Raw genomic sequence first — 52918 nt, forward strand, 5'->3', positions numbered from 1 at the left:
AACGCTATCAGTCACAGGCTTGAGCGCATCGCCAATGCGGCGCATGGCTTCATCCCACGCCTGCCCGACTTCGGCCCATTTCTGTTTGGAGCTGGCGCGGCGGTCTTCCAGGTCTTTCTCGATCTCGCCGGTGGCCTGGGCGCCCTCCTTCTTCAAGCGCTGATACAGATCCGAGTTCTGCATGTAGGCCGTCAGCGCGGCCTTGACCTGCATGTCGTTGAAGAGATCGCCGGTCTTCATGGTCTCTTCAAACGCACGCATCTGCGCTTCGCGCTTGGCGGGGTCGGACTCGTTATTGAACTGCTTTGCCGCGGCGGCGAGTTGCTGCGCTTTCTCGGGGTCGGCCTGCTCGATGTACGCGCGGGCCAACACGAACGAGGCTTCCATCGTGCTCCAGCCCTTGCCGATGGCCTCGCGCATCTTGGCCTGATAGTCGATGCCAGCCTTGGCGTAGTTGCTGGCCGTCTCTCGGCTGCCGATTTTGGAGAACCAGTTCTTGGTGTTGTTGGCGGCCTCATCTGCGCTGCCGGCGGTTTTCATCTGCACCTGCAGCAGCGCGCCGAGCTGCTCGACAGATGAATTGCCGACAATGCCCAGCTTCTGCATATCTGCCAGCAGCACGGGGAACCAGCGCGCCATGTCGCTCGATTCGAAGGAACCTTCCTTGCCCTGAAACGCGATGGTTTCCAGCGCCTGCGCCATCTTGGCGGGGTCGGCAATCTTGGCGTTCTGCTCGAGCGCCTGAATCATCCGCGCGGTCTCTTTCGGGTCTGCGCCTTGGCTGACGGAGAACTTGCCCACCAGCGGCGCGAACGACAGGGCGCGGTCAACGTCCATGCCCGCTGACACCATCTGGTTGACGGCATCGGCCAGCACGTTGCGGCCGATGCCGCTTTGCTGCGCGGAGGTGGCAATGCCGCCGCTCATCTCGCGCTCTTTGTCAGTGCGCGCCGCACCCGCCTTGATGGCGATGTCGCGGATGATGGCCTCGTAACCCGCGGAAATGGCGGTCGGCACTGCTGCTGCGACAAACTTGCCGGTGTCGCCAATGGTGTTGCGCAGGCGCTCTCGGCCGCTGGCGAACAGCTCGGTACCGCGCGCACGCAATTCCAACCCGCGTGCGGTGCGGCCCAGCCGTTGGTACGATCGGTCGAGCCGGTCGACCTCGAACCCGGCATCGCGCAGCGCGCGGGTGTTGCGCTCTATTTTGATGCGCACCTTGTCTGCCGCGCGGTCGCCGGCGGCGTGCAGATCGCGGAACTCGCGCTGCAGGCGCTGGGTTTCGCCAATGGTGTTCTGCCAGACGCGGGCCTCTCCGGCGCGTTTCTTCAGTGCCTCCAGCTTGGTGCCAACCTCGTTGACGGCACGGCCCAGGGTTGAGCTGACCGCGCCGCCGATGAGGATGCCAAGGGCGATGTCTTTTGTTGCCATCCGTGCTCCTGCTACTTGGTGGCGTTTGCGGCGCGTTGCTGCGTCAGTCGGTCAACCACCAAACCATGTCGTCGACCGTCATGGCATCAATGTCAGACGGGCTGACGCCCATCGCCAGCAGGCGCTTGGCCAGCCGCTTCAGGTCCGGCATCGGCAGCCTCGCGGTCGGCCAGCAGCCGAAAGTAGCCGCGCTGCACGCGCTGGTAATCCACGTAGGTCAGGCCCTCGATGTCGTCCTGCCCGACGCTTGCAACGGACGCGAACAGCAGGATCTCGCGCAGTTCTTCATCGCCGCCCGACTGCTGGCCGGCGACGCGCATGTCGCGCACGGTGGGCTGGCGCAGCGTGAGCGCACTGACCTTGACGCCGTTGGCGGTGGCGGGAAACTTCAGCTTGATGGTTGTGATTTGCATCTTGATGTGTCTCTTGTGGGCTCTTACATGCCGATGGCGGCGCGCACTTCCGCGAGTTGGTCAACGCCGTCGATGACGCGTTTGCAGCCGAGCACGTCGATCTCGTGCCAGACGCGGCCGTCGATCTCCAGCTTGTAGAAATTGGCGCTGACGGAGTACTTGGATTCGGACATCGCGCCCGGCTTCCATGAGCCCGGGTCGACCTCGTAGAGCATGCCGCGCAGAACAAGAACGACGCTGCGCGTCTTGCCGTCCGTGCCGCGCACTGCGCCACGGAAGGTGCCGTTGAAGGCGTTTTGATCGGCCAGGCCGAACAACTTCAGCACGGCAGTGGACAGCGTGACGAGCGAGAACGACGCTTCCATTGCCTCCATGCCCATGTCGAGCTTGACGGCTGCATCCATACCGCCGGCGCGGTAGTCCTCGGTCTTGATCTTCAGCTTGGGCGGCGTGACCTCCGTCGCCTTGCCAGCGAGGTTCGTGCCATCAACAAACAGGTTGAAGTTGTAGAGTGTCTCGGGTACCAACGTGCACCTCCGTTATTTGGTGTCGAGCACTTCGGTCAGCCACTCGTTGGTGACCTCGAAGCGGAAGATCGGGTTTTCTGCGGGGATGACATCGGTGAACCGCACGTTCCACACGACGCGGCCCTGCTCGATCTGACTGGCGGTGTTGAGCACCGGGTCTGCGTAGACCTCGAAATTGATGAGCGCGCCCGCGTTGCGCTGGTCGCGCATGAACGCATGCAGACCTTCGGTGACGTCGTGCACGTACGTTTTCGTGATGCCACGGTCGACCGCCCATTTGTGGCCGGCCTGCGCAGCATCCATGAGGATGTCGAGCGTGCGCACACGCGTGACGAACGACCATTTCGGGTCTGCCGACAATGTGCGGTTGCCCCACAGCCGATAGCCACCGTCACGAATGATGGTGGCGATGCGGGCCTCGTTGAGCAGGTTGGCGCGGCAGGCTGGATCGTTGTCGAGAAACTCGATGGGCCGGCCGGTGCCGGTGATGCCGACGAATTCCTTGTTGGACGGCGACGCCCAGTAGCCGTATTGCGCATCGGTGTAGGCGAACAGACCTGCGACAAAGGCGGATGCCGGTGCGTCGGCCTCTGCGTTGGCGGTGATGTCCCACGTGCGCACGCCGGGGTCGACCATGTACAGGCGTTTGGAGCCGAAGTTGCGCGCATACGCGAGCGCGGCTTCGTCGGTGGTGTTCGGCCCGTCGATGATGCCGATGGCGCGCAGCTTGGACGCCAGTGCATCCACAGCAGTCGCAACCGGCTGGCGTGCGGAGAACCCCGGCGCGATCAGCAGGCGTGGTTGGACGTTGAAACGTGATTTGGCATCGAGCAGCGATTGCAGGCCCGTGCGCATGCCGGCGCCCGTTGTGCCGCCGATGACGCTGGAGGTGAGCGCGTCTGCATCGTCGGACTCGGCCACGCCGGTTGCAACGATGACGGCCGATGTGCGTTCTTGGATCGCCTTGATGGCGCGGGTGATGGCGCTGTTTTGGCCGAAGGCCTGCGCCGCCTCGCGCGGGTTAGTGATTTGCACCGGCACATCGGGCTGCACGAGATCCGGGCCCGGTGTGTACGTGTCAACCAGGCCGATGATGGACGACGACGGCACGGCGATCGGGCGCGGGCCGGTGTCGACAATCGTGGTGGTGATGCCGTGGAAGAATGAAGATGCCATGCGGCTCCTCGATGGGATGTAGAAATGAAAAAGCCCCGCTTGGTGGCGGGGCTCGTTTGGGTGTGCGGTCAGTGGCCCTTACGGCAGGCCGGCGGCGGCGTCCGGCATGCTGGGCCACGTGAAATCGGCCGGAAAACCGGGTAGCTCCGGCACCTCTCGCAGGGCCTGCCGGTACTGGCCCACCTGCTGCGCCTTGCTAGCGTCGCCGGTGTCCATGGCCTTGTAGAACATGGCATCGGCTGCTTCAAGGCGGCGATCGCGCTCTTCGCGGGCGCGTTGCCCCAACACATGCAGCCGGGCAGCGTCACGATACTGCTCGACCAGCGCGGCCACCTCTTCGTCGGTGGGCTGGTCGTCTACGTGCCACGCGATGATGCGGGCGGCTTCGGTCTGCTTGCCGGTGTCGCGGCACATGCTCTGGCCGACCCAGAAATCGACGCCATGAGAGAGATTGGGGTACTTCTGCTGCAGGCAGAAGATCAGTTCATCGTGGGTAAGCATTGGGCTGTGTCCTCATTGGTTGCGCAGTTGAACTGCGCGCAGGTAGTGCGTGTAGAAGCCGTTGCGCAGGCCGACCAGTACGTACGGAGCAGGCAGGTCAGCCTCTCCGGAGCTTGAGCCGGTGGAGACGCCACCAAACTCGGTGATGTCGGTGTTCCATTGGCATACCGCCCCCGAGTTGGCTTTGCCACCGCTCAGGCCTGAGAGGTATTCGGAAAGCCACTGCCCAGCCCACGACATGTAGAGATTGCCGTTGGTGGCAAGAATGCCGCCACCGTTGCCGACTCGGATTGCTCCTTGCGCCTCGAAGTCCCCATGTCCGTTGAAGGTGAATGCGTTGGCCCGGCCGTCAACGTGCATGGAGATATAGGCCACGGTTGTATCGCCACCGCCTGCATAGCAATCAATGGCCGCAAGGTGCCGCGTGCCCCACTGTGTCCACCGAATGCCCATGTAGGCCGCTTGGTTCCACGGGCAATCGATCTGAAGCGCCGGGGAGCGTGACTTGTTCCATTCAACGAAGGCGCCGCCGATGGAATCTGTGCCGTTCGACGAAACGGTCAGCGCGTATCTGCCGTAACCAACGCCAAAGTTGAAGCCTTGATTTGCGATTAATCCGCCGCCATCCGTCGTCAGCGGATTTGGCAGGTTCGCCCTATCCCAGGGCTCATGTCCGGCGAAGTTCGGACGCACGGCAAATGTCCACTGGCCCGTTGTGTAGTTGATGTTGAACGGCTGATGCCTGTTGGTGCCGTCAGCGTTGTAGCTGTTCAGCACCAAGTTTCCAGACGGGCCAACCATAAACAGCCGCCAAATAACTGTGTCCCCACCGAACTCGAGAAACCCACGTCCGTCGTTGTTGTAGGGCGGCAGGTTCACCCCGCCCCGCGTCTTGATTAAGTCCGCCACGATGCCGGCCGGTGTGGACATGTTGCCGTTGCCATCGATTGCGCAGACACGTACATACGTTGAGAAATCACCCTTGGCGGCCGTATTGCGATCGATGATGAGGCTGCCGTTGCTGGGGACCACACGAAAGCGACCTACCGTGATGGGTTGGGCCGTGTCAGTGAAAAGCAGCTCATTCGATGGGCCGCTGATGTCAACGATGCCAGTGACCACGCCGCCCGAGCGCGGCAAAGCGTCAGCAGCTACTTTTCCCACCGCGTCGACGTGATCTGATAGCGCCGCGACCGACGCTTTTGTCGCGTACCGCTTCTCTGCGTCTGTGACGGCCATGCGAACGGCGGTCACCTGCTCGTCGACATACTCGCGCGTTGCCACAACGACGGCTGGATCGATCTTCAGAACGATGTTGCCGGCCGCCTTGTGGATCAACATCATCCGGAAGAACTGACCACGCCCGGAACCCTCTGCCAGTACTGGCTTGTAGCTGGGCGGCACGTTGGCAACCGCGAACAGGTCGCCGTCTTCGTCATACAGCCCGAGCTCACGCGACCACCATCCGCCCACCTCTTCGGGCAGGTAGACCTCGGCAATCACGATGCTTGCGTTCTTCTCGTCGCGAACGAGGCGGTTCAAGGGCCGGCGCAGGCGTTCGCGCACCAGGGCGCGTTGCGCGGCGCTCGGCATCACATCCGCGTCCGAGCCGCCGTCGATGCCGCCGTCGCCCACGGCCATCTCGGTGAGCGGGACCATCGTATTGGAGAGCAGCGCGCGAGCCATCTTGGCTTCGCCCGTCTCCGTCAAAGTCGCAAAATACTTAGCCATTCGATACCGTAGTAATTTCAACAACGTGGGCGGCCACCGCCGAATGGGTGGGGCCTTCTGAGGTAACAACCTCGGGCATGTACGGGTACACCGTCACCGTGTCGCCATCGAAGCAGGCCGCGTGTGCGCCAACGTACCCGGCAATCTCGGCGCTGACGGTCAAGCCGGTGATGTGGCGCGAGAGCGGTCGAACGTCATCGACGATCTGCTCGATCTCTTGGTAGGTGGCCTCTGTGACGCCCGTGTTTTCAATGCCGACATCGAGCGAGAACGTGCCCCGCTGGCCGGGTGGCTGCGTCTGCCACCACTCCTGAATCGTCAATCGATAGCCCAGCGGTTCGAGCGCGCGCCGCAACGCCCCGGCTGTGCCCTTGCGCTGGTGCACGGCAAACGCGTCGCGGATGACTCGGCGCTTGACCTCTTCCGGCCAGTTCGCATTCCAGCGGTCTACCGAGCGTGCGCTTGCCAAGTAGGGCAGCAGCCGCACGGGGCACGTGTCCGCATCCCACAACTGATTCAGCGGGACGGGCGTGTCGAGCAGCGTCAGGATGGTTTGCGCCAGGGCGCGCTCGAGCGGCGTTGCGTTTGCGGGCAGCAGCGTTTTGTCACTCATCCGCGCCCCCGACAACAACATCGATGCCCGTGCAGTAAGACGCCTCTGTCAGGTCGACGATGATGTCTTCGGCGGGCTCGGGAACCTCCACGCGCTGGACGCCCGCAACGTGTGCCGCGGCAAAGATGGCGGAGCGGCGTACGTCTCGGCCGATGCGGCGTTGCTCCTGCGCGTAGGCGGTGAGCCGCTCCCACGCGGCCGCCACCATGGGCTCGGCTTCCGGGCCGGGGTAGTGGTACAGCACGACGCGCAGCCGGTACGGGATGATGCGCGCCGCTCGCACGGTCAGCCGGTCGGCCAGCGGGCGGACGTCTTCATCGCTAAGCGCCTGCCGCACGCGCTCCACGAGCTCGTCTGAGGCTGTGCCATCGCCTTCGTTGCTGAGTACCGACACGATGACTTCCGCCGGCGCCGGCGACATGGCCCTTGCGTCGGCCACGCGACCGTCTGCGGCACGTGCATGAAGCTCATACGCTGCGCGTGGGCCGGCGACTGACAACCGCTCGAAGGCGCCCTGTGCGCGCGTGCGCAGGCTGGCTTCCGATTCCATGACCGGGGCGACCGGTGGAAACGCTTCCGGGTCGCCCGGCACGGCAATGAGCCGTTTCGTATCGAGGCCGGCGGCCAGATGTTCCAGATCCGCGCCGACTGCGAAGCCGAGCATGGTCGAGCGGGCGGAATCGTTGACGTGCGCGCGTTGTTGCACGTCGACGTACGCGAGCAGCTCGATCAGCTTGACCACGGGGTCTGATTCCATGGTGGTCGACCATTCGGGGCACAGGCCCATGAAAGTTGCGAGCAGCCGCTGGTAGCACGCCTCGAAGTCGAGCGGCTCGACAACATCGGGCGGTGGCAGCGCGGATAGGTCGATTACGCTCATGACATCACCTTGAGATCGACGGCCCGCTCGTTGTAGATACCGACGACACGCCAGACCACCCTGCCGTCTTCAATGCCCTCCACCCGCACGCGCGAGAGGCGCAGGCGCGGCTCCCACCGGGTGATGGCGCGCGCCGCTTCTGCCTGCGCGGCGGCAACCCAGCCGCGCGTGCTGGGCAAGTCCACCTTGTCGGGGAGATCGCTGCCGTATTCGGGGCGCTCGCGCCGCGTGCCGCGTCGTGTGCTGAGGATGTCGGTCAGGCTTTGCAGGAGGTGGTCCATGCCCGAGAGCAGCGCTCCCGTACGTCTGTTCATGCCGACGACGGCCACGGTGCCTCCAATGAAAAAAGGCGGCACATGGCCGCCTTGCGATTAATGGACTACTGAACCTAGAACGGCTTTCCGACCGCCGCGCCGTCGCCCTGCTCCATGTGCGAGTGACCGCGCAGGGACACATCCCCGGCCACTACATCGTCTGTGGCTTGGATGCCGCCTTGGATTGCGACAGCGGTGGCGCCGGCGGCGCCCTGCCCTGACAAGCCGCCCATGAATGCAAGCGCCTTTTCCACGAGCGCATTGCCCGTGAAGGTGGATGCCGGCACGTCGGCGCGCAGTTGCGGCGCCTTCAGCTCGGCGCCGTCGCTGCGCAGCGTGAGAGACGTGTCGCCAACCTGCAGGACGATTTGTCCGCCTTCCGGAACTGCGAGCCGGTATTCGTGCGCGGCATGGTCGTACTGCTCGCGGGCGCCGTCCTCATAATCGACGGCCGTAACATCTGCCGAATCGTCATTCGCGCCGCCGTGCTGGTCTGTGTAGAAGCCGGCCAGGACAAAGCCACCTTCAAGGCAGCCCGATGGCGAGATCAACAGCGCCTGCTCTTTGGGCGACGGCGGACGCCATTCGCGCACACGGCCGCCGGCGCGCGTCCACCACGGCAGCCAGTCAGATGTCCAGTCCCCAACGGTGACGGTGCAACGTGCGGCAGCATGGTCCACCTGGGCAATGACGCCGGCCTGCACGATGCAGGCAAGGCGCCGGTCTGCTTCACCCGCTTCGTAGCCCATGGTCAGCCTCGCTGTGTCGCGGTTGGATGTCGAAATCGACGGTCGTGCCGCTGGTGTCTTCAAACGCCCATTCGGGCGGGCCGAGGTCGAATTCGTGCCGCCACTCGGCAGCGATGACGCTGTAGCCGTCGAGATCGGGCCGCATGCCGTCTGGGTGGAAGCCGTCGGCCTCCAGCTCGGCCATGGTGACGGGCAAGCCCCAGGTTTGATCGTGCAATACCTTGATGAGCCGCGCAGCGAGCTGCCACATGGCGGCTTCTGCGTTTGGCTCGGTCGGATCTCCGACAACGCGCGCCTCTACCACCATGACAACGGGCGGCTGGCCGGTGCCGGGGTGGGTACCGGGGCGCAGCGCGCCGACGTACAGGAGGATGGCCGGCAGCGGCAGGCGCTCTTCGATTTCAGGTGCCCAGCCGATGAGGGCGACGTCGGGGAATTGCACTTTCAGGTGCGATTCAACGGCGTCAAACAGTTGCTGCAGATCAGCGAGCATGGCCGGTTGCCTTGAGGATTTCGTATTTCACTTCCTGCTCCAGTAACACCATGAGGCGCGCTTCGATCTCTGCCGCGGCTTTGCGGAATGCAGCTTCGCCCTTGTCTGCCCAGTCGAGCTTGACGCCCTCGATGGGCATGCGCGCCTTGCCGACGCGGCGGTACACCTTGCCGTCGTTCTTGCCGCCGCGCTTGCTTCGGTAGATCCACGCCTTGTCGAATCGATGCCGGCCGACGGACACGCCGCGCCGCGTTTGGCGCGGGTTGCCGAGCCGGTGTGCCTCGATGGCGTTGAGGCCAAGCCAAACCTTGCCTTTGTCTGCGCTGTGCAAGAAAAAGTAGAGGCGCTGCCGTATCAGCTTTTGTGCGATGTGCATCTCGGCTGAGACTTGCTTTGCCGTCTGGCCTTTTACCCAGTTGGCGCTCTTCTTCAGCGTGCGGCGCCAGGCGTTGCGCATGGCTTCTTTGCCCAGACGGCTGAGCGGTGCGAGCGCTGCGGCAATGTCGAGCTCGGTCTTTAACGTGACGGACATGGCTCTGGCCTCAGTACGAGCTTGGTCATGCCGGAGCCATCCGGTTGCAGCTCCATGACGCTGAACACATCGCCCAGCGCCTGCACACGCGTGCGCTGCCGAACGCCAGCGGCGTCAGCATCGCGCAGGATCACGAATGGCTCGCGCAAGCCCGTGCGCTGGCCGCGCATGATTTCGACGTCCAGCCACGGTGAATAGAACATGCCCATCACCGGGTCGGGCTTGCCGTCGATTTGCACCTCGTCGGAGAGCGCCTCGAAAACTGCCGTGTCGAGATGCGCCACGTGGTCCCGAAACGTCATGTCAGCCTGCCTTGCCCGTTGTGGCCGCCAGCTTGATCACCGCACGCGGGCGGGTGCACAGGTGCAGCGGGTTGGACTGCGCTTCCAGCTCGACGGCCTTGCCGAACTTGCCGGCTTCCTGCTTGGCGTAGTACGGCAGGCCGTTGGTGTTGACGGCCTCCATGTAGTCAGCCGGGGCGAAACGGGTGATGAACAGTTCGGGCACGCCTTCCGGCACGGCGTAGGCTTCGTCGTCGCCGATGTAGCCCACGTTGCCGACGCGGCCGCGATAGCGCTCCCACGTGACGCCGCCGAAATCGAAGGTGTCGCGCGGGTCGCCACGCAGCGAGGCGGCCATCTGGGTGTTCAGGTACGTCTCCCGGATGTCCTTGGACGTCATCAACTGACGCCAGAAGTTGCGCCCGCACAGGGCGCGCACGCCGGTGTGCGGCGTGGCACCGAGCGAATCCTCCACCATGTCAAGCAGTTCCAGCGTGGAGGAGCGCACGTCGCCGATGAGGATGGGCAGTTGCTGTTGCTTCAGCCCGAAGCGCTCGAACAGGTCGACTAGGACGGATTGGCCGTCCGAGTCGAGGATCTGGCCCTTGATGGCCCCGATGCGGTGGAACTCGTGGGTGGCGTCGAGCTGGCGGCGCATTTTCTGCAGGCGCTTGCTCACCACCGTCTGCAAGGCTTCGAGTTCGGACTCTTCGCCGAAGGCGCGCAGGTTTTGCACTTCGTCGGCCTTGATGGTGGCGATTTCCGGCAGGTGCACGGCGTTGAACGGGATCACCTGACGCTTGCTGCCGACAACCACTTGCCCGGGCGAGCCGCGCTCGGCCGAGGCGACCAGCTGCAACTGTTCACCGTCGCGCTCGATCTGTGCGGTGGTGACGGTCATGCCCTCTTCTTCGAACAGGCCGAGAGCGGCCAGCCGCGAGGGCGTCGTCTCCAGCTCATTGATGCTGGCGGTGAGCGCCGTCATGGAAAAGGCGTCGTCATTGAACAGGGCCATATCAGCCATGGGGTTCTCCTGAATTCGGGTGAGTGCTTAGCGAACGGCGATGAAGGCCGCGAGCAGGTCGGTGCGGGCTTTGGCGTCGAGGCCAGTCAAGCGGGCTTCGGCGACCTCTGCGAGGCGCACGATGGCGGTGGCGCGGCGGTCGGCTTCGGATGCGCGCAGCGGTGCGTACAGGATGGCGGCGGCTTTGCCGTCTTCGGTGGTGCCGTACGGGACGTAGCCGGTGCCGTCGGCGTCCTGCTCGAGCAGTTGGCCGGCCGGAAGCGCATCGCCCGCCGCCACGGCGATCTGCTCGCGCGAGAGGCTGCCCGGCGCTTCGGTCAGCAGGAATTCGGCGGTTTGCACGCCTTGTGTCTGGATCTGCATTTGGGTGACTCCAATGGGTTGCTTCAGGCGAGAGCCGAAGGCGTTTTCTTGCGGCGGGCGCTGTAGATGCTGGGGCCGTGCGGGCCGGTCTTGCGCTCGGGCGTTTCCTGACCTGCCTGCGGCTGACGGTTCGACAGCCCGGTCGTGCTGGCTGCCATGACGCGGTCGTACAGCCGGGCGCGAACCTGTTCGGCGTTGAGCCCGTCGGCAACGAATTGCGCGGTCAGTTCAGGCAGGTGTGCCGCCGTGCACAGGCCGGCGATGTCTTTGGCGCGGGCGACCACAGCGTCGATGGCTTCGTTGCTGGCGAGCGCGCTGGATGCCACGACAGCCTCAGCCAGTTGCGGCAGGCCGGCGGCGCGGCAGGCTGCAAAAGCGTGTTGCGCGAGCGCGCCAGGATCTGGCGGCGGCGTGGTGGCGACCGGTGCTGCCGCTTGCGCGGCTGGTGCTGCAGGTGCAGCGGCTTTCGGCGGCTCCGCCGGCGGGGCTTCGAGCGCTTTCAGCAACGCTTCGGGCGTGTGTTCGAAGCGCGCAAGCAGTTCTCCGGTGCGCACAGACGCCTGCAGCTTGACGGGCGCCTCGATCTGATCGGCGAAGCCGCGTTCCTTGGCCTCGCTCGCGGTCATCCACGTCTCTGCGTCCATCATGGCGACGATCTCGTCGTCGGCCAGGCCGCACTTGTTTCGGTAAGCAGCGACGATGCCATCGCGCGTCTTGTCGAGCAGCTCGGCCGTCTTGCGCAATGCCGAGGCGTCGCCGGCGGCGATGGTCCAGGCGTTGTGGATCATCATCATGGCGTTTTCGGGCATGACGATGGTGTCACCGGCCATGGCGACGAGTGACGCGGCCGAGGCGGCGATCCCATCCACGCGCGCCGTGACCTTGCCGCTGTAACGGCGCAGTGCGTTGTAGATGGCGAAGCCGTCGAACACATCGCCGCCGCCGGAGTTGACGGCCACGAGGACTTCATCTGCGTCCTTGGCGACGGCATCGAGCTCGTTGACGAATGCCTTGGCGGTGGTGCCCCAAAAGCCGATGTCGTCATAGATGCGCAGTTCTGCGACCGTTTTGCCGGCGGCATTGCGCGCGGCCTTGAGGTCGTACCACTTCCTTTGTTTAGCTTTCATCGTTGGTGTGTTCCTGGTTGTCGGTCACGTTGCCGGCGCTGTCGCGCCTGCGCGCGTCCGAGTCGAAGACGAGGCCTAGCCTGTCGGCGCGTTCGTTGTCGGCGGCGTTTTCGGCATCGGTGGTTTCCGGGTCTTCGCCCTGCGCGAGGATCGTGGCCGAGCGACTGGCGAGCCCCGCGCGGATGGCGATGCGCTGGGCCTGTACGTCTTGCACCGGGTTGATGTACGGCCAGCCCTGCGGCACCCAGCGCACGCGCTGATAGAGACGCCGGTTCCGGTAGTAGTCGGGCATGGGCAGCACGCCGGACAGCGCTACTGCGTCTGTCCAGGCGGCCCACACGGGGCGGCAGTACTGGTGGATGAAGACGTTCCACTGCAACTGCTCGAGCTGGCGCCGGAACTCGCCCAGGATCACGCGCAAAGCGCGGTCGCTGACGTCGCGCAGGTCGCCGGTGAGCACTTCGTACGGCAGGCCAACCGAGGCGGCAGCGGCCATGAGCTGCTGCCGCATGAAGGGGCCGTAGTCCGTGCCGGCGCCGGGTGGCTCGGCAAACTGCACTTCCTCGCCGGGGAGCAGTTCCTGCAGGGAGCCGGGCTCCATCGATGTGAGCACTGTGCCGTCGCCATCGAAGTGGGCTGGCTGGCCCGTCACCATATCCAGCTTCACGCTGGTGGGCGCCGGCCGGGTAATGAAGCCTGCGAACAGGTTCGCCACCTCCTGCCGGACGAGCACAGCGTCGTCGAAGCTGTCGAGCGTGTGCAGGCGCAAAAGCACCGTTGCCAGCGCCGAGCATCCACGCACCGCACCCGGCCGCACTGGCTCGAATACGTGCTGGATCTCGGCGGCGGACACGCGCACCGTTCCTGCCTGCGTGGCCGCGCGCCCTGCCTCGCCGGGGTGCCGGCGGTGCAGGTGGTAGGCAACGCGATCGCCATCGCGGTCGAACTCGACGCCCGAGACGATCTCGCCGCCGTTGGGCAGCATTTGATTCAGGTTGGCTGGCAGGTGGTCAGCTTCGAAGAGCTGCAGCTGCAGCGGCACGCAGAGGCCGCGCTCTGGCCTACGTGGCCGGGTGCGGTTCAAAACCTCGCCGTCACCAAACAACGCGCGGGCGGCGAGGGTCTGCAGGCCGTAGAAATCAAGCAGGCCATCGGCATCAGCCTCGGGCACCCAGTCGCTCCAGAGTTCTTTGAGTGCTCGGCGCACCTCGGGATCGGGATGCTGCGGATGCGGCACGATGCCGGTGCCGATGGCGTTTGCCACCAGCCCGGCAATCGCTTTCTTCGCCCACGGGTCATTGCGGACGGCGGCGCGTGCACGTGTGCGGATGGTTGCAAGGTTCTGCGTGACAGAGGCGTTGGGCCCTGCGCCCGAGGTGCGCCACGCGCGGCCCCGGCTGCCGGTGGTACCGCCGGCCTCGTACGCCTGCGCCCGAACCGCCCGCTCCGCCGGCAAGACGAAACCTAGCTGGCCCAGCGCAGGGAATCGGGTCATGTCACCCCCTTCCCTGCCGAGCGCAGCCGGATCACCCGCGATGACGGTGCGGCGTCTTCGAGGTTGCGGACAATTTCGCTGCGGATGCGCAGCATTTCGTCCACCGAGCGATATCGGGCGCGCCGGTCCTGAAACTGAACCTCGAGCTCGCCCTTCACCAGTGCACGCTCGATGCGCTGGAGATCTTGCTTTGTGTAAGCCATGCGGTTCTCTATCGTCGTTTGAGGTAGCGCGATGCGGCCACGCGACGGCGTGTGTGCGCGGTGCGCGGCGGCTCCACGGCCGGTGATACGGCGGGTTGTGGTGGCGCTTCGTCGTTGACGGGCGCCGCGGCAAACAAGCTGCCTTGATCGAAGTGCATACGCAGCCGGCGCCAGTCGGGCTCCTGATACTTGTGCACGCCCAGGTAATGCGCGACGGCCAGGTTGTAGACGTTCAGGTCGAGGATCTCGTTGCGGTCGCCGCGTGCCTTGACCCACTCGGTGCGCGGGAAGCCTTTCACGTAGCGCACGATCTGTTTCTCTGCCGTGAGCTGCTTGTAGAACTCAAGCGGCAGGTCATTCGAGAAGTGCAACGCGCCGGGGCCGCTGGTGAGCTTGAAGCGGTTGTAGATCCAGTCCTTGGCCGTGTCGGTGCCGACGATCCAGAGCTCGGCGCCGTCGACTTCGGTAGTGCCTTGCCATGTGACATCGACGCGCGATGGCCGCTGCGCGATCACCGGCTTGTTCGGCTTGCTGGCGCCCTTGACGGCCAGCACGTGCCGCCATTGCCGCAGGCGCGTGAAGTGATAGACGTCCTGCGTGTGGCTGCCACCTGAGTCGATGGCAACGGCGCGGATGTTCATTTCCTTCCCGGAGGCGTGCAGGAACGTTGCCTGCAGGGCTTCGTCCAGCGTGGCCCACAGCGCCGGGTCGGCCGGGTCGCCCATGAAAATTTGATGGTCGATCGTCCAGCGCTCCATGCCCTCGCCCCAACCCATGATGAGCAGTTCGAGGCGGTCGTCCTGGGTGTCGACGGCTGCGGTGAGCAGCAATGCGCCAGGGGGCACGGTGCGCAGGCGGTAATCCTCGGCGCGCTCGCGCAGTTCATCGGCGTTGGTGCGCTGCTGGGCGTTGTCCCACAGGCGCGCGAGGCGCGTGTTGTAGAAGACCTGCATCAGGCCCGGATCGCCCTTTTCCATCGCCAGCTTGGCTTCGCGGTGTTCCTTGGCAAGCGCGCGCCAGGACACCCAGCCCAGTGGCGCGTACATCGTCGACAGGTGGAAGCCGACTGTTTCGCCATCGCCCTGCCCGTGTGCAATCCAGCGGCCGGTCTTGAAGAGCGAGGGCTTCTCGTGCTCGCGGATCTTGTAGAAGCATGCGGGGCACTCGCAGTAGACGTCGGATAGATCGTCGCTCGCGCGCAGCTGCTCGAATTCAAGGATGTGCTCGTGGCCGCAGTGCGGGCAGGACACGTAGTAGTGGCGCTGGTCGCTCTGGGCGTAGAGCTCCGCGATGCGCGAGGCGCCGTCGATGGTGGGCGAACTCGAGTAGTAAAACTTGGCGTTGCGGCCGAAGGTGCTGGCGCGCTTTTCGGCGATACCGATGGGGTCGCCCTCGTTGTTGAGGTCACGCACCCAGCGGTCGATCTCGTCGCCGTACACGTAGCGCGCGGAGACTTCTGCAAGGTTGGCGGCGGAGCCGGCGGTGTTGATGAACAGCGTGCCTTTGCGGAAGTCTTTGCGCTCGGCGGTGTTGGCGGCGTCGCGCGAGCGGGCCGATGCGACGCGCTCCCGGAGCACCGGCACCGCCTCAAGTGTCTTTGCCACACGGGCGGAAAAGCGGCGTGTGAGGCTGAGGGTCGGTTGCAGCGCGAGGAAGTTTGCCGGGGCGCGGTGGATGGTCGCGGAGATCCAGTTCAACGCGATCTGCGTCTTGAACAACTGCGACGCAACCATGGCGACCACGCGCAAACACGGGTGCGCGGGCGACAGGCACTGCATGGGCTCGACGGCGTACGGCGTGCGCGCGGAGCGGTATGGCCCGGTTTCGGCGGCGCCCGACTCGTCGGGGATCACCATGAATTCTTCGGACCACTGGTCTACCCACAATTCGGGGTCGGGCTTGAGGCCGGCCAGGAAGGCGCGGGCGAACAGTGCGGCTCCGTCGGGATGGCTCACGATGTGTCGATGGGCTCGATGGAGCCGTACCTCTCTTTTCCCGCGCGTGACAGGTCGGCCAACTTGCCGCGGTCGGGATCGTTGATGGATTCGGAAAGCACTGCGGCGCCGTGGTCGATCATGTCGTCGAGCACTTTGCGCAGTGCGGTTTCGAGGTGACGCTCGACGGCCCATGGGTCGGTCATCGAGGCAAGCTCGGGTGCGATCTGACGCGGCAGGCCCATGACGCGATCGCGCAGATTGGCGCCCATCTTTTCGGCGGCGTCTTCTACGGCAATGCGGCTGACCAGTAGGCCGGAGACCCATTGGTATTCGGTGCGGGCTAGCTGTGCCTGGTAGTACTCGCGTTCGGCGCGGGCGGCTTGGAAGTCGTGGCCGAGGGATGGGTCGGCGTCGGGCGTTGTGTCTCTTGCGCTGTAGACGTCGCGGTCGATGCGGGCGGCCTCGTGGCGGGCGCGGACGGCTTCTTTGGCTGGGTCGGCGCCGCGCTTGATTTTCGCGAGCGTGGCATCGACGTCGACCAGCTTGCCGTCGGGCGTGGTGACCAGCTTCCCTTCCTTGCCAAGCTTGGTGACGTAGCTGGGCGACCAGTTCTGGCGCGCCGCGAACGCAGAGCGCGTCAGAAGGATCGTTTCACTCATGATTTCACCGTTTCACCTCATCGGAGGTGAATTTCACTAAGCTGGAAAACTGGCCGCTAACGAAGAATCGCGGGTGCCCGCCCCCGCAGTAGCCCTTGAGCCGAGGGGCCCCCGGCCGCTTGCGACTCGAAGCAGTCAGCTTTGGATGCGCTTGGATGCTGCGGATCGCTGGTAGTCAGTGTGGTGCTGTCGTGGACTATGATTGGAGCCAACAGCGCCGCACTAAATCGGCCAGGAACGCAAATGAAGCTCTTAACCATCTCCGGCAGCGCCCGCCGCGATTCCGTCAACACAGCACTGCTGCTGGCATTGAAAGACGTTGCCCCTGAAGGGGTTGAGCTGTCGGTATTCCACCGCCTCGACACCTTGCCGGTTTTTTCTCCCGATTTGGAAGGACAACAGACACCGGTCGAAGTCCTGGAATTCCTTGCTCGCGTGTCAGGATGCGATGGGATCATCATTGCGAGCCCCGAGTACGTTCGCGCCATCCCTGGCGGTCTAAAGAACGCCATCGATTGGATGGTGTCGCGATTCGAAGTCATCGGAAAACCTGTTGCGCTGGCGCACGCATCTCATCGCGGCGATGACATGTTGGGATCGCTCCGGCTGGTGCTGTCCACCGTCAGCGATGGATTTCTTGACGACGTATTTCTGCGCATCCCACTGATCGGCAAAACACCGCCCGAGATCAAGGCCATATTGAAGACACCTGAGTGGCAGTCCGAGATGCGCGGATTCTTGTCCGCATTCGTGGCTGCTATCCAATCTCGACAGACGTGTGCGCATGATCCAGTCTCAAATGTCTCTTGATGGTCGTGAGCGCACCGAACAAAACAAAAAGCCCGACACGGCAATCCGGTCGGGCTTACGTTTTCTATGGGCGTGCGTCGCCCCACGAACCGAACTGTAAGCGACGCCCCCGCCCCCATCAATACTCGACACCGAATTTAACAATCCAAGGCCTGATCGCCACCTTCGCCGCCGCATACACCAATGGCTGCCGCAGCCCCGCGCGCGGGTTCCGCCACACGCCCGGCCCTAGTCGATTCCGACACTCCACCCGAATCGCCAGCGCATGGTCGCCCGAGATCGCCTCCATCGCCGCCGCCACCTGCTGCATCTGCCACGCATCCACGCTTGCCTCGTGAATGTCATCCGTCGACATCCACTGCCGCGAGCTCGCAGACCCACCGCACGTCGCATCCCGGTTCGAAAACCACTTCTCGCCCGAATACTGCGCCTCCCAGCAGAACCACGCGAACAGCAGATCATCGAGCGCCTGATCCTCGCTCGTCACCAACGCAGATTGCCTCGTCACCTCACGCGGCTTAGCGCAATACATCCTGCCTCCTCGATCCGACGATTTCATGCATACGCGCAAGATGCGTCTTCGCCTGCACCACAGACGCCGGCGCCCCCACCAACGGCGCCTCCGGAATCGGCGGCAGATGCTCAGCCACCGCCACCCGCCAGAGCGCCGACCATCGCTCCTGAGCATCAGCCCAGCACGCCGCCTCAACGGCCCTCATCCCAAACCGCACCGCCGACCAGAACACCGCCCGCGACGGCCACTCACCCTTGCCACACGCCGCCAGCCGCGCCGCGTCGAACGCCTCCTCAGCCGTCATGCCGCACCTCGCGCAACGCCCGCCGCCTGCCGCAACCGCCCCGCATGCCACGGCATCCCCGCCACCGCCTGCTCCGCCTGCGCCTGCAACCGCGCCAACGCCTCATCCTGCTCACGCCGCAGCGCCCTCGCCCGCTCCCGCGACTCACGCACCTCAGCCGCATACGACGGCACCCAATCCGGATCGCTCGCCCGCTTCGCGTGGTAAGCCAGCATCGCAAACGGATCATCCACACCACCCGCCGCCATACGGCCCCGCCATTCGTCGATCACCACCTGCCTCATGGCCACAGGTGCCCGAGCCACGATCCGTGCAACACGCGCCCGCTCAGGCCCTCTCAGGTCAACCGGCCAGGCAAGGTCTGCTTGCCACGCCACGCCCTGCCCATCCTCACTCTCTGCAAGCCCATCCCCAACCACACTCATGCTCTGACCACGTTCCTCTGAGAGCCGGTGCCGCCGCGTGCGACGGTGTTGGGGGTCGTTTCGATCCTCCCGCGCCGCAGGCGTGGGGGACTCAATCTCCTTCTTCTCACGCCCCCGGCGTGGGGGGTTAGGGGGGTTGGTTTTATAGGTGTTACCGGAATACGGATGTGTGGCGGCTTTCGCGTTATCCACAGACTCAGGCACATCCGTAAAACCCGCGTCAGCATTGAACTCATAACCATCCTGCGGGTGTATCGAACCTCGACCGGCTTTCTTTTGGACGCACGAATCCGTATCCGCCAACGGGCACGCAAAAACAAGCTCGTACTGCCCGCCAAGCCGGCGCAGCAGCCCCAGCTTCTCCAACTGCGCCAACATCCGCTGCAGCTTCGACTTGTCATGCGCCAGGTAGCGCACGCCACGACGCGCAGTGCGCTCCGTCCACTCACGCAACGCCTGATACGAGATCCGCACCACGCGCCCCACCACGCCCGTACGGAAGTCCATACGCGGGCGCAGCGCCACCAGGTACAGGTGCGCGATCTCCGCGCCCGCCCCGGCCAGCGCGCTCAACTCAAGATCATTGATGCGATACGCCGACACCCTCGCCTCCATGCGTGCGCGTCAAGCCCATATACCCCGCCAGCCACGTCTCGTGATGCGCGCTGCCAGCCGGATACTCGTTCGCCTCATCCAACGGACGGCCAGACAATGCAGCCGCCCTGCCCTTGGCCCAAACAGCGCCAACGGCTTCGATAGGAATGTCCATGGAATCGCCCTTACAGCCGCAGCGGCGCGGCCTTACACAGCACGTCAAACACCGCCACAAACTCCCGCGACGTCGACGCAACAACGGTGGATCGAAAAGCGAGGCGCTCCGCCTCAGTTGAAATCGCGCGATAACGCGACGCGCAGGCCAACGCCAGCGCGGAAGACTCACCAGCCGCATTGAACGGCCAAAACACATCAGCCAGCGGCCACGCGCAAGCATCCAGCAGATGCTCCGCAAACTTCGACAGCACCGGCAACCCGCGTGGCTTGAACGCCCCCGTAATGCGGTGCCACGCACAACACATCTGGTCCGGCCGGTCGCACGACAAGCCCACAGCAACACGCCCCGCCTTGCAGCACGTCATACCGTGTGAAAAGCGTGGCGTGTTGCTCTGCGTTTGTGTCATGCGCGATCTAGCCCTGTCAAAAATCGATACAACGTGGCGCTACAGGTTGCCGCCTGAACTACTGGCGGCAACACTGCGTCGTCGGATCGCACAACCCGACAAAGACCACTCACAACCTTTTCTAGGAAACGCATGGACCACCTTCAGCCGCGTAAAGACGCTGAGGACTTGCTCGACCATATCCTCAAACATCAGCCCACCCTACTCCAGAATCAAATAGGCGCGAACGAAGAACCCGGCAAAGCTGTGGCCCGATTCTGCGAACAGTTCATCGAGACCTATCACGCTTACCTTTCCGGGCGGGCTCAGTAACCTCCGCCAGCAGTCTCAGCTCGCGCGTCAGGACTTCACGGGCCTCCGTAAGACGCGCGGGCATCGACGTAGAAAAGGTCGCCCGTTTTTCCGCCGCCATGCCGCACAGCACATCCGCTATCCGCTTGGCATGCTCTTCAGACAGCTTCGCCAGCCCACCGCAATTTGCTTTACAGCCTTGCATCACTTCTCCTATGCGCTCCCGCGCTTCAAAAAACAGTCAATCACGCCTTGCCACGCAGCCGCTGCAACCGCTCCGCATCACGCTGCGCACGCACACGCAACAGCTCACGCAGCACCATCACAGAAGCCGTTGCCTCTTCAAACTCCCGCTCCAGCTTCCGCATCTCGCCCTCCGAAAGATGGTTGTCAGCCAGCGCCGCAGACATCGCGCGGCTCACATCTCCCACCTCGGCCAACACATTGCAAAGCGCCTCATACAGATCCGTATTCGGCAGATCCTCGCGTGCCACCTCGGGCAGCGGGATTGCCACCATCCCGTGCCGCCAGCACAGCGCCTGAATCGGCAGCTTCGCGTTCGGCACGCCAGCGCCTTCTGCGTGCTCGACAATCACCGACACCTCTTCAAACGACACATAGTTCGTCTGCACATGCGGCAGCAGCTTGTTCCGCAGCACTGCGGCGGACTTGTCCATCCGCGCGGCCAATCCTTCAACGCCGCCCGGATAACCGCGCGCTACCCAATAGAGCGCATCGTGTTGATTGATTTCGGAATAGTGTTGGCTCAAGAGGTGTCTCCTAAAGTGGGGTCATAGGGCCGCCGTGCGCATCGCACTACCGGCGGTTCTGGCGGGCGCGTACACTCGCCTCATCGTTGGAAAGGCGCGATCCAGCGAGCGGAAGCAGCCCCTGCGACGAACGCGTCGAAGACGGGCCACAGATGCCACAGCCGGTATCATTCGAGGCTTGGGCCGTATTGGCCGTTGGTGTAGCCGTGTAGATGACGCGCGGGCGGAGATAAGCTCGGGCCAGATCAGATGCCAGTCGTCGGGCCTGAGATCCGGACGTCGAACCGCGCCCTGCGTCGCGACTTCAATTGCGACGCATCGTGCTGGGTTGATCCGCAGACCCTTGTTTACGACTTGCGACAAGTAGATCGGCGACATGTCGATGGCGCGCGCGAGTGCCGTCAAACGGCCACGTCGAGCACGGACATACTCGGTTAGTGTCATGGCCATGACGATAGCTTTTTCTATCGCACCAAACAATAGAATCACATAATTTTGCAATCGCTAGGAAAGGGACACCACCATGGATTTGCGCGCGCGAAGAGTTGAGAAACTTCGCCAAATGGTGAATAACGCGGGCGGTCCCGCTGCCTTCGCTCGATTGCATGAAGGCGTCAATCCGACCTATGTCTCGCAGCTGCTCAATGGCACCGCGCCGTTCGGCGATCGAGCAGTCGAGAAGATGGAGAAACTCATCGGCCTACCGGCCGGGACATTCGACGCTGGAGAGGCCGCCCCTGACACGCAGCTCGCAGAGCGTGATCGAGTGATTGCAGAACTGCGGCAACAGTTGGCGGCGAGTCGCGCCCGCGAGGCCCGCGCAGTGAAATTGCTGACTGAAGCGGCCAGTCTGCTCGTGGACTCGGACATACCTGCATTGGACCCGTTAGGGACCAAGTCACGACGCTTCGAGGAAGCACCGGCAGAGGTTGCCGAGCCATCCGACTACGGCTATCCCCCGCTTCCCAAGGCGAAGGCGCAGCGCAAGCGCGCCAGTTAAAGAATCCCGCTTCGGCGGGATTTTTTGTTTCCTGTTGAGCAGGATGCGAATAGGAGGATTCTTATTCTATTGTTGGCTGCCCACCAACAACATGACTGCCCGCGCGGGCCGTCAGTCGAACCACAATGGGCATCCTCATTCAGTTTCCACAACCAAGCACGCGCACACGGCCTGGAACGCCGTCATCCACCCAAAGCGGAGGTCAAGACGCGCGCCTCGCCGGAGCGTACCGACGCGATCTCGATCGCGCGGTTGCGCTGCTGCTCGAACACGTCCAGAGCGATGCGTACGACGGGGTGGCGCTCGTCCTGAAGCCGACGTCGTCCGCTCACAAACCGGCCTTTGTGGTCGGAGGGTTCTACAGGCACAGGCTGTCAGACGCCACGCACGCGACCATGAGCCTGCACCTCGCCATCAAACTGCGCGCACGCGAACGCGACCACACCCAAAACTCGGTGGACGCGCGTGAACCAACTACGGACACCAAAATGGACACGAACATGCACCCTGCTATTCTCAAAGCGACATGGGATGATGCGACCGCACGCTATCACCGGTGCGAACAGTTGTTGCGTATTGCTTTCGGCAAGCAACTCCGCGCATCGCCAGAAACCACTGCGATCCTTCTGAGCATCACGCAGTTGCACATCGAAACGGTCGCCAACTGTCTCTGGGAACTGGTGCGCCAGCCCGGGCGAACGACGCCTCAAGCGAAACAGGAAACGCTGACTGCAATTCAGCTATTCCGCAATCTGCGCGCTCAAGTGTCAGCTTGGATGCCACCTGCCGGCCAAGAAGCCACATATTTTTCGGCAAACGCAAGCGCCCTTTCTGAAGAGATGTTCTCCGAAAGCGACTCTCTGCTCAGGCAAGTGGAAAGCCTTCTATCGACCATCGCTTACGCCGACTTGTCAAAGTGCGTCGGCACGTAGAGCGCCGCCAAATTGGCTGCACCCTTTTATGCAAACAATTCTTTTTACTTGGATACACGACGAAATCAATTAATGACGCGCGCGTATGCCTCAAGAACTTCATCTTTCACTTTCTCCCTTCCTGCCGAACCGTAGCCAATTTCGTAATGATCAATATAACGCATCAACGTTTCAGCATCCTTATCAGCAGCTGCAAGTATATAAGAAAGGTAGAATAGTGAGACGCCTTCCGTAAAACCGGAAGATCTATCATTCTCATCTTCATAGTCATCGTGAAGCCAGATCTCTGCAAATGGCTCAATCTTGTGACCATGCTCGCGAATCGAGTCCATTAGCTTAGCGGCAGTGTTTATACCAAAGAATCTCAATCGCTCGACCTCTTCTCCCGCCTCTTCAAGACTGAGTCTGTGCGCCATTCTCGATCTACCAGCTTTTGCTATCGCCGCATCGAGGCGCTTGATCTCAATGCTGGTTTCAACAATGGTCTTTAACGATGCCGCATTCAATTCTACTTCAGCGGGAGCCAGCTCAATACGATCACCTACTGAGCTTGAGTAGTTTTGCAAATAGTCACGGATTGTATTGAACTCCTGATCGGCAAGCTCCAGGAGGCCGGCCAACCTGGAAAACTGTCGACGAATCTCCCGAGGAATCGCATTACTAGATTTGTAGCCGAGATCATGCTCAATCTCTGCCCAAGCATGTTGCAAGATTGACCTGATCTGTATTTCCGCTTTTAATCCATTAAATTTACGATACTCCGCCAGATCAGCACGACTTTCCGCGTTCGAGACAATATGATGTACGGAAAGATATCCAAATCTATCGGGATCCAGTGCATGGGCCTTGTCTCCGGAATTTTTTTCGTCGATGGAAAATTCAGACTTGAGAATTCCCGATACTTTCTCGACGTCATCTTCGAAATATGTAATGACGCGAAGACCACATATATCAGTTATCTGCTCAAGCGAAGAATATCCAGAACCCGGTTTTGATAGCTTTCTTTCGAGACTTTTTCTATTTTTGCAGCGGAATGCCACCGAGTGGAACGAAATTCCTGCCCCAGTTAATAGGTCTTCAATCAGCTGCTTTAGCTTCGCACCAAAAGCATCATACAAGTGCTTTTCTTGGTCGAAGGCCGAAAGAATATCTTGCCCCTCGCCGGCAATGGCATTGTCCATCGTCAATACATCCTTTCAATAGCAGAAAATCTGCATCGCCAATCATCGTCATAGCACTCGTCGACGATTTTTCCTTCAAGATCGCTCGCCACGAATATACCTGACTACGTTGGAAAGAAATGACGGGCGCAGTCACTCCAGAAAAGTGCGCCGCCTAAGATCCTATGGACTGTTCGGACCCTGAGTCGCATCCGAACCGACCTCACGTTTGTCAACGGAAGTGGAGATATCAATCACCTTTGTTGACGGCAAGCTTAACCACTTGCCGGCACGCCTCGATCGTTGCATCGACACGCGGCGACTGGATTGGTAGTTCAAGCTTATAGTCCGCATCAACTCGTGCGCTGCATGCCGGACGCAGGGTCTTCGAAATCGCTACGGATTCCGCAAACCTAGGGTCTTGAGGTGGAATGTTCGGGAACTGAAGCTGATTCAGCAATTGCTGATGCATCCCAGAAGCACCGCGAATGTCTCCGGGCAAAGGAAGCGCATTATGGTAATTACGCGCCGCGTGGAAGGCTGCATAGTAGCCGCGACTGATTGCTGCCCTGCCCGCAGCCTCAGATCCATCGAGCTTTGCTATCCGAAGAGCGCAGTCAAGTAATTCGGATGGCTTGACCATCATGCTACGGCAAACGAAACATCGAATGCAGGATGCCGCTCGATACCGGCTTCCTGCTCTGCATTGGCCAACGCAATGTTCATATTGAAGACGGCCTCACTCGACATCCCAACTCGCAAAATGTACGTCACCCCAACATACACACTTGGTTCATCGTTCACGTCGACAACGGTCTCGCCAACATGCAGTTGACCTGTTTCCGCCAATAGTCGGCCAGCAACCTCCAACTGCCGTGCGATTGCTTGGTCCTCGACCCCCGCCTCGGCCAGAATCTTTGCGGCTTGAGGTAGGTACTCAAAACCAAGCCCTTCCACGTTCAAACCAATCTCCTTGGCGCGCCTGATACGTTCGGCCGCCGCCTGAATTCCACCTGCGCGCACAAGCGGTCCAAACCTCTCACTGAAAAAACCCGATTCAACCGTCGCGTGCTTCAGTGCCAAATCCAATGCAGCTAAGTTGCGACCGAGGTTTGTCCGCATGACGATCCAGTTGTTCGTGTTCGTCCGGTCATTCGGAGCCAGCGCATGCGCTGCACGAAAACAACGCTCCATCTCCTCTACATCGCCTGCAATCGCGTACAGGAGCGCCAACACCCCCCAACCGGCGACCGCATCGACATCGCGCACACGCTCCGCACGCCTTTTTAAACTGCGCCACGTGAACTCGTTCGGATCGGCATAGGGACCACCTGCTCGAATTATCACGTCGAGTTCTTGGATAATTTCGACAGTTTGGGTGGCAGGATTAGCGGCAACCATGCCAAGAATATAGCACTGAGGAAGTGGTCTGAAGCTCCGCAAGAAGGAGGGTTGCAGATCGGACAAAGAGCTATGTCACGTGGGCAGAGGCCAATAAGTCACCATAACCCCAGGGAAATTGCAGGGTAAGAGGTTTTGCCGTCGTGGGAAGCCACCAGCGGCGGCAGCCGAACTGGTACCAAATATTGACCTTCTCACTATTGTTGTAACCGATAGTTTTAACTATCGTTCTCCTACCAAGTAAGTGGAGAACAATGTGAAAACCATCGTAAATGCAGCCCTCGCTCTTGCCTATCTTGCCGCCCTCGCCGTAGTCCTAGCCTTCCACGCATACGCCCTCCATCTCGACGAGACATCGGAGATCGCCGCCCCCAATCGCGTATCGACGTGCGAAGCTTGAGGAGCGGCCATGGCAAAGCACCTCACTTTCCATGAGCTTTGCAGCCTATCGCTGCTCAATCAGGCGCGTTGGCACGAAGAGAAGCGCCACGTCCTCCGCATGGCAGAAATCCAGAAGATGGCGAAAACTCTCAACGCTCTGGAAGCCGAACGGGCAGCCATTGAGCGCAGTGGCTATCGCCTCTTCGGGGACAGCATCTCACGCGATTTTGCGAGCTCGACGCTGAGGTATTCCGGCCTGCTGTCCAACGACGAGATACGACTCGCAAGCGCGTTGCTGCGCGCGGGCTGGAAGGTCGTTGAACGAGGCACGGGCCAATACCCCAGCCCCACGTTCAAGAAAGGCCGCGTGAAGCTCATGCTGTCTTGCTTGCTCAAAGATGCACTCGAACAGGCAGAACAGCGGGTTGCCGCTACGCCTGCGACGGAGGCGGTATGACGCAGCCCTTCAATTCGCGTGTCGCACGCCTTGCCAACGGCCCACTAACGGAGCGTCCTGCTCTCGCGCTCGCACTTGTGGTGCTGCTGTTCGGCCTCGCCGGCGCCATCGCGCCAGACGCCGCCATGGTGCTCGGGGGCTGACATGCCTCCGCGCCCCATCGCAGACGCGGCAGTGCTCGCCGAGCGCAACAAGCTGCGCCTCATCTGCACCGACGCGCAGGCTCTGGCCGCCGGCCCCGTCCGCACCGCCATCGAGGCATCTGCGCACGCCCGCACCCATCCGCGCATTCGCACGACCCGCCGCGTGTGGGTCGACCTCAAGAAACTGGCTGCAGGCGACTTCGACGACTGACCAGCCGCAACGGAGACCAACCATGCATCGCATAGTGAACCGTACCCCCGCCACCATCCGCATCGGCAAGCACGACGTGCAACGCCGCCTCCTGCCCGGCTCGCTGCATTGCAGCTACAGCCTGCGCGTCAAAGGCGTCGTCGTATGGGAGAGCGTCAGCATCCCCTGCGCACGAGATCTCGACGGCGCCGTCAAGACGCACCGCTCGTGTCAGGAAGTCATTGAGGCCGCGCGCCGCGGCGGGCGCCGGATGGGTATGCAGAAGATCAACGGCGCTGTTCGGCCGAAGCGGGGGGCGTTGTGATGTTGCCCGTAGGTATCCCGAAGGAACGCGCGTTCAATTTCCCGACCGGTTCAACGGAGCTTGCCAAGCTGCGCGCCCTGATCGCGGATGACGCCTTCGCCGCGACGTTCCAAACGATGGGCCAGTACCGGACGGCACTGCTGCAAGCCGCATCCATGTTTGCGGGAAGCCCTTCGAGCATTGAAGGGGGTGAAACCCTTAAGGAGTGCCCATTCTGCGGCGACGACATGAGCAGCTTTCTCCCGACGCATGACGGCTTCTCGCAAGGCCCAGGATCTCACTACGTGGAGTGCGATTGCGGCGCCAGTGGTGCCGGTGCCAAGACAGTTGCAGAGGCCATTTCCGCATGGAACACGCGCGCACAACGTAGCGTGGAGGGAGGGGGGACCGCCCTGCTGCAAGCCGCCCCTGTCCTTGCACAAAACCCGACTTCGAACGCTGAGCCAGTTGTTACCGACCATTCTGTTGACGCCGACGAAATGGTTCAGCAGCAGGCCGAGGCCGGAACGGTTGAGTTTGTGACGCTTGCCAAAGTGATGCGGGCCATCGAGCACGGGTGCCATGGCCCTCGCACCTATCGCGCTTTGGTGAAACTACGTGAACAACTCCTCGCCGCAGAAACTATGCAGCGGGAAGGTGCACGATAAATGTTGGGGAAGAACCTACATAGCGGGCAGATCGCGAAGCAACCGTCCTTCGTGCTTTTCAGGCTCCTCGACCTCGATCCACTCATAGCCGTTTTCGCCAACAACGACACCCACTTTCGGGCCAAGCGGCCCGAGTCCTTCGATGGTGTGGAGCGCGTAGACATGATCATCGCTCATGAGAAGCATGATGATCTGATCAATGTCTACATCTGCAAAAGGAGATCCCCACGAGTTCGTCTGTGGGTTGATCAACGCGTAGCGAACATGGGTTGCACGCCCCGTTGCGTCGTCAATGCGCGCGTGGGTAATCCCGTAGTACGCCATCTACACCTCCGGCTATTTCGAACATCGTAACACCGGCAGCAAATGACCAAAGCAGCAGTACGAATCATCGAAACGACCAGCAACACACGGAGCACACCATGAACCAATGCCTGATGACCGGAGCCGACAGGTACCCAGCAACGATCGTGTCAGGGAGACTCCGAGTCCGCGCGCTGATTCTCAACGGCAAAGATCTACAGGAGCCATCGCTCCCACGCGACTTCCCACGGCTCCGCAAACGTACTGTAAATGCCGAGCCCAATCACGATCAGGAGCCACGCCTTGGCTCGACCCAACCATCGATCGGCAAGTAGTTCGATTTTTGAGATGGGGTGCATGTCCATCTACCGATGGTACGAAGGCACCGAGCAAGCAAGGCGAGACGCAACAGAAGTTAACAAGCCGACAGAGCGGCAACTACCAATTGGAGCGCAGTATGAAAATCATCGAAAATGCCACGCCGGACACCGGGGCTCTCATCTACCGCATCAACGTGGCGCAGGCGAAGCTGGGTGTGTCCCGCTCGACGATCTACCGTCTCGTCAATTCGGGCGCACTGGAGCTCGTGAAAATTGGCACGCGCTCGAGCGGCATTACCGCTGACAGCGTGAGGGCGATGATCGACCGGGCCAGGCTCGCTCGCTGATACCATAGTGGCATTCGCGCAACGCGGATGCCACACTCTCCAGTGCCCGCAAAGTGGGTAGCTAAATGGGTAGCCAGAAGGAAATTTCCGGCTGGCTCCCACCCTAAGCAATTGAAGTTAAAAGAAAACTCCCGAACCATGCGCGTCGCAACTTGGAACGTTAACTCTTTGAAGGTCCGCCTACCGCACGTGCTGCAGTGGCTGGCTGAGCGCGAAGCCGACGCCACGCCCATCGACCTGCTCTGTCTGCAGGAACTCAAGCTGCCCGATGATCGCTATCCGCTAGCCGAGCTGGACGCCGCCGGCTATGCGTCGTTGTTCACGGGTCAGAAGACGTACAACGGTGTCGCCATCCTCGCGCGCAAGGCGTCGGTGCCTGAAGGCCGCGATGTGGTGAAGAACATCCCTGGTTTTGCCGACGAGCAACAGCGCATCGTGGCCGCCACGTACGACGTGGACGGTGGCCCGGTTCGCGTGATTTCTGCGTACATTCCGAACGGGCAGGCGCTCGATTCTGACAAATTCGTCTACAAGCTGCGCTGGCTGGAAGCATTGCAGACATGGCTGACGAGCGAGATGGCGGCAAACCCCCGACTGATGCTGCTGGGCGATTTCAACATCGCCCCCGAAGACCGCGACGTGCACGACCCGAAAAAATGGGAGGGCCAGAACCTCGTGTCGCCGGAAGAGCGCGCGGCGTTTCGTGCAATGCAAGGCGCCGGGCTGGTCGATGCCTTCCGCATGTTCGAGCAGGAAGACAAGCTGTTTTCTTGGTGGGATTACCGCATGTTTGGTTTCAAGCGCAACGCCGGCCTGCGGATCGACCACATCATGCTGTCGCCTGAACTCGCCAAGCTGTGCGAGTCGTGCCATATCGACCGCGTGCCGCGCACGTGGGAGCAGCCCTCAGACCACACGCCCGTGGTCGCCGCTTTGCGCCGCGCATAAGGAGCGCCCCGCATGGCCTCTGCCTTCAAGCACCGCAATCTCCCGCATCTCCTGCTGCGCGCCCGTGAGACCTTCATGGCGCGCTTTCGGCCGATCCTGCGCGAGCACGGCATTACCGAGCAGCAATGGCGCGTGCTGCGTACGCTCAACGATAACGGCGACATGGAGCCCAACCAGCTCGCCGATGCGTGCCTGATCCTGAGCCCGAGCCTGACGCGCATGCTGGCCGCGATGGAGCAGTCCGAGATGATCGTGCGGACAAAGTCGTCGGTGGACCAGCGCCGGCAGTTGATTTCGCTCACCCCCAAGAGCCGCCAGTTCCTGGCCGACGTGGAGCCGCAAGTGGATGCGGAATACGCACGCATCGAAGCGCAGTTGGGCCGCGCACGCCTCGACGCGCTCTACACCACCATCGACGAGTCGATCCACGTCATGGAAACACACACGCCGATTGGGCGTTTCACAGGCGACGAGTAACGCCCGTCAATACACGCTGCCGCCCGCCTGCGGCTTGGCAGCGTCCTCCCCCCTGAATGCCTGGGCCAGCTGTTCGGCGCTGCGCGCCAGCAGCGTGACATCCGTCCCGACCGCAACGAAGGTCGCTCCGAGCGACAGGTAATGCTTCGCCTGCGCCTGATCCGCTGACAGAATGCCCGCCGCCTTTCCGGACGCAACGATGCGTTGAATTGCGCCTTCGATCGTCTTGCGGACTTCTGGATGCCCCGGTGCGCCCAGGTGCCCCATGGATGCCGCGAGATCGCCAGGGCCAATGAAGACGCCGTCGACGCCTTGCACGGCAAGAATCGCATCGAGATGCTCCAGGCTCTCTGCGGTTTCGACCTGAATCAGCGTGCACATCTGCGTATCGGCCTGGTGGAGGTAATCGTCTACGCGGTTCCAGCGCGATGCGCGGGCCAGCGCGCTGCCAACGCCACGAATACCGTTCGGGGGATAGCGCATCGCTTCAACGGCGGCACGCGCCTCGTCGGCGTTCTGAACCATTGGCACGAGCAGGGTCTGCGCGCCAATATCCAGCAGGCGCTTGATCTCGACCGGATCGTTCCAGGCAGGCCGCACGATGGGATGCGATGCATACGGCGCAACCGCCTGCAATTGCGCGAGTGTCGATTGCAGTTGATTCGGCGCATGCTCGTTGTCGATCAGCAGCCAGTCGAAACCGGCACCAGCGACGATCTCCGCTGGGTACGGATGCGTCATTGCGAGCCACAGACCAATCTGCGGCCGGCGTTCGGCCAGCGCACGCTTGAAGTTGTTCACCGGGAGCTGCATCGCGAGGACATCCTTTGAGCGTTAGACGGTTAGACGGTCAGACAAAATGGCAGGCGATGCTGCCAAGCGGACCGTAGTCGCAATGGAATGTATCACCGGGCCGCGCGGGCACCGGCCGTGTGAACGAACCGCCAAGGATCACCTGCCCCGGTTCCAGCGCCACGCCGTGCGGCGCAAGCTTGTTGGCCAGCCAGACGACACCGTTGGCCGGGTGGTTCAGCACGCCGGCTGCCACGCCTGTCTCTTCGATGACCGCGTTGCGTGAAAAGATGGCGCTGACCCAGCGCAGATCCACGTCGCGCATGCGGATGGGCCGGCCGCCCATCACAACCCCGGCATTGGCCGCGTTGTCGGCAATCGTGTCGAACACTTTGCGCGGGCGCCCGCTGTCTGGATCGATCGATTGCGAGCGCGCGTCGATGATCTCCAGCGCCGGTATCACGTGGTCCACCGCGTCGTACACATCGAACAGCGTCACCCCAGGCCCCTCCAGCCGCTTGCCGAGCACGAAGGCGAGTTCCACTTCCACACGCGGCACGATAAAGCGGCTGGCGGGGATCTCGCCACCCTCGGCGAAGAACATGTCGTCGAGCAGCGCGCCATAGTCCGGCTCGTCGATCTGTGAAGACTGCTGCATCGCGCGTGACGTCAATCCGATCTTGTGGCCCTTCAGCCGCCGCCCCTCTGCCTGCTTCATCGCGACCCATTCGCGCTGGATGGCGTAGGCGTCATCGATGGTGATGTCGGGGTACTCAAGCGAAACCTGGCGAATCTGCTTACGGTCGATCTCGGCCTGGTGCAAGCGGCGCGCGATCGTCTGGATGGTCTTGGTGTCGAGCATGGGTCAAGCCTTGCGAAAACGCGCGTGAATGTTGTTGTGCTTATAGCTGCCGCCCTCGTCGAATTCGGTCAATTCCATCGACAGCGCCAGATAGCGGCGCGCAAAGGCCTGCGCAAAATGTGTCTTGATGGCCTCGAACAGCGCATCGCACGCAGCCTTCTTGACGTCGGGCGTGCGGCCCGCTCCGATTTTGAGCGTGACGTGGACGAAAGCATCGTCCTCCTTCCCGTCCGCCACGCGGTAGTCGGTCAGCTTGATGGCGCGCGAGCGGATACCGCCAGTGGGAAATACGCCGTTCTGCGCAATCAGCGTCTCGTTTATCGCCTGCAGCAATTCCGGAATGCGGGCGTCGTCGCCCAGGTTATCGGTGTATTCGACGATCACATGTGGCATGGCGACCTCCTCACACTCCAGTTTGACCACGCGTGGGCAGCGGAAAGATCGCGTTGATCTGCCCGGTGCCGGAACTGGGGAAATACTCGGTGACGACCTCGACGCCCTTGTCATAGGCGTCCCAGCCAAGCAGACCGAGCAACATGGCCGTGTCGTGCATGCCGCCCTCGCCCTCGCACAGCGAGGCGTATTCGGGCAGCATCGCGCAGAAGGTCTTCCAGTCGCCCTGCTTCCATAGCTCGACCACGCGCAGATCGACCTGCCTGAAGAACTCGCGGCTGATCTGATGGATGGATTCTTCGGGGCTTCCGTTGTCGTTGAAACGGTGCGAGAGCGATCCGCTGGCGAGAAATGCGACGTTGCTGTCGCTGGCCTCGATGGCTTCAAGCAGCGCGGCGCCAAAGCGGCGGCTTTCTTCCAGTTTGTGCCACGCGCACCAGCCCGCGATCGACACGACCTTGAAGTGCTGGTCGCTGTTCATGTACCGCATCGGCACCAGCGTGCCGTACTCGAGCTCAAGGCTGTCGATTTCGTGCGCACGCGTGAACACACCGCGCGCCGATGCCGTCTCCGCAATCAATCGACCAAGCGCCGGGTTGCCCGGATACGCGTACCGCATGTCCTTGATGAAATGCGGCAGCTCATTGCTCGTGTAGACGCCTTCGAAGCGCGCATTGCAATTGACGTGGTAGCCGGCGTTGACCAGCCAGTGCACGTCGGACACGACGATGGTGTCCACGCCCAGATCGCGGCAACGCTGTCCGATGATGCGGTGGCCCTCGATGGCCGCCTCGCGGCAGCCATGATGCTTGCCCGGCAGCTCCGACAGGTACATCGACGGCACGTGGGTGATCTTCGCGGCCAAGGCCAGCTTGCCCATGGTGTCTCCTTCCGCCTTTGTTGTGGTGTCTCCGGCGGTGCGTCAAACGCCCCAGCGCGGAATGTGGTGGCTGCCCATCGAGACACAGACGTTCTTGATCTCGGCAAACACCTCCAGACTGTACTCGCCGCCCTCGCGCCCGGTGCCGGATGCTTTTACACCCCCAAAAGGCTGGCGCAGGTCGCGCACATTCTGGCTGTTGACGAATACCATGCCGGCCTCGATACCGCGCGCCACACGGTGCACCTTGCCCACATCCTGCGTCCAGATGTACGAAGCCAGGCCATATTCCACGTCATTGGCGAGTTTCAGGCCATCGGCTTCATCCTTGAATGGGATCAGGCAGGCCACAGGGCCAAAGATTTCTTCCTGCGCAACTCGCATGCGGTTGTCGACGTTAGCCAGCACCGTGGGCGCGACGAAGTTGCCGTTCTTGAGGTGGTCGGGCAGGCCCGCGGGCTTTTCCGCACCGCCGGCCAGAATCTTCGCGCCTTCCTGTTCGCCCAAGCGGATGTAGCCCGTGACCTTCTCCCAATGAGCGCGCGTGATCATCGAGCCGACATTGGTCTTCTCGTCCGCCGGATCGCCCACCACAAGCCGTTTGGCACGCTCGGCAAACTTGTGCACAAAATCGTCGTAGACGCTTTCTTGCACGAAGATGCGCGAACCGGCCGTGCAGCGCTCGCCGTTGATCGAGAAGATGGTGAATAGCGACGCATCCAGCGCGCGATCCAGGTCCGCATCATCGAAGACGAGCACGGGCGATTTGCCGCCCAGCTCCATCGAGAATTTCTTCAGGCCGGCACGTTCCATGATCCGCTTGCCGGTGGTCGTGCCGCCGGTGAACGACACCACCCGCACATCCGGATGGCGCACCAGCGCATCGCCGGCCGTGGCGCCATAGCCTTGCACCACGTTCAGCACGCCCGCCGGAATACCGGCTTCCAGCGCCAGGCGGCCGAGTTGATCCGCTGTCAGCGGCGACAGTTCCGACATCTTCAGCACGGCCGTATTGCCCAGCGCCAGACACGGTGCGACCTTCCAGGTGGCCGTCATGAACGGCACGTTCCAAGGCGAGATCAACGCGCACACGCCCACCGGCTGATACAGCGTGTAATTCAGCATCTGATCGTCCACCGGATACGTGCGGCCGTTGACCTGCGTGCACACCTCGGCGAAGAAATGGAAGTTCTCGGAAGCACGCGGAATGAGCTGCTTGCTCGTCTGCGCGATCGGCAGGCCGGTGTCCATCGTTTCCAGCGCGGCCAGGTGCGGCACATTCTGCTCGATCAGCTCGCCCAAACGGCGCATCAGCTTGGCGCGCTGCTTGGCTGGCGTGTTGGCCCAGGCCGGGAATGCTGCCTTGGCTGCCGCTACCGCCGCGTTGATCTCCGCTTCACCGCCCGACGCCACCTCAGCGATGGCCTCGCCCGTCGCCGGGTTGGTCGTAATGAAACGCTCGACGCTGTCGACCTGCCGGCCATCGATCCAATGCTTGACAGGGTCCATGTTGACGAGGCTCATGCGGGCTCCTTGTTCGGTTCTTCGGCAACGATGGTGCTCACCAGCCTGCCGATGCCTTCAATTTCGGTAATGACCTCGTCGCCGGGTTGCGTGTCGGCCAAGCCCTCGGGCGTGCCTGTCAGGATCATGTCGCCGGGGCTGAGCGTCATGAAGCTGGAGAACCACACTATCAGCGCCGGAACGTCGAAGATCATGTCGCGTGTGTTGCCCTCCTGCGTGACGCGGCCGTTGACGATGGTGCGCAACGCGAGGTTCATCGGGTCGGGCACGTCATCTCGGTCAACCAGCCACGGCCCGATGGGCGTGCAGGTGTCGCGGCTTTTCACGCGCAGGTTCGGACGGTAGTAGTTCTCGAGGTAGTCGCGGATGGCGTAATCGTTGGCCACCGTATATCCAGCCACATAGTCATAAGCGTGCTCGCGCGGCACATTACGCGCGGTCTTGCCGATGACCACAACCAGCTCGCATTCGTAGTGCATGAACGCAACGCCAGCTGGGCGCACGGTATGGGCGCGATGGCCAATCAGCGTATTCGGCCCTTTTAGGAATGCGAGCGGCTCCTCGGGTGCTTTGAAGGCCAGCTCCTTGGCGTGGTCGGCGTAGTTCAGGCCCAGCGCGAAGACCGTGCGGGGTTCCACCGGCGGCAGCCATACGACTTCGCTTTCATGCAGGACGCGGCCGTCGGCCAATCGCAGACGCGTGTCGTCACCGGGCATGGCGGTGGCGTGATGGATCGCGCCGTCATAGGCAATACGCGCGTGTTTCATCGCGAAACCTCCGATTGGCGGATCAACGTGGTCGTCAGTGTGCCCACGTGGGCGATGTCGATATCGATGCGATCACCTGCGCGCGCCAGCGGCGGACTCTCGGGCATGCCAACGAGCAGCACATCGCCTGCTTCAAGCGTCATGAATGCCGTCACGTCGGCGAGCAGTTGTGCGACGGGCCGCACAAGCGTCGACGTGTTTGCACGCTGTCTGATCTCACCGTTGACGCGCACGGTGATATCAAGTGCATCAGCGTCGGGCACATCTTCGCGGTCGATCATCCATGGTCCCATCGGGCAAAAACCGTCGCGACACTTGTGGCGAATCGCCGGGCGGTAGTAGCTCGCATGCGGCACGGTCAGGTCGTTGACGATCGTGTAGCCGGCGATGAAATCCGCGGCGTGCAGCGCGCGCACTCGCGTGGCAGTGCGACTGATCACCACGCCCAGGCAAGCACCGGCCCAAACGCCATCGACGTCTGCCGGCAGCACCACATCGCGGCCATGGCCAATGCGCGTGTTTGCCGGCTTGAGATACAGGATGGGCGCCTTAGGAGGCGCTTGGTAAGGCGGCGCAGATAGCACATCGCCAAGCGCATCAAGTTCGCTGCGGTAGTTCAGCAACGCGCCAACGACGGTACCTTCGACCGGCGGCAGCCAACGCAGGGAACCCTCGGGCTCTGCGGCGGATGCGAACACCTTCTCCACGACTTGACCTTCCGGCGATACGAGTCTGCCTCGCAGCATGGCGTCTCCTGCCTCCTCATGTAATTAACATGTTAATCATCTGATCGGATTGCAGCCATGTCAAGTCGGGGAAACTGCGGCGCAATGAAAAAGCCGGCCACGCGGACCGGCTTTTCAGGCGGCGGACGATGTGTCCGCCATGCAGAGCATCGGGCACGCCGATGTCTGCGCAGGCAATCGATCAGACTCAGATCACCGCAATATGCGCGCGCTTGACCACGATCGGTTGCGGCAAGTCATCTAATCCATGAGATCGCTGCACGCAGTCTGCAATAAGCACGCGGGCGGCATCCTGGATCCGCTCTTGTCCAGCCTCGAAGGCTGCCTGAAGCGACAACACCTGATCACCTTCCAGCCCTTCCCAAAGCGCCTCGCGCGTTGCCACGCAAGTCACCTTTTCACCGTCGACCAGTGCGTCGAACAGCAGGCCTTCGTTGTTGATGTCGTACGCCTCTTTCTTTTCGAACTTGATTTCCATCGTCAAAGCCCTCCGATTGCAATGGACAACAACGCACACGCTGTTGCGTGGAAACTTTGCGGGGGGGCCGGCAAGGTTTCGTCAGACATTGGTCTGGCTGCACAGATCATTTTAACCACAGCTTGCGATGCACGTGCGAGCGTCATATGCAGCATCGCAGCCATTGAAGGGTGGCTTGAGGCCTCCATCCTAGGCGGCATCAGGCTTCGCGCGCCCATCGTCGGAGCTATGCTTTTTTGTCAGGGTCGTGCACTTGCTCGTTTGAGCAAAGCGAAAGCCACATGCAAGGCGCGTGCCGGACGTGCAGCCAAACGGTGCCTGCTCACGCAACCACATGGTTTGCGACACGTTGATGTCAACGCCGGATGCGCTGGAACCATCGCCCAAAAAGAGCGGCGGTTGAACGCAATACATCGGCGTTGTAATAGTTGCGCACCGACTGGGGAAAAAACACCCAGCCGGCGACCTGAACGGCAGTGTTTGGCCGCGTGGCAGCCATGTCGTCAGGGAATGGACGCGCGTTCTGATCAGTGGACCGTTTCGGAAACTGGCGCAGCGCCATGTTCCGACGTGTGCAGCAGCGAACGACGACGTGCATATCCGAAGTACACCAGCAAACCGATCGCGACCCACACCACAAAGGCGATCCAGGTCACGGCCTGCAGATGGCTCATCAGGAACAGGCACATGCCGATGGCCAGCAGCGGCACCACCGGCACGCCAGGGCAACGGAAGCCGCGATGCAGGTCCGGTCGCGTACGGCGCAGCACCAGCACGGCAACGGCAATCAGCGAGAACGCCGCCAGCGTACCGATGTTGATCAGCTCCGCCAGCACATTCAGCGGGACGAACGCAGCAATCACCGCGAAAACGATGCCAACCACCCAGGTGTTCAGGAACGGCGTCGCATAACGCGGATGAATGTGCGACAGACGCTTGGGCAGCAGCCCGTCGCGCGACATGGCGAAGATGATGCGGGTCTGACCATACGCCATCACCAGAATCACGGTCGTCATGCCGATGATGGCACCCAGATCGACAAAGCCCGCCACCCAGCCTTCACCGGCCATCTGCAACGCCAGCGACACGGGGTGATCCACGCCCGCAAACTTCGCGAACGGCACGATGCCAGTCATGATTGCCGCGACCAGCACATAGAGAATCGTGCAGACCGCCAGCGAACCGATGATGCCAATCGGCAAGTCGCGTTTGGGGTTGCGCACCTCTTCGGCCGCCGAGGTGACCGCATCGAAACCGATGAAAGCGAAGAACACGATGGCCGCAGCGCCGAACACGCCTTCCATGCCGAACGGCATGAACGGCTGCCAGTTGGCAGGCTGCACATGGCGCACACCCACGAAGATGAACAGCAGCACCACCGTCACCTTGATCGCGACCATGATGTTGTTGGCACGCGCCGACTCGCGAATGCCAAACGACAGCAGCGTCGTGATCAGCAGCATGATCACCAGCGCCGGCAGGTTGAACAGCGTCTGCACGCCCGGAATCGCGCCCGGCGCAGCGGTGAGCGCCACAGGCAGATGGAGGCCGAAGCCCGACAGCAGCGATTGGAAATAGCCCGACCAACCCACAGAAACAGCGGATGTGGCCAAGCCATATTCGAGCATCAGATCCCAGCCGATGATCCAGGCGACCAGCTCGCCCATCGTGGCGTAGGCATACGTATAGATGGAGCCCGACACGGGAATGGTCGAGGCGAATTCGGCGTAGCACAGCGCGGCAAACCCGCAGGCAAGCGCGGCGAATACGAAGGACAACGTTAGCGCCGGCCCAGCCGTCAGCGCGCCGGTGCCGGTCAAAACGAAGATGCCGGTACCGATGATGGCGCCAACGCCCAGGAAGGTCAGGTCGAGGGGCCCGAGGACTTTTTTCAAGCCGGTATTGCTGTGGCCCGTGCGGATCATGTGATCCACGTTTTTGGTACGAAACAAACTCATTGACTGCGTCTCCTGTCTGCGTGCTGCCGAATGTGACGGCATGCACTGTCGCGCACGTGTGGTGCGCGGCGGCGGATTATGCAAAAAAGCGGGCATTTTACCCGCAGGCGACATTCCGCCCTTCTATCGCCGGCTCATACAGACAGGAAAATAGGTCAATTCGTACCCGATCGCCGGGTCGAGCCCGATCTCACTCGGCGGCGGAGTCTTCTGCAAACAGCGGTTGCTGGCGCGCATGCGCATCCGACTCATACAGCCGCACTCCCACGCCGAGCAATCGCACTGGGATGCCGCGGCGCTCAAACCCCTGCACCAGCAGCTTGGAAAACACCGGCAAGGACACCTGCGGCGAGATGCACTCCACCGTCGTGCCACGAAAATCGGCGAAACGCAGCTTGACGTAGGTTTTGTGGATCATGTTGCCTGCGCGGGCCCGCTCGACGCGGGCGGCAAGCTGCTCGACGAGGATGAGCAACTCGCGCTGGCAGTCATCGAGCGTGCGCAGATCGGTGGCGTAGGTCTCTTCCACACTGACCGACTTGCGGATCTGCGAGGGTTGCACCTGCCGATGATCAATGCCGCGGCAAAGGTCGTGGAGCCGGAAACCAAACACGCCGAAATGCTGCTGCAAGCGGTCGGTGCCCCAGCCGCGTAAATCACCGCAGGTTTCCGCACCGAGGCGGCGCAGCTTGGCAGCGGTCACCTTGCCCACGCCGAACAGGCGATCGACGGGCAGCTCCGCCACAAACGCGTCAATCTGCTCCGGCCGCACGACGAACAAGCCGTCGGGCTTGTTCCAGTCACTGGCGATCTTGGCGATGAACTTGTTGGGCGCCACGCCGGCCGACACAGTAATGCCGACTTCTTCGCGCACGCGGCGGCGAATGTCTTCAGCGATGCGCGTGCCACTGCCCGCAAGCATCGGACTCTCGGTCACGTCCAGGTAAGCCTCGTCCAGCGAGAGCGGCTCCACCAAGGGCGTGTAGCTGCGATAGATGGCAAAGATCTGGCGCGCGACCTGGCGGTACTTTTCCATGGACGGCGGCACGATCAGCAAGTCCGGACAGCGCTTGACGGCCTGCGCCATGGGCATCGCCGAATGGATGCCGAACTTGCGCGCCTCGTAATTGCAGGTTGCGACCACGCCGCGCCGCTCCGGCCGCCCACCGACGGCCAGCGGCTTGCCAACCAGGCGCGGATCGTCGCGCATTTCGATGGCAGCGTAAAAACAATCGCAGTCGCAGTGGATGATCTTTCGCACGGCACAAGGCCAGAACCGGCCGCTGGAAGCCGCGTCGGTGTCGGGCTTGCTCGTTCAGGAGGAACGCAAGCGTATCAGCTTCCGCCGGCTGCGCACGCAACGCCGCGCAACAATGCATTTCGCCGATATTGCAACGCAACATCGGCGAACGAGGGTACCGAAAGAAAGCGGATTAGCGGCCGATATCGTGCGCCACGGCGCCGAGTTCGTCGTTCAAGGCGTGCTGCTCATCGCCGGACAAGCCACCGCGATGCTGGCTGGCCATGTCGTTGGCTTCCTGGCGGATGCGACGCAGGCGGTCGCGCAGGCCGTCAGCACGGTACGGATCGATGTAGCCCTGCGATTGGCGAACGTCGATACGGTGGAATTCTTCCGCGAGGCGGCCCTGGATTTGGTCAAAGCGTGCGCGCGGGTCCACGGGCGCCGCAACGGGAACCGGCTCACGCACCACCACCGTGCGCGTTGGCTGCGGTGGCGCCACGACACAACCGGCCACGGAGGCCGCCAGCACTGCGCACAGGGTCAGACGCGGAAGAATCGACATGATTGGGCTCGTATTGTCGTTGTGGAACGCGCAGTCGCGCGAGAACTGGCGCTATCTTACGAACCGCTTCACGCAAAGCTGTGACGATTGGTAACAGCAGATTACTTCCGCGACAGCTCCGGTGGTTCGACCGGCGGCGGGGGTTCATCGGGCGATGGCAGATCGGGGGGAATTCCCGGCGGCGAAGGCTCGTCGGGTGGGGGAACGGTATGTGCGGGCAGCACGCAATTGACGGACATGGTTTCCCTCCGGGCAAAACGCATTGACAATCTAGTATGCGATTCGCATGCCAACAAGTCACTCCGCCCAACCCATGCACGACCTGCCCACCGCCCGCTTTCAGGATCGCACGCTCATCCGCATCGGCGACACGCGCGCCGATGGCTCCATGCTGCTGCTCGCGCCGGAAGCCGGCGGCCGGTTGGTGCGCTGGCGCCATCGCGGCGAAGACATCCTCTTCTGGCCCGAACCGGCCGATTGGTCCAATCCGGCCAAAGTGCGCGGCGGCAATCCGCTGCTGTTTCCCTTCATCGGCCGGCATTTTGTCGATGGCGAAGTCGGTCGCTGGCGCGACGCGCGCGGACAACTTCACGCGCTACCGCAACACGGCTTTGCTCGCGACCTGCCGTTCGAGGTGGAAGACGCAAGCGACGCGCACATCGTCATGCTGCTGCGCGACAGCCCTCAAACGCGCCAAGGCTATCCGTTCGCCTTCGAATTTCGCGTGACGTACCGGCTGATTGACGACGGGTTGGAGGCGAGCTTCTCCGTGAAGCATCTGGACGAAGGCGACGCGCATGCGCCGATGCCTTTCTACGCGGGCCATCATTTCTACTTGGCGCTACCGCATGCACTGCGTGGCGCAACCGAGCTGTCGATGCCGCCGGCGCGGCTATCGCGCCAACTGCCCGATGGCAGTCTCGCCAGACCCGAGCCGGGGCGCAGGACCTACCAGCTCAACGACCCGGCCCTGCAAGACCGCTATCACCTACTCGATGACGCCGGGCCGGCCACGCTGGTCATTCCGCCGCATACAGAAGCGCCGCTCGGGCGGCGTATTCGTTTCGAGGTGGACGGCGCGCCGGTGCCCTGGCACGCCATCACCACCTGGACAGAAAACGCCACGTCGGACTTTTACTGCGTCGAACCATGGATGGGCCTGCCGAATGCGATCCACCACGGCGAAGGCCTGCACCTGCTCGCCTCCGGCGGGACCCGACAGGCAACCTGCCGCCTGCGGATCGCCCGCTAACTAACGCGGTCAGAGCTTCTCGTAGGCCTGAACCGCGTCCATCACGCGCGCCGAGTACACCAACGCCGCCCCGGCATTGAGCGAAATCGCCACGCTCAGCGCGTCGGCAATCTCCTCATGCGTTGCGCCATGCTTGAGCGCCTCGGCAGTGTGCACGGTGATACAGCCATCGCAACGCGCGGTCACTGCCACGGCCAGCGCGATCAGTTCGCGCGTCTTCGCGTCCAGGCTGCCTGTTGTCGCAGCCGACAGCGTCTTGTAGCCCTTGACCGTATCCGGCGTGATCTGACCGATCTCGCCAATGCGACCCAGCAATTCCTTCCGATACTCGACCCAGTTCAGCATGATGTGCTCCTGCGGTGTGGCGCTGGCCCGATGCCGCGCCGTTGGGAAGAGTATTGTCTTGACGCGCGATCCGTTGAATACTTGATAAACGCAATTTCTATCGAAATCGTCTCAATGGATGCGCTCAGCCAATTCATTCAACTCACCCGGCCGCAGGCCAGCCTCGATTTGCGGTGCCTGTTCCAAGGGCCGTTCTCGATCCCACACGATCCGGAGCCGAATGGCCAAGTGCTGTTCCATCTGGCGCTGTCGGGCAGTTGCCTGATCGACACTGGCGGCCGCACGCTCACGCTGCGCGAAGGCGATTTCATCCTGTTCCCGCGTGGCGAGGCACACACCATTCACGACCTCAGCGCTGCCGACGCACCCACCCGGAAACCCCGCAACTCGCATGACGGCATGCTGCCGCTGCGCCAAACCGGCCGGGGGGCCGCCGACGTCGATCTGCTTTGCGGCCGCTTCGTTCACGAGCACGGTTCGACCACGCTGCTCGTGCGTACGCTGCCCGATCCGCTGCACGTGTCATTGAGCGATAGCGCGTCGTATCCGGCACTGCAGGCACTCATTGGGCTGATGCGCGACGAAGCCGAAACCCGCGCGCCCGGCGCGCTGGCGATCGTTACCTCGTTGAGCCAAGCATTGCTGACAATGGCACTGCGCGTGTACGGCCAGCAGGAAAACGCGAGCCCCGGCACGCTCACGTTGCTGTCAGACGCGCGCCTCGGCCCCTCCGTACAAGCCATGCTCAGCGCGCCGGAGCGTGCGTGGACCATCGACACCCTCGCCGATCTGGCGGCGATGTCACGCGCCACCTACGCGCGGCACTTCAAGGCGCGCGCCGACATGACGGTGTGGGACTTTCTCACGCGCGTGCGCATGACGCTGGCATGCGACGCGTTGGTCCATACGCGGCTCAGTGCAGGAGAAATCGGAGCGCGCGTCGGCTATCAATCCGAGGCGGCATTCGGCAAGGCGTTCAAGCAGCAACTGGGAATGACGCCGGCGCGGTATCGGCGCGCGCAGGGTTGATCATCCGCCAACGTCGCAGCCATCGCTAGCGCTCCGGCTTGCGACGCGTGCTCGTTCTCGCGATGCTTTGCGACAGCCTAGGCTCGCGTACCGGCCGCGTTCCCGTGGCCACCCATTCGCCGTAGAAATCGATCTTGCCGTCGATCAGCGCGAGCGAGCGCGTCCACTCGGCGATCATCTGCGTCACCTGCGCGCGATGTGCAATCAGCAACGCATGTCGAGCCTTCAAGGTGCTGCGGCCCTCACACACTAGCGCTGTGTATTCGCGCATCTGTGCGACCGACATTCCCGTATTGCGCAGGCGCTCCATCAACTCAAGCCAGTTGACGTGCTGCTCGGTATAAACACGTCGGCCCGTCGCATCGCGCGCAACGCCGGGAATCAGCCCCTGGGCCTCGTACCAGCGAATCGTATGAATGCTGCGGCCCGTGCGTTCAGCCAAGGCACCGATCAGCAAGCGAGCCGGATCGCGCTCAGCCATGGGACTCAGTGGAGACAGCCGCCGGATCGCCAAGCACCCGGTTGACGAGATCGGTGTCGAAGTACTCGATCAGTTCGCGCATCTTGCCCTCCTGCATGTGGATGACGAAGCAGTACTGATTGTTATAGGCAACGCCATCGCGCGTCGTGTTACGGCCTTGCGCTTCTACGACCACGGTATCGCCATCGGCAGTAAAGCGGTTGGCAACGGTCGTGATGCGGCCGAGCTTCGCACGCAGCGGAGCGAACAGTTCGCCCAGCACCGTCTGCTTGCCTGCATAGCGACGAGACCACTGCGTCGTACCAGTGCAAACCCAGCAGAAATCATCCGCCATGAGATCAACGAATGGCTTGGCGTTGCTCACAGCCAGTTCGGCAAAAGCGGCTTGCACGATCTGCTTGTTCTCGAGCGCGTTCATGGGAGTCTCCTAGTGTGAACGCTCTGATTACAGATACTAGAGCGCACTCTAGCGCAAGGATTTTCTTTGCCGCCGCCCGGCGCAACATGGCCACACGTGGCTTGATCGAACTGCGAGCGAACTACTAGTCATCGGTGCTACGCCTCTGTTATACTTTCAGGCTTCGGGGCGTAGCGCAGCCTGGTAGCGTACCTGCATGGGGTGCAGGTGGTCGGAGGTTCAAATCCTCTCGCCCCGACCAAACAAAAGCCAGTGTAATCAAGCGGTTACACTGGCTTTTCTATTTCTCCGCGCAGCGCGGTTGGGGCCGAATATTTGACAGTGTCCAATATTCGAGTGCGCTGATCCGACGCCCCGTGCCGCAGACTCCCTATTCCACGCTCACCTCGCGCTCGTACGAGTGGCACGGGTACGCACATCAGTGCCGCCCCGCCGGCAAACCGGCCTTCTACGACGAGCAGTATCCCGGCACCTACAACGCCCGCCGCGACAACCTACGCGGCTTCTGGAAAGGCCAATACGGCCACACGCACGGTCTTGTCCTGGTCGACGCCTTCTATGAGAACGTAACCGGGCCAGACGGCAAAAACGTCGTGCTCGAATTCCGACCCGACCCGCCACAGACCCTGCTCGTCGCCTGCGTGTGGTCACACTGGCGCGCGACCAAGCCGGGCGAGAAGGATCTGCTGTCGTTCGCCATCATCACCGACGATCCGCCGCCTGAGATTGCCGAGGCCGGGCACGACCGCTGCCCGATTCCGATCAAGCCGGAGAACATTGATGCGTGGCTGAATCCCGAAGCTCGCAGCCTCGATGCGGTAGACGCGATTCTTGAGGACAAGCTGCGGCCCTATTACACGCACCGCAACGCGTCTTGCCCCCCCTTCGACACCTTGGAGCGCATCGCCATCCTCGATACCCGTCCGGAATTGGCTTACTCTCACGAGGTTGCCTCGTACGCGCAACCACAGCAAAAGACCAAAGGATGATCCGTTGATGGGTTGCGAAAAGTTCTATGTCATTACCGGTGCTTCAGGCGCCGGTAAGTCGACTCTTTTGAACGCGCTCAGCGAACGAGGCTTTTCAGTCATGCCCGAGGCCGCGCTTTCAATCGTTCACGAACAGGAAAAATGTGGGGGAACGCTGCTTCCTGGCACCAACCTGCAGGCATTCATGAACGCGGTTGTAGCGCGAAACATCAAGGCGTACGAGGCGGCAAAATCCCTCCCTCAACCTGTGTTTTTTGATCGTGGCATTCCCGAATGCTTCGGTCACATGGAACTACTCAACCTCGACATCAACCCCGAGTTCATTGAGGAATCGAAAGCGCGGCGTTATGCAGCTACCGTGTTCGTGGCAGAGCCTTGGCCCGAGATTTACGTTTGCGATCAATGGCGGCGCGCGCCGTTTGAGCGCGCCGCACGCTCGTTCGAGCCGACCGTGCTGCCCTATGTAAAGGAGGGCTACAGAACATGCGTGCTTCCCAAAGTAACGGTGGAACGGCGGGTTGCATTCGTTCTTGAACACTTGCGCACCGACTGAAGTTAGACGGTTCAAGGACCTAGCGTGCAGGCTATACGGCCCGTCGTGGCGGCCAATACTATGAGAACACCCGTCACATTCCTGATCCTCATTGCGGCATTGAGCGTGCCCGCAGGCTCGCTCGCCTTCGAAAAGCTCACCAACGGGGTCGACCTATCTTTCGCACCAGGCTCTGCTCAATTGACGACGGCCGAACGGGTCAAGCTTGTTCGCCTGCTTGAGATGATCAAAGAGAAGTGGTGTCCGCTGGAAGGCGTAGGAGTGTCGTCTCATGTCGATGCGACGGAAGCGGCGAACGCCCCTGCCCGTGCAGCGCTCGCCAAGAAGCGGGCAGACGAGGTCGTGAGCGAGCTGAAGGCATTCGGGGTTCCCTCACACATCCTCTACGCTGAATCTGACAAGCACGTCGCCAGACCGCTCCCTTGGACAGGCATCGTGGAAGTTGAAGCCGTCGGGGGCAGTTATCAAATGCCATGCCCTAGCCCGCAGAATGAGCACGGGTTTCACGTGCCCGCTGGGCACTGAACGGTTCACTGGCGCAGCATCCCTACTCCGATTTGCGCAACTCAAAGACCATCCTCTTCCGGGAAGTTAAATGAAGCGTGCAGCCATTGGCTTGACAGGCTTGCTCTATGGTGCGCTGCTGGCTTGGACCTGCCTCTACGTTATCAGCCGTATAGGCTGGCCATTGTCGAACAAGGCGTCTAGCGAATGCTACGAAATCGACAAGTGTCCGGTTCCATGGTGGGTTCTTCCTTCGCTGATCTTCTACATCGTTGGACCGGCGATGCTCTTTACTGTGCTCAATGCCATCGCTTGGAAACGTTGGTCATTGACGAAGTGGGGCTTGGTCTTTTCTATCGCCACTGCAGGAATCGTCGGGCTGTACTTCCTGCCGTACGCGCTGCGTTAACCTGCTCGACAATTGAAGACCTGACCAGGCAAGACGAGTACGCCGGTGCCATCTGGGCGTTCGTTGAAATCGACGACGAGGAGCTTGACCGTACCCCGGAGCGTATCAACGTGTCACTCCCCCGCTTCGTGCTCAGAAAGCTGGATCGGTTTGCCGAGAAACGGCATGAAACACGCAGCGGACTTCTGGCCCGCGCGGCCATGGCGCTTATGGCGCATGGGTAGGACGGGCGGCCGGCTGACCGCCACTCATTCCTGCCAGGGCGATACGGCGCTACATCACCAGGGTCGCCCCAGTTGTCTCTAGAAGACCTTTACTCCGCTCTTCCCGGCGGTGTGCACGCCGGGGAAACAGCACCCGTCCTCAAGACACCGATACACCCAAGAGGTGCCCGATGCCGAATGTGAATGCCGCAGCGACAAGCCCGATGACAACCTGTCGAACAGCAGAGAACGCGGCGCTTCTGCCGTTGAACAGGGAGGTGAACAACCCTATGGCTGCAAGGGCGAGAATGCTGAAGGCAACGCACTGAAGAACTGCCACCCTGCCCGACGACCACAAAAATGGCATCGCAGGGAATATTGCCCCCACCGAAAAGAGGCAGAAGGACACCGCCGCGGCGGACCATGGATTGCCGCCCAGTTCCGCCGGATCAAGGCCGAGTTCTTCGCGCGTCAAGGTATCGAGTGCCTTGCCTTTATCCTTCATGATCTGCGCAGCGACACGCCCTGCCTCTTCTTGGTCCAGACCCTTCGCGCGATAGATCAGACGAAGTTCATGCTCTTCGGCCTCGGGAGTGTGTTCGAGCTCGTCAGCCTCCTTGGCGATCTGTATGGTCGCAAGTTCTCGGGCGTTGGTTACCGACAGCCACTCGCCGAGCGCCATCGAACAGGCCCCGGCGACGATCCCCGCTAGCGCAGTCAACAGGATGGCCTTGTTTTGCGCTCCGGCGCCGGCAACGCCCATGATGAGGCAGAAATTGGACACGAGGCCATCGTTGGCGCCAAGGATCGCGGCGCGCAAATCATTGCCCGACGATACGCCCCGGTGCCATGACTCGGCGATGGCGATCTCCGCGCCTTTCGTTGCTTCGGGCCTGCCGTCGTTTGCCAGCTGTTGCACCACGCTTGCGTGATGGCGCTCGTCCTCGGACATTCTGGCTGTTTCCGGATTGCGAGCATATTTGTTTCTGTCGGCAAACTCCGCCGCTGCAAGTGAGGGAAGGACGAATCGCGGACCAAATAGATGAACGAGTCCTTGCATCAGCAGCGTTTTCACGCCGGGCCGGGTACTGAACCGCTGATGATTTGCCTGAAGTTTGTCAGACCATACTTTCGCATGCTCGCGCTCCGAGGCGGCCAAACGACCGAATATCTTCTTCCTTTCAGGGTTCGATTCCACACGCGCGAGCGTCTCGTACACCGCCGCGCCATGCAGTTCATCGGCCAGGTTTGCGCGATAACGCTTCAGTTCATGCTTCGATGCCATAGGGGATGGAAGACAGGTCAAGGTCTGCACAGCATATCGCTGTAGCTGGCGAATGCTGGCGATAACCGCAGAACGTGCGTTTACCACGAATGAAAATCGTTTTTATTCTCGCTGGACGGGCTGGCTGATCGATCCGCTCTGCGCAAGTAAGTTGAGGCCAGTGAGCTCCTAGGCGGAGATCGACAGGTGGTTCTTCATGCCGGTTACGCCGGCATGCTCATCGTCCTGCAGCACGACGACGCCAAAGAGCCCGTCGTCATCTCCGCCGGCAGCTATCGGCACAAACGCGCCCGCGCGCTGACTGACTTTGCGCGGGCGTCGGTGCAGATTTCGGATTTGATTGAGGCGGGGATGTTGCAAGTGTGGATGGGCTCGCATCGCTGGCCGGGTTGGCGTCGGTGCAGGCGACCGTCGATTCACTGCCCCCCTCGAAGGCAAAGGGTTCGGTTGGTGGCAGCGACCAAGCCATGATCCTTCTGCCCATCTCATTCAGTGACGCGACCTCCGTGGGAACCGCAAACCGGACGGACGAAGAAGTAACGGCATCGCCCCGCGATTCCGCCTAGAACTCAATTGCGCAATGGCCCGCACCGTCGTAGACAAACGCGCGCACCAACACGTAGTCAACGTACATTGGGTCCATTGAGCCGCCCGTGGATATCGGCCGCCCAGCCGCGACTGGGCCGCTCGATCGTCAGGTTGCGCAGCTGCGGTGCCTCACTCTCGGCTGAAATGCCTGCCATTATCTCGTGACGACGATCGAGTAAGGAATGCTCCCCGTGACGACCGCCCCAACGCCCGTCAGCGCGCCGGTGGTGGCGTTGATAGCGTAGGCCGAGACAGTGTTGCTACCGGTATTGGCCACATAGACGAACTTGCCGCTCGGATCGACCGTGACTGAGTAGGGAAGGATTCCCGTGCCGACCGAACCGATGGCCGTCAGCGCGCCGGTGGTGCCGTCGATGGCGTACGCCGAGACAGAGTTGCTATTGTAATTCGCCACATACGCGAACTTGCCGCTCGGGTCGACCGTAACCGAGGCGGGGGCGGTACCCGTGGGGACTGAGCCGATGGCCGTCAGCGCCCCGGTGGTGGAGTCGATAACGTAGGCTGAGACAGTGTTGTTAGCCTCATTTGCTACATAGGCAAACTTGCCGCTCGGGTCGATCGTGACAGAGTAGGGGTTGGCACCCGTACCGACCGAAACAATGGCCGTCAGCGCGCCCGTGGTGGCGTCGATGGCGTAGGCCGAGACAGTGTTGTCAGCCTCATTTGCCACATAGGCGAACTTGCCGCTCGGGTCGACCTTGACCGAGTGAGGGTTGGCTCCCGTGCCGACCGAACCAATGGCCGTCAGCGCGCCGGTGGTGGCGTCGATGGCGTAGGCCGAGACATTGTAGTTACCGGCATTTACCACATAGGCGAACTTGCCGCTCGGGTCGACCGTGACCGAGTTGGGGGCGCTACCCGTGCCGACCGAACCAATGGCTGCCAACGCGCCGGTGGTGGCGTCGATGGCGTAGGACGAGACGGTGTTGCTACCGGTATTTGCCACATAGGCGAACTTGCCGGTCGGGTCGACCGTGACCGAGGCGGGGGCGATATCCGTGGGGGCTGAGCCGATGGCCGTCAGCGCGCCGGTGGTGGCGTTGACAGCGTAGGCCGAGACACTATTAGACACGCTACCGTTATTCGCCACATAGGCGAAACGCGGCACCGGCGCCCCACAAGTGACGGCCACGCTGGTCACATTGGCCATCGCCGTGCCGCTGTTGCCCGTCACCGTACAGGTCTGCAGCGGCTGGTACGGCTGAGTCTTGATCGTGACGGCGTAGGACGCGCCGCTGGCCAACGACGTGGTGAACGTGAAACTGCCGTTGGCCGCAATCGCCAGATCGTTACCACCGTTATCCTGCAACACCAGCCCAGAACCGGCCAGGCCGCTAACCGCGCCGCTGACGGTATAGGTATTGGTCGCGCAGACCACGGCAACGTTGTTCACATTGGCACCGGCAACAGTGCCGTTGCCATTGTTGACGGTACAGGTCTGGGCCGGAGCGCCGGGCGGGGTCTTGACCGTCACAGAGTAGCTCGCGCCATTGGCGAGCGGAGTGGTGAAGCTGAAACCGCCATTGGCCGCAATCGTCAGATCGTTGCCACCGTTATCCTGCAACACCAGCCCGGTACCGGCCAAGCCGCTGACCGCGCCGCCAATGGTGTACGTATTGGCCACGTTGGGTCCGGCAGGAACATCCGCATTGCCGCCGCAGGAAGCCAGGGCTGCGATCAGGACTGCGCCCACGGCGTGGGACAAGAAGGTGACCTGATGGCGGCGAGCGCGAAAAGAGATCATGTCGGTAGTCGGTGATTACTGTTTAATGAGGCAACTGTTGGAGTGTGGATTAGCAGCGTAACTTGCTGTCAATCTTCGCCTTCGATGAATCGCTTCATGGGCCGCCCCGTGCTGACAAGTTGCTTCAGTCTAGGCGAAGCACTAGTGTTTTCACACAGCCTAGGCCGACAGCGGACGTTCGCGCCCAACCGATTTTCTGACGCCCGTCAGGGCTCGACACAAACACCAGCACCCTCAAGCGCACGCTCGCGCGCCTGAAAATACCTCAATTTCTCAGCATCCCGCTCAGCCCCGGCGAAGAGATCGACAAGATCCGCCGCATCCTCTCCAGATAGCTCACATCGACCGGCGGCTCCATCGCCCAGGCCGGCGCCGGGCTGATCTTCACTTGCGCCGGCACCGGCGTCGGGCTGGCAACGGGCGCGCACCGACATCCGTACATCACCAGCAGCAAGAGCGTGCTGCATGCGCGTGTTTTCAACGGTGGCACGTTGCATCTCCGAGAAATGGGTACGGCCGAGCGCGTCGAGCTGGTCGGTAAGCTGCCGGTGCTTTGTGATTGCAGCCTGCAGCGCCGTCACGACGGTATCGACGGCGGCCTGGCGCTCGATGGCGTGGTCGCGTTGCATCTGCGCGATGGTCGTCTCGTACCGGTTGGCTTGCCAGCCCCACGCGGCTGCTGCAGCCACCGCTGCCACTGCCAGGAGCCGGACGATTGCGAAGTTCATTGGCTTTGCCTTGTCGGATGATGTGAGTGACCCACAGGCCCGCCACCGCCAGTGCGCAATGCAGTTGCACGGTGGCAATGTCGGGGGTGGCGTACAGCGCTGCGGAAGCGCTGCCGAGCGCGCACAGAGCGACGGCGCCCAGCAGCAGCGCACCGCGCAGCCCGTGCGGAATGGCTTGCGTGAGCGCAGACCAAGCCGCACCCGCGCAGATGGCCACGAGCGCCACGATGTCGGTGGCGGTGAGCACGTCGTTTTGGGTGATCGTCATTCCTTGCGGCCTCCTGTCCAGCGTTGCGCTGCCTGCTGCAGCCAGTCGTGCACCAAGCGCCGCAGCGCCGGGAGTTCGCCATATGCGTGGCCGACGATGGTCAGCCCGAACACCCCGGCGATGAACTTGATGGCGTCAGACACCAGCCCGACCGGCACGCCGCTCCACCCAATGACGCCGTTGCCGAGGTAATGCGCGCACACAATGCCCAACAGCAGCGCAGCCAAGGTGACGGCCAATGCGGGTGTGAAGCGCGAGAACATAGCCGGCAGCGCCGCCACGGCGTAGTTGAAGGATTCCGTTACGCGCGCGAAGCCACCGGACTCGTGCCCGATCTGCGCGATAAACGCCGCCTGCTGTGCTGGCGTGGAGATACCGAAGCGCTTGGACGTGGCCTCGATGTGCGGCCACCGGCGATTAGCGAGCGCGGGCGGCAGGGCGGCAGCCTTGCTGAAGGTGTTTTTGTTCATGGCTTGAAAAAAAAGCCCGCCGGGTGGCGGGCTGTTTGGAAGCGCTCGCAACAGCGAACGCGTGTGTCTTATTGCTTTGGCGGCGCAGGAATGACCAGGTTGGTCACCTTGGCCGCCTTCTTGGCTTTGCCCTGCCCCGCCTTGGCCTTGCCGGTGTTGCCGCCGTTGAGGCTCACGTTCACCAGCCAGCTTTTGTTAGCGTAGATGTGCGTGACCGTCTCGGCCAGGTAGTCGCCATCGGCCTGGGCTTTGAAGCCTTGCAGGCGCAGCGTCTTCTCGGCGCTGATATCGGCCCGGCCCATCATTTCGAGCTCACCTTCGGCGGTGCTGCGGTTCATGTGTTGCAGCGTGGCTTTGGCGGCAGCCTTGGCGGCCTGCGGGCTGGCGTGCACGTGCCGCTCGGTGTGCGTGGCCTGCGCGGGGCCGCCGTCTGGCGCGTCCGGGTTCGGGATGTACAGATCGACCTTGCGGCCGGTCTTGGCATCGTGCGCGCGGGTTCTGACACCGCCGACGCTGCTGCGGTCAGGAAACGTCAGGCGGTAGCGCATCAGGTCTTCCGGCCGCAGCGCGATCGGCGCGAGCGGTTTGCCCTCTGCGGATTTGCCGCCGCCGCGCGGGGCGACGATCAGCCGGCCGCCCTTGACCGTTGCCGTGCCGCCGTACTGGCGCGCAAGCCGGGTGATGAAGTGCAGATCGCTCTCGCCAAACTGGTCGGCGCGATCGATTTGCGCCTCGATCGTGCAGGCCGGCTTCCAGCCGTGCCGGGCGGCCACGCTAGCCACGATGGCCGCCAGCGTGGTGCCGGTGTAGCTGGCGTTGCGCTGCGCCTTGGCGGTGGCGCGCATGTCGGCCGGCTTGCCGCGTATCACGATGGTGGCGGGCGGGCCGCTCAGTTCAATCTCATCAACGGCGTAGGTGCCGCGTGTCGACAAGCCTTTGCCCGCCCAGCCGAACGAGATGCGCAGCGTGGCGCCCTTGGGCGGGAAGGCGATCTTGCCGTCGCAGTCATCGAGGCGGATCTGGACACCCGTCGCGGAAACCGTTGACGGGCGAGGATTTGTGACTCATTACGTATCTGCATGGAGTGCAGGTGATCGAAGGTTCAAATCCTCTCGACCCGACCAAAACAAAAGCCCGCGTAACGGATCACGTTACGCGGGCTTTTTCGTTTCTATCTGCGCCCTTCTTGCCTGCAATATTGGCTTATGGCTTATGGCTTATCGGTACGCAGCACTTCCAACACGGCCGACAGCTCACGCCGCAAGCTCTGAACATCAACCGAACCACTCGCAGCGGCGGAGATCGGCGCCGCGACTTCCATTTCCTGCTCATTGGCCTCGACCGGCGATGCGGCGGCCACGCCATGCCGCAACTCATCCAGCCGGTTCCGCGCGCCATTGATCGTGAAGCCCTGCTCGTACAGCAGCTCGCGAATACGCCGGATCAGCAGCACTTCATGATGCTGGTAGTAACGCCGATTGCCGCGTCGCTTGACGGGCTTGAGCTGCGTGAACTCCTGCTCCCAATAGCGCAGCACGTGCGGCTTGACGGCGCACAGGTCGCTCACTTCCCCAATGGTGAAGTAGCGTTTGGCAGGAATCGGCGGCAGGTTGACCCGCTCCGTGTGTTTATCGGCGGCCATACAGGGCTGGCG

At 62.2% G+C, this 52918-nt stretch carries 68 protein-coding genes, 1 tRNA gene and 1 pseudogene; 19 read left to right on the forward strand and 51 right to left on the reverse strand.

The window, feature by feature from the left end; translation table 11 throughout:
- The 20 genes from ACCD03_RS16530 to ACCD03_RS16625 form a co-directional block, all read right to left on the reverse strand.
- The coding region (locus ACCD03_RS16530; protein ID WP_413412308.1) for a phage tail tape measure protein at positions 1-1431 on the reverse strand (1431 nt) is incomplete at its 3' end.
- A gap of 92 nt (positions 1432-1523) precedes the next feature.
- Positions 1524-1844: a phage tail assembly protein gene (locus ACCD03_RS16535; protein WP_413412309.1), complete on the reverse strand. Its 321-nt coding sequence runs from the start codon at positions 1842-1844 to the stop codon at positions 1524-1526.
- 23 nt (positions 1845-1867) lie between these two features.
- A complete protein-coding gene (locus tag ACCD03_RS16540) occupies positions 1868-2371 on the reverse strand; it encodes a phage major tail tube protein (protein WP_325651269.1) in 504 nt (167 codons plus the stop codon).
- A 12-nt stretch (positions 2372-2383) separates the two neighbouring features.
- A complete protein-coding gene (locus tag ACCD03_RS16545) occupies positions 2384-3547 on the reverse strand; it encodes a phage tail sheath subtilisin-like domain-containing protein (protein WP_413412310.1) in 1164 nt (387 codons plus the stop codon).
- A gap of 78 nt (positions 3548-3625) precedes the next feature.
- Positions 3626-4048: a phage tail assembly chaperone gene (locus ACCD03_RS16550; RefSeq protein ID WP_413412311.1), complete on the reverse strand. Its 423-nt coding sequence runs from the start codon at positions 4046-4048 to the stop codon at positions 3626-3628.
- Positions 4049-4060: 12 nt separating this feature from the next.
- The gene (locus tag ACCD03_RS16555; protein WP_413412312.1) at positions 4061-5779 is read right to left on the reverse strand and encodes a phage tail protein; all 1719 of its coding nucleotides are present in this window, start codon (positions 5777-5779) and stop codon (positions 4061-4063) included.
- The gene (locus ACCD03_RS16560; RefSeq protein WP_413412313.1) at positions 5772-6392 is read right to left on the reverse strand and encodes a phage tail protein I; all 621 of its coding nucleotides are present in this window, start codon (positions 6390-6392) and stop codon (positions 5772-5774) included. The genes ACCD03_RS16555 and ACCD03_RS16560 overlap by 8 nt, the downstream gene beginning before the upstream one ends.
- Positions 6385-7272: a baseplate J/gp47 family protein gene (locus ACCD03_RS16565; RefSeq protein WP_413412314.1), complete on the reverse strand. Its 888-nt coding sequence runs from the start codon at positions 7270-7272 to the stop codon at positions 6385-6387. The genes ACCD03_RS16560 and ACCD03_RS16565 overlap by 8 nt, the downstream gene beginning before the upstream one ends.
- Positions 7269-7586 (reverse strand): GPW/gp25 family protein, encoded by a 318-nt coding sequence (locus ACCD03_RS16570; protein WP_413412315.1) that lies wholly within the window; start codon positions 7584-7586, stop codon positions 7269-7271. Before ACCD03_RS16570 ends, ACCD03_RS16565 begins: the two co-directional genes overlap by 4 nt.
- Positions 7587-7660: 74 nt before the next feature.
- Complete coding sequence (locus tag ACCD03_RS16575) at positions 7661-8335, reverse strand: phage baseplate assembly protein V (RefSeq protein WP_413412316.1); 675 nt, start codon at positions 8333-8335, stop codon at positions 7661-7663.
- Positions 8316-8828: a hypothetical protein gene (locus ACCD03_RS16580; protein WP_413412317.1), complete on the reverse strand. Its 513-nt coding sequence runs from the start codon at positions 8826-8828 to the stop codon at positions 8316-8318. The genes ACCD03_RS16575 and ACCD03_RS16580 overlap by 20 nt, the downstream gene beginning before the upstream one ends.
- Positions 8818-9360 (reverse strand): phage tail protein, encoded by a 543-nt coding sequence (locus ACCD03_RS16585; RefSeq protein ID WP_413412318.1) that lies wholly within the window; start codon positions 9358-9360, stop codon positions 8818-8820. Before ACCD03_RS16585 ends, ACCD03_RS16580 begins: the two co-directional genes overlap by 11 nt.
- The gene (locus ACCD03_RS16590) at positions 9345-9662 is read right to left on the reverse strand and encodes a hypothetical protein (protein ID WP_413412319.1); all 318 of its coding nucleotides are present in this window, start codon (positions 9660-9662) and stop codon (positions 9345-9347) included. The genes ACCD03_RS16585 and ACCD03_RS16590 overlap by 16 nt, the downstream gene beginning before the upstream one ends.
- A 1-nt stretch (position 9663) precedes the next feature.
- The gene (locus tag ACCD03_RS16595) at positions 9664-10665 is read right to left on the reverse strand and encodes a major capsid protein (protein WP_413412320.1); all 1002 of its coding nucleotides are present in this window, start codon (positions 10663-10665) and stop codon (positions 9664-9666) included.
- A 27-nt stretch (positions 10666-10692) separates the two neighbouring features.
- Entirely contained in the window at positions 10693-11028 is a 336-nt protein-coding gene (locus tag ACCD03_RS16600) for a head decoration protein (RefSeq protein WP_413412321.1), read from the reverse strand.
- Positions 11029-11051: 23 nt separating this feature from the next.
- Positions 11052-12155, reverse strand: a complete 1104-nt coding sequence (locus ACCD03_RS16605; protein WP_413412322.1) for a head maturation protease, ClpP-related — start codon at positions 12153-12155, stop codon at positions 11052-11054.
- Complete coding sequence (locus ACCD03_RS16610) at positions 12145-13650, reverse strand: phage portal protein (protein ID WP_413412323.1); 1506 nt, start codon at positions 13648-13650, stop codon at positions 12145-12147. Before ACCD03_RS16610 ends, ACCD03_RS16605 begins: the two co-directional genes overlap by 11 nt.
- Positions 13647-13853, reverse strand: coding sequence for a phage head-tail joining protein (locus ACCD03_RS16615; protein WP_413412324.1), 207 nt, complete (start codon positions 13851-13853; stop codon positions 13647-13649). The genes ACCD03_RS16610 and ACCD03_RS16615 overlap by 4 nt, the downstream gene beginning before the upstream one ends.
- Positions 13854-13861: 8 nt before the next feature.
- Complete coding sequence (locus tag ACCD03_RS16620; RefSeq protein WP_413412325.1) at positions 13862-15808, reverse strand: phage terminase large subunit family protein; 1947 nt, start codon at positions 15806-15808, stop codon at positions 13862-13864.
- Complete coding sequence (locus tag ACCD03_RS16625; RefSeq protein WP_413412326.1) at positions 15805-16449, reverse strand: hypothetical protein; 645 nt, start codon at positions 16447-16449, stop codon at positions 15805-15807. The genes ACCD03_RS16620 and ACCD03_RS16625 overlap by 4 nt, the downstream gene beginning before the upstream one ends.
- 243 nt (positions 16450-16692) lie before the next feature.
- On the opposite strand from ACCD03_RS16625, the gene ACCD03_RS16630 reads away from it, so the two are divergent.
- Positions 16693-17259, forward strand: coding sequence for an NADPH-dependent FMN reductase (locus tag ACCD03_RS16630; RefSeq protein ID WP_045203150.1), 567 nt, complete (start codon positions 16693-16695; stop codon positions 17257-17259).
- Positions 17260-17377: 118 nt separating this feature from the next.
- Here the strand turns inward: ACCD03_RS16630 and ACCD03_RS16635 are convergent, their stop codons facing one another.
- The 7 genes from ACCD03_RS16635 to ACCD03_RS16665 form a co-directional block, all read right to left on the reverse strand.
- The gene (locus ACCD03_RS16635) at positions 17378-17746 is read right to left on the reverse strand and encodes a hypothetical protein (RefSeq protein WP_413412365.1); all 369 of its coding nucleotides are present in this window, start codon (positions 17744-17746) and stop codon (positions 17378-17380) included.
- Positions 17747-17777: 31 nt separating this feature from the next.
- Positions 17778-18077 carry a hypothetical protein gene (locus tag ACCD03_RS16640; protein WP_413412327.1) on the reverse strand — a complete coding sequence of 100 codons (300 nt, stop codon included), beginning with the start codon at positions 18075-18077 and terminating at the stop codon, positions 17778-17780.
- Complete coding sequence (locus tag ACCD03_RS16645; protein WP_413412328.1) at positions 18074-19075, reverse strand: hypothetical protein; 1002 nt, start codon at positions 19073-19075, stop codon at positions 18074-18076. Before ACCD03_RS16645 ends, ACCD03_RS16640 begins: the two co-directional genes overlap by 4 nt.
- Positions 19076-19082: 7 nt before the next feature.
- Positions 19083-19271, reverse strand: a complete 189-nt coding sequence (locus ACCD03_RS16650; protein ID WP_413412329.1) for a hypothetical protein — start codon at positions 19269-19271, stop codon at positions 19083-19085.
- Between the two features lie 10 nt (positions 19272-19281).
- Entirely contained in the window at positions 19282-19530 is a 249-nt protein-coding gene (locus tag ACCD03_RS16655; RefSeq protein WP_413412330.1) for a hypothetical protein, read from the reverse strand.
- Positions 19531-20216: 686 nt separating this feature from the next.
- Complete coding sequence (locus ACCD03_RS16660; RefSeq protein ID WP_413412331.1) at positions 20217-20741, reverse strand: phage regulatory CII family protein; 525 nt, start codon at positions 20739-20741, stop codon at positions 20217-20219.
- A 21-nt stretch (positions 20742-20762) separates the two neighbouring features.
- The gene (locus tag ACCD03_RS16665; RefSeq protein WP_413412366.1) at positions 20763-21191 is read right to left on the reverse strand and encodes a transcriptional regulator; all 429 of its coding nucleotides are present in this window, start codon (positions 21189-21191) and stop codon (positions 20763-20765) included.
- 73 nt (positions 21192-21264) lie between these two features.
- Between ACCD03_RS16665 and ACCD03_RS16670 the strand changes: the two genes are divergently transcribed.
- Entirely contained in the window at positions 21265-21741 is a 477-nt protein-coding gene (locus tag ACCD03_RS16670; protein ID WP_413412332.1) for a hypothetical protein, read from the forward strand.
- A gap of 125 nt (positions 21742-21866) precedes the next feature.
- Positions 21867-22673 (forward strand): hypothetical protein, encoded by an 807-nt coding sequence (locus ACCD03_RS16675; protein WP_413412333.1) that lies wholly within the window; start codon positions 21867-21869, stop codon positions 22671-22673.
- A 65-nt stretch (positions 22674-22738) separates the two neighbouring features.
- Here ACCD03_RS16675 and ACCD03_RS16680 read toward each other — a convergent pair whose 3' ends face one another.
- From ACCD03_RS16680 to ACCD03_RS16690, 3 genes are all read right to left on the reverse strand, one after another.
- Entirely contained in the window at positions 22739-23854 is a 1116-nt protein-coding gene (locus ACCD03_RS16680) for a GTP pyrophosphokinase family protein (RefSeq protein WP_413412334.1), read from the reverse strand.
- A 229-nt stretch (positions 23855-24083) separates the two neighbouring features.
- Positions 24084-24479: a hypothetical protein gene (locus ACCD03_RS16685; RefSeq protein ID WP_413412335.1), complete on the reverse strand. Its 396-nt coding sequence runs from the start codon at positions 24477-24479 to the stop codon at positions 24084-24086.
- Positions 24476-25300: a hypothetical protein gene (locus ACCD03_RS16690; RefSeq protein WP_413412336.1), complete on the reverse strand. Its 825-nt coding sequence runs from the start codon at positions 25298-25300 to the stop codon at positions 24476-24478. Before ACCD03_RS16690 ends, ACCD03_RS16685 begins: the two co-directional genes overlap by 4 nt.
- 343 nt (positions 25301-25643) lie before the next feature.
- Between ACCD03_RS16690 and ACCD03_RS16695 the strand changes: the two genes are divergently transcribed.
- From ACCD03_RS16695 to ACCD03_RS16715, 5 genes are read left to right on the forward strand one after another with little or no spacing between them, the layout of a single operon-like run.
- Entirely contained in the window at positions 25644-26072 is a 429-nt protein-coding gene (locus ACCD03_RS16695) for a hypothetical protein (protein WP_413412337.1), read from the forward strand.
- Positions 26069-26215 carry a hypothetical protein gene (locus ACCD03_RS16700; RefSeq protein ID WP_413412338.1) on the forward strand — a complete coding sequence of 49 codons (147 nt, stop codon included), beginning with the start codon at positions 26069-26071 and terminating at the stop codon, positions 26213-26215. The genes ACCD03_RS16695 and ACCD03_RS16700 overlap by 4 nt, the downstream gene beginning before the upstream one ends.
- A 1-nt stretch (position 26216) precedes the next feature.
- Positions 26217-26426, forward strand: coding sequence for a hypothetical protein (locus ACCD03_RS16705; protein WP_045203160.1), 210 nt, complete (start codon positions 26217-26219; stop codon positions 26424-26426).
- 22 nt (positions 26427-26448) lie between these two features.
- On the forward strand, positions 26449-26730 hold the full coding sequence (locus tag ACCD03_RS16710) for a hypothetical protein (RefSeq protein ID WP_413412339.1): 282 nt from the start codon (positions 26449-26451) through the stop codon (positions 26728-26730).
- Positions 26730-27377 carry a Lar family restriction alleviation protein gene (locus tag ACCD03_RS16715; protein ID WP_413412340.1) on the forward strand — a complete coding sequence of 216 codons (648 nt, stop codon included), beginning with the start codon at positions 26730-26732 and terminating at the stop codon, positions 27375-27377. Before ACCD03_RS16710 ends, ACCD03_RS16715 begins: the two co-directional genes overlap by 1 nt.
- 15 nt (positions 27378-27392) lie before the next feature.
- Here the strand turns inward: ACCD03_RS16715 and ACCD03_RS16720 are convergent, their stop codons facing one another.
- Entirely contained in the window at positions 27393-27701 is a 309-nt protein-coding gene (locus ACCD03_RS16720; protein WP_413412341.1) for a hypothetical protein, read from the reverse strand.
- Positions 27702-28137: 436 nt separating this feature from the next.
- Between ACCD03_RS16720 and ACCD03_RS16725 the strand changes: the two genes are divergently transcribed.
- The 3 genes from ACCD03_RS16725 (at position 28138) to hpaR (ending at position 29772) form a co-directional block, all read left to right on the forward strand.
- Positions 28138-28347, forward strand: coding sequence for a helix-turn-helix transcriptional regulator (locus ACCD03_RS16725; protein WP_325651333.1), 210 nt, complete (start codon positions 28138-28140; stop codon positions 28345-28347).
- A 138-nt stretch (positions 28348-28485) separates the two neighbouring features.
- The gene (gene xth, locus ACCD03_RS16730; protein ID WP_413412342.1) at positions 28486-29295 is read left to right on the forward strand and encodes an exodeoxyribonuclease III; all 810 of its coding nucleotides are present in this window, start codon (positions 28486-28488) and stop codon (positions 29293-29295) included.
- Positions 29296-29307: 12 nt separating this feature from the next.
- Complete coding sequence (hpaR, locus tag ACCD03_RS16735; protein ID WP_413412343.1) at positions 29308-29772, forward strand: homoprotocatechuate degradation operon regulator HpaR; 465 nt, start codon at positions 29308-29310, stop codon at positions 29770-29772.
- Between the two features lie 6 nt (positions 29773-29778).
- Here hpaR and hpaI read toward each other — a convergent pair whose 3' ends face one another.
- The 11 genes from hpaI to ACCD03_RS16790 form a co-directional block, all read right to left on the reverse strand.
- A complete protein-coding gene (gene hpaI, locus ACCD03_RS16740) occupies positions 29779-30585 on the reverse strand; it encodes a 4-hydroxy-2-oxoheptanedioate aldolase (protein ID WP_413412344.1) in 807 nt (268 codons plus the stop codon).
- A 37-nt stretch (positions 30586-30622) separates the two neighbouring features.
- On the reverse strand, positions 30623-31426 hold the full coding sequence (hpaH, locus tag ACCD03_RS16745) for a 2-oxo-hept-4-ene-1,7-dioate hydratase (protein WP_316674972.1): 804 nt from the start codon (positions 31424-31426) through the stop codon (positions 30623-30625).
- A gap of 3 nt (positions 31427-31429) precedes the next feature.
- Positions 31430-31819: a 5-carboxymethyl-2-hydroxymuconate Delta-isomerase gene (locus ACCD03_RS16750; RefSeq protein ID WP_413412345.1), complete on the reverse strand. Its 390-nt coding sequence runs from the start codon at positions 31817-31819 to the stop codon at positions 31430-31432.
- Positions 31820-31829: 10 nt separating this feature from the next.
- Positions 31830-32699 carry a 3,4-dihydroxyphenylacetate 2,3-dioxygenase gene (gene hpaD / locus ACCD03_RS16755; RefSeq protein ID WP_252691454.1) on the reverse strand — a complete coding sequence of 290 codons (870 nt, stop codon included), beginning with the start codon at positions 32697-32699 and terminating at the stop codon, positions 31830-31832.
- Positions 32700-32741: 42 nt separating this feature from the next.
- The gene (gene hpaE, locus ACCD03_RS16760; RefSeq protein ID WP_413412346.1) at positions 32742-34223 is read right to left on the reverse strand and encodes a 5-carboxymethyl-2-hydroxymuconate semialdehyde dehydrogenase; all 1482 of its coding nucleotides are present in this window, start codon (positions 34221-34223) and stop codon (positions 32742-32744) included.
- Complete coding sequence (locus tag ACCD03_RS16765; RefSeq protein ID WP_413412347.1) at positions 34220-34990, reverse strand: fumarylacetoacetate hydrolase family protein; 771 nt, start codon at positions 34988-34990, stop codon at positions 34220-34222. Before ACCD03_RS16765 ends, hpaE begins: the two co-directional genes overlap by 4 nt.
- Positions 34987-35736 carry a fumarylacetoacetate hydrolase family protein gene (locus tag ACCD03_RS16770; RefSeq protein WP_413412348.1) on the reverse strand — a complete coding sequence of 250 codons (750 nt, stop codon included), beginning with the start codon at positions 35734-35736 and terminating at the stop codon, positions 34987-34989. Before ACCD03_RS16770 ends, ACCD03_RS16765 begins: the two co-directional genes overlap by 4 nt.
- A 187-nt stretch (positions 35737-35923) precedes the next feature.
- A complete protein-coding gene (locus ACCD03_RS16775; RefSeq protein WP_024975517.1) occupies positions 35924-36214 on the reverse strand; it encodes a DUF1488 family protein in 291 nt (96 codons plus the stop codon).
- Between the two features lie 527 nt (positions 36215-36741).
- Positions 36742-38172 (reverse strand): amino acid permease, encoded by a 1431-nt coding sequence (locus ACCD03_RS16780; protein ID WP_045203173.1) that lies wholly within the window; start codon positions 38170-38172, stop codon positions 36742-36744.
- Positions 38173-38362: 190 nt separating this feature from the next.
- A complete protein-coding gene (dinB, locus tag ACCD03_RS16785; protein WP_413412367.1) occupies positions 38363-39382 on the reverse strand; it encodes a DNA polymerase IV in 1020 nt (339 codons plus the stop codon).
- Positions 39383-39605: 223 nt separating this feature from the next.
- Positions 39606-39977, reverse strand: a complete 372-nt coding sequence (locus tag ACCD03_RS16790; protein ID WP_316674955.1) for a hypothetical protein — start codon at positions 39975-39977, stop codon at positions 39606-39608.
- Between the two features lie 313 nt (positions 39978-40290).
- Here ACCD03_RS16790 and ACCD03_RS16795 point away from each other — a divergent pair, with 313 nt between their 5' ends.
- Entirely contained in the window at positions 40291-41229 is a 939-nt protein-coding gene (locus ACCD03_RS16795; RefSeq protein ID WP_413412368.1) for an aldose epimerase, read from the forward strand.
- A gap of 9 nt (positions 41230-41238) precedes the next feature.
- On the opposite strand, the gene ACCD03_RS16800 is transcribed toward ACCD03_RS16795, so the two are convergent.
- Positions 41239-41574: a carboxymuconolactone decarboxylase family protein gene (locus tag ACCD03_RS16800; RefSeq protein ID WP_253539858.1), complete on the reverse strand. Its 336-nt coding sequence runs from the start codon at positions 41572-41574 to the stop codon at positions 41239-41241.
- A gap of 114 nt (positions 41575-41688) precedes the next feature.
- Here ACCD03_RS16800 and ACCD03_RS16805 point away from each other — a divergent pair, with 114 nt between their 5' ends.
- On the forward strand, positions 41689-42603 hold the full coding sequence (locus ACCD03_RS16805; protein ID WP_413412349.1) for a cupin domain-containing protein: 915 nt from the start codon (positions 41689-41691) through the stop codon (positions 42601-42603).
- A gap of 25 nt (positions 42604-42628) precedes the next feature.
- On the opposite strand, the gene ACCD03_RS16810 is transcribed toward ACCD03_RS16805, so the two are convergent.
- Together ACCD03_RS16810 and ACCD03_RS16815 are read right to left on the reverse strand one after the other, a co-directional pair.
- A complete protein-coding gene (locus tag ACCD03_RS16810) occupies positions 42629-43084 on the reverse strand; it encodes a MerR family transcriptional regulator (protein WP_413412350.1) in 456 nt (151 codons plus the stop codon).
- Positions 43077-43502, reverse strand: coding sequence for a nuclear transport factor 2 family protein (locus tag ACCD03_RS16815; RefSeq protein WP_316674949.1), 426 nt, complete (start codon positions 43500-43502; stop codon positions 43077-43079). Before ACCD03_RS16815 ends, ACCD03_RS16810 begins: the two co-directional genes overlap by 8 nt.
- A 164-nt stretch (positions 43503-43666) precedes the next feature.
- On the opposite strand from ACCD03_RS16815, the gene ACCD03_RS16820 reads away from it, so the two are divergent.
- From ACCD03_RS16820 to ACCD03_RS16845, 6 genes are all read left to right on the forward strand, one after another.
- Positions 43667-43743 (forward strand) — tRNA-Pro (locus ACCD03_RS16820).
- A 115-nt stretch (positions 43744-43858) separates the two neighbouring features.
- A complete protein-coding gene (locus tag ACCD03_RS16825) occupies positions 43859-44491 on the forward strand; it encodes an SOS response-associated peptidase family protein (RefSeq protein WP_413412351.1) in 633 nt (210 codons plus the stop codon).
- A gap of 7 nt (positions 44492-44498) precedes the next feature.
- Positions 44499-45044 (forward strand): AAA family ATPase, encoded by a 546-nt coding sequence (locus ACCD03_RS16830; protein WP_413412352.1) that lies wholly within the window; start codon positions 44499-44501, stop codon positions 45042-45044.
- A gap of 60 nt (positions 45045-45104) precedes the next feature.
- Positions 45105-45569, forward strand: coding sequence for an OmpA family protein (locus ACCD03_RS16835; RefSeq protein WP_413412353.1), 465 nt, complete (start codon positions 45105-45107; stop codon positions 45567-45569).
- 70 nt (positions 45570-45639) lie between these two features.
- Positions 45640-45957 carry a hypothetical protein gene (locus tag ACCD03_RS16840; protein ID WP_045203184.1) on the forward strand — a complete coding sequence of 106 codons (318 nt, stop codon included), beginning with the start codon at positions 45640-45642 and terminating at the stop codon, positions 45955-45957.
- The gene (locus ACCD03_RS16845; protein ID WP_413412369.1) at positions 45885-46181 is read left to right on the forward strand and encodes a type II toxin-antitoxin system HicB family antitoxin; all 297 of its coding nucleotides are present in this window, start codon (positions 45885-45887) and stop codon (positions 46179-46181) included. Before ACCD03_RS16840 ends, ACCD03_RS16845 begins: the two co-directional genes overlap by 73 nt.
- Before the next feature lie 139 nt (positions 46182-46320).
- On the opposite strand, the gene ACCD03_RS16850 is transcribed toward ACCD03_RS16845, so the two are convergent.
- The 6 genes and pseudogenes from ACCD03_RS16850 to ACCD03_RS16875 all read right to left on the reverse strand — a co-directional run bounded on the left by ACCD03_RS16850 (position 46321) and on the right by ACCD03_RS16875 (position 52906).
- The gene (locus ACCD03_RS16850) at positions 46321-47445 is read right to left on the reverse strand and encodes a VIT1/CCC1 transporter family protein (protein WP_413412354.1); all 1125 of its coding nucleotides are present in this window, start codon (positions 47443-47445) and stop codon (positions 46321-46323) included.
- 742 nt (positions 47446-48187) lie between these two features.
- Complete coding sequence (locus ACCD03_RS16855) at positions 48188-49798, reverse strand: lactonase family protein (RefSeq protein WP_413412355.1); 1611 nt, start codon at positions 49796-49798, stop codon at positions 48188-48190.
- A gap of 206 nt (positions 49799-50004) precedes the next feature.
- Positions 50005-50526, reverse strand: coding sequence for a lysis system i-spanin subunit Rz (locus tag ACCD03_RS16860; RefSeq protein WP_325651364.1), 522 nt, complete (start codon positions 50524-50526; stop codon positions 50005-50007).
- 264 nt (positions 50527-50790) lie between these two features.
- Positions 50791-51264, reverse strand: a complete 474-nt coding sequence (locus ACCD03_RS16865; RefSeq protein ID WP_325651366.1) for a hypothetical protein — start codon at positions 51262-51264, stop codon at positions 50791-50793.
- A 68-nt stretch (positions 51265-51332) separates the two neighbouring features.
- Positions 51333-52325, reverse strand: a pseudogene (locus tag ACCD03_RS16870) (phage late control D family protein); the annotation flags it as partial.
- A 149-nt stretch (positions 52326-52474) separates the two neighbouring features.
- Entirely contained in the window at positions 52475-52906 is a 432-nt protein-coding gene (locus tag ACCD03_RS16875) for a MerR family transcriptional regulator (protein ID WP_325652150.1), read from the reverse strand.
- Positions 52907-52918: the final 12 nt, after the last annotated feature.

Source organism: Ralstonia sp. Ralssp135, assembly GCF_047304345.1.
Lineage (GTDB): Bacteria > Pseudomonadota > Gammaproteobacteria > Burkholderiales > Burkholderiaceae > Ralstonia > Ralstonia chuxiongensis.

Bases quoted from the DNA above. Each gene is read 5' to 3' on its own strand.
- ACCD03_RS16715 (WP_413412340.1), top strand. From the start codon at position 26,730: ATGTTGCCCGTAGGTATCCCGAAGGAACGCGCGTTCAATTTCCCGACC.
- xth (WP_413412342.1), top strand. From the start codon at position 28,486: ATGCGCGTCGCAACTTGGAACGTTAACTCTTTGAAGGTCCGCCTACCG.
- ACCD03_RS16805 (WP_413412349.1), top strand. From the start codon at position 41,689: ATGGATGCGCTCAGCCAATTCATTCAACTCACCCGGCCGCAGGCCAGC.
- ACCD03_RS16750 (WP_413412345.1), bottom strand. From the start codon at position 31,819: ATGCCACATGTGATCGTCGAATACACCGATAACCTGGGCGACGACGCC.
- ACCD03_RS16605 (WP_413412322.1), bottom strand. From the start codon at position 12,155: ATGAAAGCTAAACAAAGGAAGTGGTACGACCTCAAGGCCGCGCGCAAT.
- ACCD03_RS16675 (WP_413412333.1), top strand. From the start codon at position 21,867: ATGGGCATCCTCATTCAGTTTCCACAACCAAGCACGCGCACACGGCCT.
- ACCD03_RS16720 (WP_413412341.1), bottom strand. From the start codon at position 27,701: ATGGCGTACTACGGGATTACCCACGCGCGCATTGACGACGCAACGGGG.
- ACCD03_RS16600 (WP_413412321.1), bottom strand. From the start codon at position 11,028: ATGCAGATCCAGACACAAGGCGTGCAAACCGCCGAATTCCTGCTGACC.
- ACCD03_RS16840 (WP_045203184.1), top strand. From the start codon at position 45,640: ATGAAGCGTGCAGCCATTGGCTTGACAGGCTTGCTCTATGGTGCGCTG.
- ACCD03_RS16705 (WP_045203160.1), top strand. From the start codon at position 26,217: ATGCCTCCGCGCCCCATCGCAGACGCGGCAGTGCTCGCCGAGCGCAAC.
- ACCD03_RS16625 (WP_413412326.1), bottom strand. From the start codon at position 16,449: ATGAGTGAAACGATCCTTCTGACGCGCTCTGCGTTCGCGGCGCGCCAG.
- hpaD (WP_252691454.1), bottom strand. From the start codon at position 32,699: ATGGGCAAGCTGGCCTTGGCCGCGAAGATCACCCACGTGCCGTCGATG.
- ACCD03_RS16575 (WP_413412316.1), bottom strand. From the start codon at position 8,335: ATGGGCTACGAAGCGGGTGAAGCAGACCGGCGCCTTGCCTGCATCGTG.
- hpaE (WP_413412346.1), bottom strand. From the start codon at position 34,223: ATGAGCCTCGTCAACATGGACCCTGTCAAGCATTGGATCGATGGCCGG.
- ACCD03_RS16875 (WP_325652150.1), bottom strand. From the start codon at position 52,906: ATGGCCGCCGATAAACACACGGAGCGGGTCAACCTGCCGCCGATTCCT.
- ACCD03_RS16560 (WP_413412313.1), bottom strand. From the start codon at position 6,392: ATGAGTGACAAAACGCTGCTGCCCGCAAACGCAACGCCGCTCGAGCGC.
- ACCD03_RS16865 (WP_325651366.1), bottom strand. From the start codon at position 51,264: ATGAACAAAAACACCTTCAGCAAGGCTGCCGCCCTGCCGCCCGCGCTC.
- ACCD03_RS16640 (WP_413412327.1), bottom strand. From the start codon at position 18,077: ATGACGGCTGAGGAGGCGTTCGACGCGGCGCGGCTGGCGGCGTGTGGC.
- ACCD03_RS16710 (WP_413412339.1), top strand. From the start codon at position 26,449: ATGCATCGCATAGTGAACCGTACCCCCGCCACCATCCGCATCGGCAAG.
- ACCD03_RS16595 (WP_413412320.1), bottom strand. From the start codon at position 10,665: ATGGCTGATATGGCCCTGTTCAATGACGACGCCTTTTCCATGACGGCG.
- ACCD03_RS16775 (WP_024975517.1), bottom strand. From the start codon at position 36,214: ATGGAAATCAAGTTCGAAAAGAAAGAGGCGTACGACATCAACAACGAA.
- ACCD03_RS16535 (WP_413412309.1), bottom strand. From the start codon at position 1,844: ATGCAAATCACAACCATCAAGCTGAAGTTTCCCGCCACCGCCAACGGC.
- ACCD03_RS16695 (WP_413412337.1), top strand. From the start codon at position 25,644: ATGGCAAAGCACCTCACTTTCCATGAGCTTTGCAGCCTATCGCTGCTC.
- ACCD03_RS16780 (WP_045203173.1), bottom strand. From the start codon at position 38,172: ATGAGTTTGTTTCGTACCAAAAACGTGGATCACATGATCCGCACGGGC.
- ACCD03_RS16570 (WP_413412315.1), bottom strand. From the start codon at position 7,586: ATGAACAGACGTACGGGAGCGCTGCTCTCGGGCATGGACCACCTCCTG.
- ACCD03_RS16590 (WP_413412319.1), bottom strand. From the start codon at position 9,662: ATGACGTTTCGGGACCACGTGGCGCATCTCGACACGGCAGTTTTCGAG.
- ACCD03_RS16700 (WP_413412338.1), top strand. From the start codon at position 26,069: ATGACGCAGCCCTTCAATTCGCGTGTCGCACGCCTTGCCAACGGCCCA.
- ACCD03_RS16850 (WP_413412354.1), bottom strand. From the start codon at position 47,445: ATGGCATCGAAGCATGAACTGAAGCGTTATCGCGCAAACCTGGCCGAT.
- ACCD03_RS16565 (WP_413412314.1), bottom strand. From the start codon at position 7,272: ATGAGCGTAATCGACCTATCCGCGCTGCCACCGCCCGATGTTGTCGAG.
- dinB (WP_413412367.1), bottom strand. From the start codon at position 39,382: ATGCGCGACGATCCGCGCCTGGTTGGCAAGCCGCTGGCCGTCGGTGGG.
- ACCD03_RS16795 (WP_413412368.1), top strand. From the start codon at position 40,291: ATGCACGACCTGCCCACCGCCCGCTTTCAGGATCGCACGCTCATCCGC.
- hpaI (WP_413412344.1), bottom strand. From the start codon at position 30,585: ATGCAGCTCCCGGTGAACAACTTCAAGCGTGCGCTGGCCGAACGCCGG.
- ACCD03_RS16765 (WP_413412347.1), bottom strand. From the start codon at position 34,990: ATGAAACACGCGCGTATTGCCTATGACGGCGCGATCCATCACGCCACC.
- ACCD03_RS16550 (WP_413412311.1), bottom strand. From the start codon at position 4,048: ATGCTTACCCACGATGAACTGATCTTCTGCCTGCAGCAGAAGTACCCC.
- ACCD03_RS16835 (WP_413412353.1), top strand. From the start codon at position 45,105: ATGAGAACACCCGTCACATTCCTGATCCTCATTGCGGCATTGAGCGTG.
- hpaH (WP_316674972.1), bottom strand. From the start codon at position 31,426: ATGCTCGACACCAAGACCATCCAGACGATCGCGCGCCGCTTGCACCAG.
- ACCD03_RS16685 (WP_413412335.1), bottom strand. From the start codon at position 24,479: ATGATGGTCAAGCCATCCGAATTACTTGACTGCGCTCTTCGGATAGCA.
- ACCD03_RS16545 (WP_413412310.1), bottom strand. From the start codon at position 3,547: ATGGCATCTTCATTCTTCCACGGCATCACCACCACGATTGTCGACACC.
- ACCD03_RS16860 (WP_325651364.1), bottom strand. From the start codon at position 50,526: ATGAACTTCGCAATCGTCCGGCTCCTGGCAGTGGCAGCGGTGGCTGCA.
- ACCD03_RS16770 (WP_413412348.1), bottom strand. From the start codon at position 35,736: ATGCTGCGAGGCAGACTCGTATCGCCGGAAGGTCAAGTCGTGGAGAAG.
- ACCD03_RS16680 (WP_413412334.1), bottom strand. From the start codon at position 23,854: ATGGACAATGCCATTGCCGGCGAGGGGCAAGATATTCTTTCGGCCTTC.
- ACCD03_RS16665 (WP_413412366.1), bottom strand. From the start codon at position 21,191: ATGGCCATGACACTAACCGAGTATGTCCGTGCTCGACGTGGCCGTTTG.
- ACCD03_RS16610 (WP_413412323.1), bottom strand. From the start codon at position 13,650: ATGACCCGATTCCCTGCGCTGGGCCAGCTAGGTTTCGTCTTGCCGGCG.
- ACCD03_RS16615 (WP_413412324.1), bottom strand. From the start codon at position 13,853: ATGGCTTACACAAAGCAAGATCTCCAGCGCATCGAGCGTGCACTGGTG.
- ACCD03_RS16725 (WP_325651333.1), top strand. From the start codon at position 28,138: ATGAAAATCATCGAAAATGCCACGCCGGACACCGGGGCTCTCATCTAC.
- ACCD03_RS16630 (WP_045203150.1), top strand. From the start codon at position 16,693: ATGAAGCTCTTAACCATCTCCGGCAGCGCCCGCCGCGATTCCGTCAAC.
- ACCD03_RS16810 (WP_413412350.1), bottom strand. From the start codon at position 43,084: ATGGCTGAGCGCGATCCGGCTCGCTTGCTGATCGGTGCCTTGGCTGAA.
- ACCD03_RS16830 (WP_413412352.1), top strand. From the start codon at position 44,499: ATGGGTTGCGAAAAGTTCTATGTCATTACCGGTGCTTCAGGCGCCGGT.
- hpaR (WP_413412343.1), top strand. From the start codon at position 29,308: ATGGCCTCTGCCTTCAAGCACCGCAATCTCCCGCATCTCCTGCTGCGC.
- ACCD03_RS16790 (WP_316674955.1), bottom strand. From the start codon at position 39,977: ATGTCGATTCTTCCGCGTCTGACCCTGTGCGCAGTGCTGGCGGCCTCC.
- ACCD03_RS16855 (WP_413412355.1), bottom strand. From the start codon at position 49,798: ATGATCTCTTTTCGCGCTCGCCGCCATCAGGTCACCTTCTTGTCCCAC.
- ACCD03_RS16800 (WP_253539858.1), bottom strand. From the start codon at position 41,574: ATGCTGAACTGGGTCGAGTATCGGAAGGAATTGCTGGGTCGCATTGGC.
- ACCD03_RS16815 (WP_316674949.1), bottom strand. From the start codon at position 43,502: ATGAACGCGCTCGAGAACAAGCAGATCGTGCAAGCCGCTTTTGCCGAA.
- ACCD03_RS16555 (WP_413412312.1), bottom strand. From the start codon at position 5,779: ATGGCTAAGTATTTTGCGACTTTGACGGAGACGGGCGAAGCCAAGATG.
- ACCD03_RS16580 (WP_413412317.1), bottom strand. From the start codon at position 8,828: ATGCTCGCTGATCTGCAGCAACTGTTTGACGCCGTTGAATCGCACCTG.
- ACCD03_RS16650 (WP_413412329.1), bottom strand. From the start codon at position 19,271: ATGGACATTCCTATCGAAGCCGTTGGCGCTGTTTGGGCCAAGGGCAGG.
- ACCD03_RS16585 (WP_413412318.1), bottom strand. From the start codon at position 9,360: ATGTCCGTCACGTTAAAGACCGAGCTCGACATTGCCGCAGCGCTCGCA.
- ACCD03_RS16670 (WP_413412332.1), top strand. From the start codon at position 21,265: ATGGATTTGCGCGCGCGAAGAGTTGAGAAACTTCGCCAAATGGTGAAT.